The following is a 56,877-nucleotide window of genomic DNA, read 5'->3' on the forward strand; positions in this document are numbered from 1 at the left end:
GCGCCGGAAGTGGGGCGAATTATAGAGACTCAGAATCTGCCGTCAACACCTATTTTCATGTTTCTGTCATATCGCTCAAAAACCCCCATAAACAAAGAGGCCGGCGCTTAAGCGCCGGCCTCTTTGTTTATCCATTACAAACTGGGAAACGCGAACTGCGAAGCTTCATGGCTGGCGCGTTGTGGCCAGCGCTGGGTAATGGCCTTGCGACGGGTATAGAAGCGCACGCCATCCGGGCCGTAGGCGTGCAGGTCGCCAAACAACGAACGCTTCCAACCGCCAAAGCTGTGATAAGCCACAGGTACAGGCAGCGGTACGTTGACGCCCACCATGCCCACTTCAATCTCGTCGCAGAACAACCGCGCCGCTTCGCCATCGCGGGTGAAGATGCAGGTGCCGTTGCCATACTCGTGATCGTTGATCAGTTGCATGGCCTCCTCCAGGCTGTTGACCCGGACAATGCACAGTACTGGGCCAAAGATCTCTTCTTTATAGATGCGCATCTGCGGCGTCACACGATCGAACAGGCAACCCCCCAGGAAGAAACCGTCTTCGTGACCCGCCACGCTCAAGCCACGGCCATCGACTACCAGCGAAGCACCCGCCGAAACACCGTCTTCTATATAGCCGCTGACCTTGTCGCGATGCTGACCGGTCACCAACGGCCCCATGTCCAGACCGCAAGAAGTACCGGCACCGATTTTCAACGCCTGGATCTGCGGCACCAGCTTGGCTACCAGCGCATCCGCTACCTGATCGCCCACACAGACAGCCACCGAAATCGCCATGCAACGTTCGCCGCATGAACCATAGGCCGCCCCCATCAACGCGTTGACTGCGTTGTCCAGATCGGCATCCGGCATCAGCACCGCATGGTTCTTCGCCCCGCCCAATGCCTGGACGCGTTTACCGCGACGGGTCCCCTCGGCGTAGATGTATTCGGCAATCGGTGTCGAGCCGACAAAACTCAGCGCCTTCACTTCCGGCGCCTCGATCAGCGCATCCACGGCAACCTTGTCACCATGCACGACACTCAACACGCCCTCGGGCAATCCGGCTTCCAGCAGCAATTGTGCAATCAGCAGTGTCGAGCTCGGGTCACGCTCGGATGGCTTGAGAATGAAGCAGTTGCCGCAAACGATCGCCAGCGGATACATCCACAGTGGAACCATCGCCGGGAAGTTGAACGGGGTAATACCCGCCACGACGCCCAACGGCTGGAAATCCGACCAGGCATCGATGTTCGGCCCTACGTTGCGGCTGTATTCACCCTTCAGGACTTCCGGAGCCGCACAGGCGAACTCGACGTTCTCGATACCCCGTTTGAGCTCACCGGCGGCATCCTCCAGGGTCTTGCCGTGCTCCTCGCTGATCATTTGCGCAATACGCGACTCGTTCTGCTCCAGCAACTGTTTGAAACGAAACATCACCTGGGCACGCTTGGCCGCCGGTGTCTTGCGCCAGGCCGGGAACGCTGCGGTGGCGGCATCGATGGCCTGTTGCACGGTCGCGCGATCGGCCAGCGACACCTTGTGGATGGCCTGGCCAGTGGACGGATTGAAAACGTCCGCTGTACGCGTGTTGTCGCTTATCAGTTCGCCATTGATCAGATGCGGGATGAGACTCATGGGGACTCCAGAATTTTTATCCACAGGCGCCCGCGACCGGACGCCTGTTGTTGAAGATGATAGGGAGGCAGTCAGTCGAGCTTGTTCAACACTTCACCGACCGCGTCGAACAGACGATCCAGATCCTGTGGCTTGCTGTTGAACGTTGGTCCGAACTGCAGCGTGTCGCCACCGAAGCGCACATAGAATCCGGCCTTCCACAACGCCATGCCGGCCTCGAACGGACGGACGATCGCATCGCCGTCTCGCGGTGCGATCTGGATCGCGCCGGCCAGGCCAAAGTTGCGGATGTCGATCACGTTCTTCGCACCTTTGATCCCATGCAGAACCTTCTCGAAATGTGGCGCGACTTCGGCCACGCTCTGCACCAGGTTTTCCTTCTGCAGCAGATCCAGCGCCGCCAGCCCCGCCGCGCACGCCACCGGGTGCGCCGAATAGGTATAGCCGTGAGGAAATTCCACCGCGTACTCAGGCGTCGGCTGGTTCATGAAAGTCTGGTAGATCTCGGTGCTGGCAATGACTGCCCCCATGGGAATCGCACCGTTGGTGACTTGCTTGGCGATACACATCAAGTCAGGTGCCACGCCGAAACTGTCTGCACCGAACATCGAACCCGTGCGGCCGAAACCGGTGATTACTTCGTCGAATACCAGCAGGATATTGTGCTGGTCGCAAATCTGCCGCAGACGCTTGAGATAGCCCTCAGGCGGAACCAGTACACCGGCGGACCCGGCCATCGGTTCAACGAAGACGGCCGCGATGTTGGAAGCGTCGTGCAGTTCGATCAGCTTCAGCAACTCGTCGGCCAAGGCAATACCACCTTCCTTCGGCATGCCACGGGAATAGGCATTGCTCGTCAACAAGGTATGAGGCAGATGATCGACGTCCGCCATCGCCTGGCCGAACAGTTTGCGGTTGCCACTCACGCCGCCCAGGCTGGTCCCGGCGATGTTCACGCCATGGTAGCCGCGAGCACGGCCGATCATTTTGGTCTTGGTGGCCTGGCCCTTGAGACGCCAGTAGGCGCGCACCATCTTCACCGCCGTATCGGCGCACTCGGAACCGGAGTCGGTGAAGAACACATGATTGAGGTTGCCTGGCGTCAGGCTGGTGATTTTTTCCGCCAGTTGGAACGACAGCGGATGGCCATACTGGAAGCCCGGCGAGTAATCGAGGGTGCCCAGCTGTTTGGCGACCGCGTCCTGGATTTCCTTGCGAGTGTGTCCGGCCCCGCAGGTCCACAACCCCGACAGCGAGTCATACACCTTGCGCCCATGTTCATCGACCAGCCAGCTGCCTTCGGCGCCGACGATCAGACGCGGGTCGCGCTGGAAGTTGCGGTTGGCGGTATAAGGCATCCAGTGGGCATCGAGCTTGAGCTGACTGGCCAGGGAACTGGCCGCGTGTTCGGGCATGTTCATCGACAAAACCTCGCAAGATATGAACGGTATCGGGGCGGAAAGCCTAGTTGCGGCTAAGTTGCCACGACGATAAAGTCGGTGAAATCCAACTTTTCTAACGTTCAGTCAGTGGACCACTAAACTATGAGTGCTCGCCGCCCCGATCCACTGGCCCAGGTCAGCGACTTCGATATTCGTCTGCTGCGCATCTTTCGTAGCGTAGTGGAATGTGGGGGATTCTCCGCAGCAGAAACGGTGCTGGGTATCGGCCGCTCGGCCATCAGCCAACAGATGAGCGATCTTGAACAGCGCCTGGGCCTGCGTCTGTGTCAGCGTGGACGCGCGGGGTTCTCACTGACGGAAGAAGGTCGTGAGGTCTATCAGTCGGCCCTGCAACTGCTCAGCGCGCTGGAAAGTTTTCGCACCGAGGTCAACGGCCTGCATCAACACTTGCGCGGCGAACTGAACATCGGCCTGACCGACAATCTCGTCACCCTCCCCCACATGCGCATCACCCATGCCCTGGCTCAATTGAAGGAGCGCGGGCCCGACGTGCAAATCCAGATTCGCATGATCGCCCCCAATGAAGTCGAACAAGGTGTTCTCGACGGCCGCCTGCACGTCGGCGTGGTCCCTCAGGCCAGCGCCCTTTCCGGGCTGGAGTACCAGCCGCTCTACAGCGAACGCTCATTGTTGTATTGCGCGGTCGGACATCCCCTGTTTTATGTGGACGACTTGCAGCTCGACGAAACCCGCCTCAACAGCCAGGACGCCATCGCCCCCACCTTTCGCCTGCCGGTCGACATCCAGGCCCATTACCAGGCGCTCAACTGCACCGCCAGTGCATCGGACCGCGAAGGCATGGCATTCCTGATTCTCACCGGTCGCTACATCGGCTACCTGCCGGATCACTACGCCAACCTCTGGGTCCAGCAAGGCCGATTACGAGCCCTGAAACCCACGACGCGATTCTATGACCTGAGCCTGGCTTCGGTAACGCGCAAGGGCCGTCGTCCTCATCTGGTGCTGGAGAGTTTTCTCGAGAGTCTGGCCGCGACTCGCTAGTGCATTCGCCTTTTGTGGCAACAGCACTTGTCGGATCGGTGCCGGTGCGCTATCAACGCATTTGCTTGCCCACAGACCCAGCCCGGAAACGTCCATGACCTTTGAAGTCCCAGCACACGGTGGCAAGCCCACTGGCCGCATTCGTCAGAAGAACGAAGAGACCATCCTCAAGGCTGCTGAAGATGAATTCGCTCGTCACGGATTCAAAGGCACCAGCATGAATACCATCGCGCTGAACGCCGGGCTGCCCAAGGCGAACCTGCACTATTACTTCACCAACAAGCTCGGGCTATACGTGGCGGTGCTGAGCAACATCATCGAGTTGTGGGACAGCACCTTCAACACCCTCACCGCCGAGGATGACCCGGCCGAGGCGTTGACTCGCTATATCCGCGCCAAGATGGAGTTTTCCCGTCGCCAACCCCAGGCGTCGCGGATCTTCGCCATGGAAGTGATCAGTGGCGGCGAGTGCCTGACCGAGTACTTCAACCAGGACTACCGCGCCTGGTTCAACGGCCGCGCGGCGGTGTTCCAGGCCTGGATCGACGCTGGCAAGATGGACCCGATCGACCCAGTGCACCTGATCTTCCTGCTCTGGGGCAGCACCCAGCATTACGCCGACTTCGCCACCCAGATCTGCCGCGTGACCGGTCGCAGCAAATTGAGCAAGCAAGACATGATCGATGCTGGCGACAACCTGATCCGCATCATTCTCAAAGGCTGCGGCCTGACACCCACCCTCTAAGACGCTCATGCCTTTTACTCTCGTTGGCTTTTGCGAATACCGCGAAGAAATTCGTAAAAGCCGCTTCATCACCTTCGCCGCCCCCATCACCAGCCCCGCCGATGCCCAGGCCTTTATCGAACAGCACAGCGACCTGAACGCCACGCACAACTGCTGGGCCTGGAAGCTGGGAGATCAATACCGCAGCAACGACGATGGCGAACCGGGGGGCACCGCCGGACGCCCGATCCTGGCGGCCATTGAAGCCCAAGCCTGTGACCAGGTCGTAGTGCTGGTGATCCGCTGGTATGGCGGTATCCAGCTGGGGACCGGCGGACTGGCCCGGGCCTATGGCGGTGGTGCGAACAAGTGCCTGCAAAGTGCCGAGAAGCTGGAACTGATCAGTCGCGTGCCCCTGCATTGCACTTGCGGGTTCGCGGAACTGCCCCTGGTGAAACTGCGGGTTGCCGAGTGCGGTGGCCTGGTCAATACGGAAGGGTTTACCGCCAACGGCGTGGAATTGCAGTTGGCGGTGGGTGAAGGTCAGATCGATACGCTGCAAAAGCAACTGGCCGATTTGAGTCGCGGCCGGATCCTGCTGGAGCGTTAACCTTTATTTGCCCACACCTGCTGTGCACCCGGCTGTGGATAACCTGAGCACATCCGCCTGTAACCCTTCTGTCATGCGGCTTTGCGGGGGTTGTTCATTTTTCGTCCAAAGCCTCGCCTGTCGGCTAAATAAGCCAGCAAAACAAACGCTTGCAGCGAGTTATCACCTTTGGAAGAAAGTCGCCCCGCGCTTATGCCCGAGTTTGCGGCTTGCGCACAATAACTGTGGAGCAAGCTGTGGATAACCCGTTCATGGCTCACGCGACCCCAAGAAGAGCATGGCTCCCAGGCGCTTGTTCATTTTTTAACCATTCGTTAACGACTGATCACGCTTCCAGCTTGAGCCCGTGTTCTCGCCACGCACGGGTAACAGTTGGACAACACCCCACACCAGCTCGAGGAACAGAAATATCCACACCAGCGCACTGGCGCCGTGCAGCAGCGCGTAAAACATCCAGGACGCAAACAGGAACCGCCCTGCCGCGTCATACCGCCCATACAGGGGGCGCGGATCCCGAATCCGCAGCACCGCCCATATGCAAACGATCGAGCCCAGCAGATTGGCCATCAACAGATGCATAGGCGCAAACGTTGGCAGCTCGCCAGGCAGGTCGAGCATTTGGGTCACACCCAGCAACCAGCCGTGCAGGGCGGCGAAACTCCATGGCGTGGCAAACGCTGCGGTTACGATCAGGTCGTACCAGGCGCTACCGAGCACCACGCGACGATATTGCGGTGAAGTCCACATAGGCATTGCTCCATCTAATCAAGGAGCAAAAAGACTAAAGCCTGGGGTATGCTCCAAGGTCAAGCTTTCTGGAGATTGCCATGCGGATCGGTGAACTAGCCCAGGCCTGTGCCGTCAGCCGCGACACGCTGCGCTTCTATGAGCAGCTCGGGCTGATTGCGGCGGGACGCAGCGCCAATGGGTATCGCGACTACCCCGAAGACATGGTGCAACTGGTGCTCTATATCAAGACAGCCCAACGCCTGGGCTTTACCCTCGGCGAGATTGGCAGCAGCGTCGCCTCCGTGCAGCAGGCACCCGACCCGGACCACGCCGTGGCTCAGCTGCTGCTGAACAAACTGAACCTGATCGAAACCCGCATGACCGAACTCGACGCGTTGCGTCATGAGCTGAAACAACGGCTCGGGCGACGCTGTCCATTAAATCCGTGACCCTTCTTTCAAGGATACCTTCCATGAATTCGGCAAAAAACGCATTGATCATCGGCGCCTCCCGGGGCTTGGGCCTTGGCCTGGTGAAGACATTGCTGAGCGATGGCTGGAACGTGATCGCCACCGTGCGCAACTTGCAGAACGCAGAGGCATTGAAGGCGCTGGGCCCGGTACGGATCGAGAAACTCGACATGGGCGACCAGCAAGCCGTCATTGCCTTGAGCCAACAACTCAAGGGCGAAACCTTCGACCTGCTATTCGTCAACGCCGGTGTCAAAGGCCCCGATAACCAGGCTCCCGACGGCGCGACCCTGGCCGAGGTCGGCCAGTTGTTCTTCACCAACGCGGTGGCGCCGATCAACCTGGCTCAGCGATTCGTCGGACAGATCCGCGACGGCAGCGGCGTGTTGGCGTTCATGAGTTCGGTGCTGGGCAGCGTGACCATGCCCGACGCGCCGGAACTGGCGCTGTACAAGGCAAGCAAGGCGGCCCTCAATTCCATGACCAACAGCTTCGTCACCCAACTGGGCGACCAGACATTGACCGTCCTGTCGCTGCATCCGGGCTGGGTGAAGACCGACATGGGGGGTGAAGGAGCGGACATCGATGTCGAAACCAGTACTCGCGGCTTGATCGACCAGGTCAATGCCTTTGCCGGCCGGGGTGGGCATCACTTCGTCAACTACAAGGGTGAGACGATTCCCTGGTAATTCCACGCACAACCTGTGGGAGCGAGCCTGCTCGCGAAAGCGGAGTGTCATTCAACCGCCCTGTCGACTGATACATCGCCTTCGCGAGCAGGCTCGCTCCCACATTTGAACTCAATTGGAGCACTGGATATGTGCGCCGCAACCTGAGTAAACTCTGCACCTCGCCCCCAAGGCGACCCTGGATCAGCAGACAGGGCATCACTGAGCTGGCTAACCTGAACCCACTTTCAGAGGAGCCGGCCACCATGCCTGCGACCCGTACCTGGTTAAAAAATCCCCTTGCCGTATTCACCGCCAATAGCCTCGACGCCCGTGGCGGCCTGGTCCTGCAGGACGGCGTGATCGTCGAACTGCTGGGTGTCGGCCAGCGCCCCGCCCAACCCTGTGATCATGTCTTCGACGCCCGTGAGCATGTAATTCTTCCCGGGCTGATCAACACCCATCACCACTTCTACCAGACCCTGACCCGTGCCTGGGCACCGGTGGTGAACCAGCCGCTGTTCCCATGGTTGAAAACCCTCTACCCGGTCTGGGCGCGGCTGACGCCGGAAAAACTCGCCTTGGCGACCAAAGTGGCCCTGGCCGAACTGCTCCTGTCGGGCTGCACCACGGCGGCCGATCACCATTACCTGTTTCCCGAAGGCCTGGAAGATGCCATCGATGTACAGGTGCAAAGCGTGCGTGAACTGGGCATGCGAGCGATGCTGACCCGCGGCTCCATGAGCCTGGGCGAAGCCGACGGCGGCCTGCCGCCACAGCAGACCGTGCAGCAAGGCCAGGTGATTCTCGACGATAGCCAGCGGTTGATCGACCGCTACCATGAACGCGGCGACGGTGCGCAGATCCAGATAGCCCTGGCACCCTGCTCGCCGTTTTCGGTCACCCCCGAAATCATGCAGGCCAGCGCCGCTCTGGCAAATCAACTGGACGTCCGCCTGCACACCCACCTGGCCGAAACCCTCGACGAAGAAGATTTCTGCCTGCAACGCTTCGGCTTGCGCACCGTGGACTACCTGGACAGCGTCGGCTGGCTCGGTCCGCGTACCTGGCTGGCCCACGGCATTCACTTCAACCCCGAGGAGATCGCCCGCCTCGGCGCTGCCGGCACCGGTATCTGTCATTGCCCAAGCTCCAACATGCGCCTGGCCTCGGGCATTTGCCCCACCCTCGAACTGACTGCCGCCGGTGCCCCGCTGGGCCTCGGCGTGGACGGCTCGGCCTCCAACGATGCCTCGAACATGATCCTCGAAACCCGCCAGGCGCTGTACATCCAACGCCTGCGCTATGGCGCGCAAGCGATCACACCGGAACGGACACTGGGCTGGGCCACTCAGGGCTCGGCAACATTGCTTGGGCGCAGCGACATCGGCGAGTTGGCAGTCGGCAAACAGGCCGATCTGGCGCTGTTCAAGCTCGATGAACTGCGCTTCTCCGGCAGCCACGATCCGGTTTCAGCACTGTTGTTGTGCGGCGCGGATCGAGCGGATCGGGTGATGGTCGGGGGGCAATGGCGGGTCATCGACGGTCAGGTCGAAGGCTTGGATTTGAAAGGCTTGATCGCCGATCACAGCCAGGCGGCGCGGGAATTGATCGCGGGCGTCTGATCGGATGCTATCGCGGGCAAGCCTTGCTCCCACAGGTATCAGGACACATCTGTGGGAGCAAGGCTTGCCCGCGATGCGCTTCTAAAGGCCGAGCAGCGACAACATGATAAACGTCGCAAACAGCACGAAGTGGGTCATGCCTTCAATGGCATTGGTCTCGCCGTCATTGAGATTGATCGCGCTGACGATCAGGGTGATGAAGATCATCACCGTCTGCACCGGCGTCATGGCCATCTGGAAAGGCTGACCGGTGTAAAGCGCCATGGCTTCCATCACCGGCACCGTCAGGATCACCGTCGACAGCGACGCCCCCAGCGCGATGTTCACCACCGACTGCATGCGATTGGCGAGGGCGGCGCGCAGGGCGGTGAGAATCTCCGGTGCCGCAGAGATGGCCGCCACCAGAATGGCCGTGACCACCGGCGGCGCTCCCGAGCCCTCCAGCCCCAGGTCGATGGCCTTGGACATGACTTCGGCCAGCGCACCGATCACTACCACGCCAAACACCAGCGCACCGATGGAAAACGCCAGGCTGATGGGCTTCGGCTCGGTCTCCACCGGCTCTTTGCGGCGACGTTTTTCCGGATAGCTGTAGCTGAAAAAGTAACTGTGGGGACCCACCTGCATACGCAGGAACAGCGTATACAGCACGAGCATCGCGCCAATGGTGAACGCCGAATATTGCTTCCAGTGTTCCTGGGGAATGAACTCCGGCACCACCATCGATACGCCCATGGCGGTGAGGATCATCACGCTGTAGCTGCGCGCCGAATCATCGTTGTAGACCTGCTCGCCATGTTTGAGCCCGCCCATCAGCGCGGCAAGCCCGAGAATGCCATTGATGTCGAGCATCACCGCCGAATAGATCGTATCGCGCACCAGGGTCGGCGATGCTTCGTTGCTCATCATGATCGCCAGGATCACCACCTCGACCAACACTGCCGACAGGGTCAGGATCATCGTGCCGTAAGGATCGCCGACTTTTTCCGCCAGCAACTCGGCGTGATGAGCCACGCGCATCGAGGCCGCGACGATGAAGCCAATCAGCAGCAAGCCACCGACCAACGCCACGACCTGCCCACTGCCCAACAGCCAGTGCTCCAGCGGGTAGGCGACTACGGCGGCGAGCAGGGCCAGCACCAGCAGCTTTTCTTGCTTGATCAATGTGAACATCACAGGCCTATAACCGTGCACGGGGGTATGACCTACTAGACTGTAGGGGGCCGTGAACGTTTCGTCTGCTGTGACGTCCCCTTATGGATCGGCCCAGGGCTCTTCGCGGGCCGGTTCTGCTTCCACAGTGGATCGGCCGGTCAGGTTTTTCCAGACATTGCGGTCAGCCCCTGTAGAATGCCCACCATCGATTCACTGATGAGAAAAGCACATGTACGACTGGCTGAACGCCCTGCCCAAGGCAGAACTGCACCTGCACCTGGAAGGTTCGCTGGAGCCCGAGCTGCTGTTCGCCCTGGCCGAGCGCAACAAAATCGCCCTGCCGTGGAACGACGTCGACACCTTGCGCAAGGCCTACGCCTTCAACAATCTGCAGGAATTCCTCGACCTGTATTACCAGGGCGCCGACGTGTTGCGCACCTCCCAGGATTTCTACGACCTGACCTGGGCCTACCTGTTGCGTTGCAAGGCGCAGAACGTGATCCACACCGAACCGTTCTTCGACCCTCAGACTCACACCGACCGCGGCATTCCGTTCGAGGTGGTCCTCAACGGCATCGCCGCCGCCCTCAAGGACGGAGAACAGCAACTGGGCATCACCAGCGGCCTGATCCTGAGCTTCCTGCGCCACCTGAGCGAAGAACAGGCCGAGAAAACCCTCGACCAGGCGCTGCCGTTCCGCGATGCCTTTGTCGCCGTCGGCCTGGACAGTTCGGAAATGGGCCATCCGCCCAGCAAGTTCCAGCGGGTGTTCGACCGGGCCCGCAACGAAGGTTTCCTGACCGTCGCCCACGCCGGCGAAGAAGGTCCACCCGAATACATCTGGGAAGCCCTGGACCTGCTGAAGATCCAGCGCATCGATCACGGTGTCCGGGCCATCGAAGACGAGCGACTGATGCAGCGGATCATCGACGAGCAGATCCCGTTGACGGTATGCCCGTTGTCCAACATCAAGCTGTGCGTGTTCGACGACATGTCGCAGCACAACATCCTCGACATGCTCGAACGCGGTGTGAAGGTGACGGTGAACTCCGACGACCCGGCGTACTTCGGCGGCTACGTCACCGAAAACTTCCACGCCCTGCACACCCACCTGGGCATGACCCAGGACCAGGCCAAACGCTTGGCCCAGAACAGCCTGGATGCGCGGTTGGTGAAGCCTTAGCTTTCATCAACTATCCCTGTGGGAGCGAGCCTGCCCGCGATTTCGGTATGTCAGTGTGACAAGTGTCCACCGACCCACCGCTATCGCGAGCAGGCTCGCTCCCACAAGGGGATGGTGTTTAACCGCCCACGCCTTCGCTCAACTCCTCCAGCGTCTTGCCCCGCGTCTCCATCCCAAACAACCAGACCACGCCAGCCGCCACCGCGAAGCACAGTGCGCCCAGGCCAAACACGCCGCCTTGCCCGGTGATGGGAAATACCAGCCCGGTCACCAGAGGCCCCAGCAACGAACCGATGCGACCAATCGCCGAGGCGAAACCCGAACCCGTTGCCCGTGCCGAGGTGGAATACAGCTCCGGTGTGTAGGTGTAGAGCACCGCCCACATGCCGAAGAGGAAAAACTGCATCAGCAATCCGCTACCGATCAGCAGCCCGACGTTGCCGCCGAACACCGCGCTCTGCCCATATAGAAAGGCCATCGCGCCGCCACCCAACAGGGTGATGACACACACCGGCTTACGGCCCCAGCGCTCCACCAGCCAGGCAGCCATCAGGAAACCGGGAATCCCGCCCAGGGAAATCAGCACGGTGTAATAGACCGACTGGGTCACGGCAAACCCCGACTGCTGCAACAACGCGCTGAGCCAGGACGTCAGCCCGTAGAAGCCGAGCAAGGCAAAGAACCAGACGCTCCAGATCATCATCGTGCGTTGGCGATACAACGGCGACCAGATCTGTCCCAGCGCCGAAAAGAACGTGCCCGGCGTAGTCGCCAGCCTCGGCAGGCGAACCGGCTCCGGCAGGTGCTGGCTCCCCAGCGAGGCCCGGACCTTGTCTTCGATCCGGCGCAGCACGGCATCCGCCTCGTCATTCCTCCCGGCCTGCTCCAGCCAACGCGGTGACTCGGGGATAAAGAAACGAATAGCCAGGACAAACACCGCCGGTACGGCCAGGACCAGGAAGATGTCACGCCAGCCGACTACCGGCAGCAGGAAATACGAGAGCACGCCCGCCGCGACGAAGCCCAGCGGCCAGAACCCGTCCATCAAGGCGATGTAACGGCCCCGACGCTTGGCCGGGATCAGTTCCGAAAGCATCGACTGGGCAATCGGAAACTCCATGCCCATGCCGATACCCAGCAGGATGCGAAACAGCGTCAGTGTCTCGACGTCCTGGGCCGTGGAGCACAGATAACTGGCGACACCCCACAGCACAATGCTCCATTGGAACACCGGTTTACGTCCGAACCGATCCGCCAGCATGCCCGACAGCGAAGCGCCCACCACCATGCCGAAAAAGCTGGAGCTGGCCAGCAGACCTGCCTGGGCCGTGCTCAGGCCAAACTCGGTTTTGATCGAGCCGAGCAGGAACGTCATCATCGCCAGGTCCATGGAGTCGAAGAAGAACGCCAGGGCGATAATGATGAAGATGACCCGGTGATAGCCGCTGATGGGCAGCCGCTCCAGGCGTTCGGCCGCGCTGTACCCGTGATTGTCCATGTTGCATCCCCCCAGTCCGATAGTTTCTCGGGCGAGTGTGCGCGAACCTTGCGGGTGGCTATTGCTGAATGCGACCTGTCGACAGGCCTAGAGCGCCATTTCCAATGAATCCTGCCGGGCGAATCGATGGATTTCCTGCTGGCCGAGCACGGTTACCTGCAAGGCCCGCGAGTCGTTGGGCAGGTTCAGCCAGCCAGACTGCATGAACAGTTGCAGCAAGGCAGCCCCCAGCGCGCCCCCCAGGTGCGGGCGGCGCTCGCTCCAATCCGGGCACGCGCAGGCGATGCGGGCATTGCGATGGGCCAGGGCCTGGATGAACAACCCTCGCCCGGCCAACTGGCTTGCGCCTTTGTGGGTGACGATCACCCGCTGCTCGCATTGTTCGATCCACCCGGCGTCCAACAGGCGCTGGTACAGATCGGCCGCCAGGGTGCCGCCCAGGTGATCGTCGCAGAGCCGGGCTCGCAACAACGAGGCGGGGGCCGACGGCGCCTTGTTCGATATGACGCCGCGCTTGAAGACATCCGGAATCTGCCGTGGTGCACTGGCCAGGGTCGCGCTGGCCAGCGCTTCGACAGCCGCGCCGATCTCCGGCGCGGCAAGACGGAAAAACCGCTTGCGCCCCCTGGCTTCCACTTTCAACAGGCCACCGGCGGACAGGCGTCCCAGATGGGCGCTGGCCGAGGATGGCGATAACCCGGCCAGCAAGGCCAGTTCTTCAGCCTGCCGGGCCGTGCCGTCCATCAAGGCCCACATCATTGAGCTGCGCTTGGGGTCGGCCAGCAGCGTGGCGATCTGGCTGATGCAAGGTGCATGTTCCATGTATTCACTCCCTGTTGAATCATTCGTCTACTGCTCTTGGGCATAGTCACCCGTCATGAGGCGCCGCCCAAAAGCGGCTCGACCACCGGAACGGGCGGCATCGATGCATCGACGGGACAGTGGGCTTCAAGCCGGTCTTGCAGCCGTACGCGATGCCGCGCCGATTCAGGCGGCCGCTAGTATAAGCGTGCAGATCAAGCTTTCCTGTCCTCCGGAAACCTTTGGAGGCGATTGTTCGTGAGGGAAAATTCTCTATTTACCCGCGACTATTGGCCGACTGCCGTCGAGAGCGGAAATTGCGCCGTCAATTCACCACAACGGGCCTGGAGCATCTCCCGCAACAGCTTGACGGGCTTGCTCAACTGCGCCCGATGAGCGCACAACAGATTGAGCGGCGCTCGCTCGCAGTGCAGGTGCGGTAAAAGGATCTTCAAACGTCCGGCCAGCACATCGGTCGACACGTCCATCCACGACTTGTAGGCAATTCCAGCACCGGCCACTGCCCAGCGCCGCACCACATCGGCATCGTCACTGAAGCGGTCACCGCTGACGGTGAGGCTCACTTCCCGCTTGCCGTCATGAAAGCACCAGCGGTCATGAACCCGGGTGCCGAGCATGTACGACAGGCAATTGTGTTGAGCCAGTTGCTCAAGCTGATGGGGTTCTCCATGACGGGCCAGATAATCCGGCGAGGCACACAGCACCCGACGGTTGTCCGCCGCGACAGGCAAGGCCACCAGGCTCGAATCCTCCGGATCGCCGTAACGCAGCGCGATATCCACCGGCTGCTTGAACAAGTCGGCAATGCGGTCGCCCAACAACAGCCGCACCGTAAGCCGGGGGTGCTCGCGCTGGAAGTCATCCAGCCAGGGCAGCAGCAGGTTGCGTCCCAGGTCTGACGGCGCGGACAACTGCAAGACACCGCTGACCTGGTCCTGCCCGCGGGTCAACAGCCGTCGCCCCTCATCCAGACTGCCCAACGCCGCCCGGGCATATTCGAGAAAGCCTTCTCCTTCGGCGGTCAGGCGCAGACTGCGGGTGGAGCGCGCCAGCAGGCGGGCACCGAGGTGCTGCTCGATCCGTTTCAACGCGGCACTGGCCACCGCCGCCGACAGATCCATGACCCTGGCAGCGGCAGAAAGACTGCCCAGATCTGCCGCCCGGACAAACAGCTGCAGATCATCGAATCGAAGCATGGCGACTCCATTATCAAAAAAATATTGAAAGAGCCTGTTCTTTTAGCGGGTTTTATCGCGGTGATAAATAGCTAAACATGGATGCCATCGAACTCACCTCACGGAGCCCGTTTCATGAAAGCCATCGCCTACTACCACTCCTTGCCGATCACCGACCCGCAATCGCTGCAGGATGTCGAATTACCGGAGCCCGTCGCCGGTCCGCGCGACCTGTTGGTAGAAGTCAAAGCCATTTCGGTCAACCCGGTAGACACCAAGGTCCGTCAGAACGTCCAGCCTGAAGGCGGCGCAGCCAAAGTGCTGGGTTGGGACGTGGCCGGCGTGGTCAAGGCAGTGGGCAGCGAAGTCTCCCTGTTCAAGGCCGGTGACAAAGTGTTCTATGCCGGCTCCATTGCGCGCGCGGGTGGCAACAGCGAACTGCATGTCGTGGATGAGCGCATTGTCGGCCACATGCCCAAGACCCTCGGTTTCGCCGAAGCGGCCGCATTGCCACTGACCGCCATTACCGCCTGGGAGCTGTTGTTCGAGCGGCTGCAGATCCAGGAAAGCCAGGACGCTTCGGACCAGAGCCTGTTGATCGTCGGCGCCGCCGGCGGCGTAGGCTCGATCCTGACCCAATTGGCCAGCCAGCTCACCGCGCTGAAAGTCATCGGCACCGCTTCCCGTCCGCAGACGCAGGATTGGGTGCGAAGCCTGGGCGCCGACCTGGTGATCGACCACAGCCGACCACTGAGCGTGGTCATGAAGGAAGCAGGTCAGCCCCAGGTCACTCACGTCGCCAGCCTGACCCAGACCGACCAGCACCTGGATCAGTTGGTCGAGGCCCTGGCGCCCCAAGGCAAACTGGCACTGATCGATGATCCCAAGTCCCTGGACGTGACCAAGCTCAAGCGCAAGAGCCTGTCCTTGCATTGGGAGTTCATGTACACCCGCTCGCTGTTCGAGACGGCCGACATGATCGAGCAACACAACCTGCTCAACCGGGTTGCCGAACTGATTGACGCCGGCACCTTGAAGACCACCGTTGGCGAGCATTTCGGCACCATCAACGCCGAGAACCTGCGCCGGGCTCACGCGCTGCTGGAAAGTGGGACCGCCAAGGGCAAGATCGTGCTCGAAGGTTTCTGACCTGGCACTCAGGCTCAAGAGATAGCCTGTGGCGAGGGGATTTATCCCCTCGCCACAACGGTTACTGAAAAAAGATCGGACCGTCAGTCCGAGAGTTGACCATTGTCACAATTGCGATCGCATTCCGGTCTACACTCGAGGCCTTTGCAACGCAATCTTTTACGTGAGGAGGTCAGCAATGAAGATCCTGATAAAAGAAGTGGCAAAATCCCAATGGCAAGTGCGTCTTGACCAGCACGCCGTCACCTTCCGCACCGAGGCCGAAGCCAAAGCCTTCGCTACCACGCTGCAAGCGCGCATCCATGCGCCGCACCACTTCCCCGAACAGCAACAACGCGCGGCCTGCTGAATCAGCCCTGGCGGCTGGCTTGTGCCAGCGCCCGGGCATTTTGCAGGCGGCGGGTCAGCATGGCTGCGCTCACCACCAACAGTCCGCACAGGCTGATGACCATCGCCATGGGCACCGCGGTGCCGTCATGCAATGCCGCCACCAGCGCGGCGGCCCCGGCGGCCACGGAAAACTGCAGGCTTCCCAGCATCGCCGAGGCACTGCCGGCCCGGGCACCCTGCCCGTTCATGGCGCAGGCGGAAGCGTTGGGAAGAATGCAGCCCAGGCTGGCGATGCAGATGAACAATGGAATCAGCAATGGCCATAGACGTTCGGGGTGCAAGGCGCTGACGGCCAGGAGGCACAACCCCGCCGTGAAATAGACCCACACTGCACGGCTCAGCAGGAAAGCCGGGCCACGCTTGGACAACAACCGCGCGTTGACCTGCGCCACCAGGATGAAGCCAGCCGCGTTGGTACCGAACAGCCAGCCGAAGTGTTCGGCCGGTACGCCATATAGCTTGATGAACACGAAAGGCGAGCCGGCGATGTAAGCGAACATCCCGGCGATGGCAATCCCGCCCGTCAGGGCATGCCCCAGGAAAACCGAGTCGGTCAGCAGCCTGCCGTACTGGCGCAACGCCCCCGACAGCGGTGGTCGAGGTACGTGGGCCGGCAGGCTCTCGGGCAGCCACAGGGCCACGGCCGTTGCCGCCATGGCGCTGAACAGGGTCAGGGCGATGAAAATCGATTGCCAGCCATACAGGTTCACCAGCAACCCGCCAAGCATCGGCGCGAGAATCGGCGCCAGGCCCATCACCAGCATCAACTGCGAGAACACCTTGGCCGACCCTACCGCATCGCATTTGTCGCTGACCACGGCCCGGGAAATCACCATCCCGGCACATCCACCCAGGGCCTGTACGAAGCGTGCGCCGATCAGCCATTCAAGGCTCGGCGCGTAGGCGCAGGCCAGGGAGGCCAGGGTGAACAAGCCGACCCCGACCAGCAGTGGAATCCGTCGCCCGAAGCGATCCGCCACCGGCCCGTAGGCCAGTTGCCCGATGGACAGCCCGAGGAAATAGGCGGCCAGGGTCAGTTGGATATGTTTTTCGTCCGTGCCGAAGGCGGTTGCCATGGCCGGGAAGGCAGGCAGGTAGAAGTCGATCGCCAAGGGACCGAAAGCGCTCAAGGCGCCAAGAATCAGAATCGTACGAAGGTTCATCGGGCGTCCGTCGGGCATCAGTCAGCAGCCCGACAGTCTAGCCCTGCCGGGCGCTCTTGAACATTCCGATAGGTCGCTAACGATTAAAAATATTCAAGTGGGGCTGACCTCGTAGCCTTCTTCCTGGATAACCTCGATCAGGGTGTTGGCCGGCAACGAACTCTGGACCCGGACGGTCTTGGCGCCCAGGTCGATCTGTACATCGGCGGCCGGATCCCTGGTCTGTACAGCCTGGGTGATGGCCTTGACGCAGTGACCACAGGACATACCCTGGACATTGAAAGTTTGCATCAGGTGACTCCTTGAGAATGGACGTTGCCGGCAGTTTCAAGCTTGCCATCATGGCAAGGTCAAGTTCTGATAAAAACTGCCGGGCTGGCAATTGCCGTCGCGCTCGGCCAAGCTGCCACTATCAAGGATTCCACACCGGAGGTTCGGCCATGCGCTGGTCAGCGTTCAGCCTGTTTTGCATGTTAGGTTTATCAGCGATGGCCCCCCAGGCATCGGCCGCCGGCGAAGATTACGGTGTGCTGATCATTTCCCGGGAACGACTGGAAGTGTCGACGTCCTGCGAGATCGGCATCTACATCCAGGATCAGCTCACCGCCCGGCTCTTCCAGGAAGACAGCACCTCCTTCAACTTGCCTCCGGGCCAGTTCTCCTTGCGCCTGAAGTTGTTGCCTGGCCAGGCACCGGGTTGCAATCCGGGCATGCTCGCACCGGGTTCCCAGGAGATTACGATCAGGGCCGGTGACATCCTGAAATACCGTATCGCCATGAATGAGCAAGGGATGTACCTCAAGCAGGCAGGGCTCGGTTACTGACCTCACCCGGATCCCTTGTGGGAGCGAGCCTGCTCGCGATAGCGGTATATCAGTGAATAACGTGCTGCCTGACAAAACGCTATCGCGAGCAGGCTCGCTCCCACAAGGATCAGCGAAGGTCTTTTGGATTGGCGCTTGACCTTACCAGCATGGCAAGGTTGATCCTGTAGTCATTCACTACAGGGAGCCCGACCCATGTCCGAATCCACCACTTTCGACCTGCCGATTGCCGGCATGACCTGCGCCAGCTGCGCCGGGCGGGTCGAGCGGGCCTTGAGCAAAGTCGCCGGAACCCGTGCCGTCAGTGTGAACCTGGCGACCGAGCAGGCGCGAGTCCAGGCCTCCGAGCAGAGCCTGCCAGCCTTGATAGAGGCCGTTGAACAAGCCGGCTACCATGTTCCTGTCCAAACCCTGGAGCTGAGCATCGGGGGGATGACGTGCGCCTCGTGCGTGGGTCGAGTCGAACGCGCCCTGGGCAAAATCCCCGGCGTTAACCGCGTCAGCGTCAACCTCGCCAATGAGCGGGCCCACCTCGAACTGCTCGGACAGGTCGATCCGCAAATCCTGATCGATGCGGTGAAACGCGCGGGCTACGAAGCCAGCGTCTGGCAGACCGAGCAGCCCCATGACACTCAGCCCCATCGGCTGAATCGTGAGCGCCTGATCCTGGCGCTGGCGATCCTGCTGTCCGTGCCCTTGGTGCTGCCGATGCTGCTGCAACCGCTGGGTGTGCACTGGATGCTCCCGGCCTGGGCGCAGTTCGCCCTCGCGACACCGGTTCAATTCATCTTCGGTGCGCGCTTCTATGTCGCGGCCTTCAAAGCCGTGCGGGCCGGGGCCGGCAACATGGACCTGCTGGTGGCCCTGGGCACCAGCGCCGGCTACGGCTTGAGCCTGTATGAATGGGTCATTGCCCGCCCCGGCAGCATGCCGCACCTGTATTTCGAAGCGTCGGCGGTGGTGATTGCCCTGGTCTTGCTGGGCAAATACCTGGAAAGCCGCGCCAAGCGCCAGACCGCCAGCGCCATTCGCGCCCTCGAAGCCTTGCGGCCGGAGCGGGCGACCCAGGTGGTCGATGGCGAGGAAAGGGATGTCGCCATCAGTGCCCTGCGCGTAAACGATCTGGTGCTGGTCAAGCCCGGTGAGCGCTTCCCGGTGGACGGCGAAGTGCTGGAGGGCCAGAGCCACGCCGACGAAGCGCTGATCAGCGGCGAGAGCCTGCCGGTGCCCAAACAGCCCGGCGACAAGGTCACCGGTGGCGCCATCAACGGCGAAGGACGCCTGCTGGTGCGTACCCAGGCCCTCGGCGCCGAAACAGTCCTGGCGCGCATCATCCGCCTGGTGGAAGACGCCCAGGCGGCCAAGGCTCCAATCCAGAAACTGGTGGATAAAGTCAGCCAGGTCTTTGTACCGGTGGTGCTGATGCTGGCCTTGGCGACGCTGATCGGCTGGTGGCTTTACGGTGCGCCGCTGGAAACCGCGCTGATCAACGCCGTCGCCGTACTGGTGATCGCCTGTCCCTGCGCCCTGGGCCTGGCGACCCCCACGGCGATCATGGCCGGCACGGGCGTGGCGGCGCGCCACGGGATCCTGATCAAGGACGCCGAGGCACTGGAACGCGCCCATGAAGTGGATACGGTGGTGTTCGACAAGACCGGAACCCTGACCTCCGGCACGCCGCGCATCGCTCATTCAAAAGCCCTGGACGGTGACGAAGCCAGGCTGTTGCAAATCGCCGGCGCCCTGCAACGCGGCAGTGAGCACCCCCTCGCCAAAGCCGTGCTGGATGCCTGCGCCGAGCATGGCCTGAACGTGCCGGATGTCAGCGACAGCCAGGCCCTGCCCGGACGCGGCATTGCCGGCAACCTCGATGGACGCCGCCTGGCCCTGGGCAATCGGCGCCTGCTGGATGAGTCGGACCTGGACGCCGGTTCGCTGGCCGAATCGGCGCAGGCCTGGGAAGCTGAAGGCCGGACCTTGTCCTGGCTGCTTGAACAAGGCGCGACGCCGCGGGTGCTGGGCCTGTTCGCTTTCGGCGACACCCTCAAATCTGGCGCTCTCGCGACCGTGCAAGCCTTGGATGAGCGCCACATCGCCAGCCACTTGCTCACTGGCGACAACCGGGGCAGCGCCCAGGTGGTGTCCCAGGCCTTGGGGATCGTCAACGTGCACGCCGAAGTGCTGCCAGGGGACAAGTCCGCCATTGTCCTTGAACTGAAGAAAAACGCCGTGGTGGCGATGGTCGGGGACGGTATCAACGACGCCCCGGCCCTGGCCGCCGCGGACATCGGCATCGCCATGGGTGGCGGCACCGACGTGGCGATGCACGCCGCCGGCATCACCCTCATGCGCGGCGACCCGCGACTGGTGCCGGCCGCACTGGACATCAGCCGCAAGACCTACGCCAAGATCCGTCAGAATCTGTTCTGGGCATTCGTCTATAACTTGATCGGCATCCCGTTGGCGGCCTTCGGCCTGCTCAACCCGGTGCTGGCCGGCGCGGCCATGGCGCTGTCGAGCGTCAGCGTGGTGAGCAATGCGTTATTGTTGAAATTCTGGACCCCCGAGCACCTGGAGGACAAACGATGAACATCGGCCAAGCGGCGCGCCAGAGCGGGCTGAGCGCGAAGATGATCCGGTACTACGAATCCATCGGATTGCTCAAGGCGGCCCATCGCACCGACAGCGGCTACCGGATCTACGGCGCCGATGACCTGCACACCCTGGCCTTCATCAAGCGCTCCCGGGACCTGGGCTTTTCCCTGGAAGAGGTCGGCAAGCTGCTGACCCTCTGGCAGGACCGGCAACGGGCCAGCGCCGACGTCAAGGCCCTGGCCCGGCAACACATCGACGAACTGAACCAGAAAATCCGCGAACTGGCCGAACTGCGCGACACCCTCCAGGACCTGGTGGAACACTGCCACGGCGACCACCGCCCGGACTGCCCGATCCTCAAGGAACTGGCGTCGGGGTGTTGCAAGGAAACGGCCAACGCCTGACACCCAGCTCCCACAGGAATTGGCGGTGAACACGGATGTTCTATTCACCCAAGATCCGGGGTGGGAGCGGGCTTGCTCGCGAAGACGGCGGCACAGTCAACACCCATGCAAGCTGACCCACCGCTATCGCGAGCAGGCTCGCTCCCACAAGGGACTGTGGTGAGTATCGATGGTGTGCTAGCCCCAGATCAGGGTGGGAGCGAGCCTGCTCGCGAAGACGGCGGCACAGTCAACATCCATGCCAACTGACCCGCCGCTTTCGCGGGCAAGCCCGCTCCCACAGGGCCTGTGGCAAACCGATAGTCCGTCGACACCGCCGAGCCCCATGGTGGGCTCACAAAAAACCCGGCCTTGGCCGGGTTTCGGGTCAACCGATTATTGCATCCAGGGCGGAGGCGGTTCTTCGGTTTTGCCGGGGGGAGCGTCGTCCGCCGCGCGTACGGCCTGGCGCCGTTCCTCGTCGAGGCGAGCGGCCTCGATCTCGCGCATGATCCCGCCGACATCCGCCAGTTCTTCCGACTCGTCGAACTCGCCGGTCAACACGCTGGCCGGATGCAAGGTGCCCGACTCGTACAGCGCCCACATCTCCTTCGCATACCGAGTGCGCTTGAGCTCCGGTGCAAACCGGCCGAAGTAGGAAGCCATGTTGCCCACGTCCCGCTCCAGCATGCTGAAGGCATGGTTGTTACCGGCCGCATCCACGGCCTGTGGCAGATCGATGATCACCGGACCTGTCGGGGTGAGCAGCACGTTGAACTCCGACAGGTCTCCGTGCACCAGACCGGTACACAACATCAGCACGATCTGGGAGATCAGGAACGCGTGGTATTCACGGGCCTGATCCGGCTCCAGCACCACATCGTTCAGGCGCGGTGCGGCATCGCCGTACTCGTCGGCCACCAGCTCCATCAGCAGCACGCCTTCGAGGAAGTCGTACGGCTTGGGCACTCGCACACCCGCGTTGGCCAGGCGGAACAGCGCCGCCACTTCGGCGTTCTGCCAGGCATCCTCGGTCTCCTTGCGCCCGAACTTCGAGCCTTTCGCCATGGCGCGGGCCTGGCGACTGTTGCGGACCTTGCGGCCTTCCTGATACTCGGCCGCCTGACGAAAACTTCGCTTGTTCGCCTCCTTGTAGACCTTGGCGCAACGCAGCTCATTGCCGCTGCGCACCACATAAACAGCTGCTTCTTTACCACTCATGAGTGGGCGCAGCACTTCGTCGACCAGACCGTCTTCGATCAGGGGTTCAATGCGTTTTGGAGTCTTCATCAGCTTTTATTCTGGGTCCTTTATGACCAAACACGCGAATGACAGCCGTTATACGGCAATCCTTCCTCTACGGGGAGGGGTTGCCGACCTATGAACCTTCGATGCACACACTGTGCCGATAATCGACCAAGCCGAATCATAGCTGACAGCCGCGACGCCGTTGGCATTTGGATGCGTCTGTATTTGCGACAAAATTTACGCCGGGCTGAAACCCGGTGAGCGGATTCAGGGCTTGAACAACTCCCCCGGCGTAACCCCGAACATCCCCTTGAACGCCGCGATAAAAGCCGACGTGGAATCGTACCCACACGACAACGCCGCACTGGTCACGCTCTCGCCATCCTCCAGCAATCTCAGTGACGACAGCAACCGCATGCGCTGACGCCAGGCACGAAAGCTCAGGCCGGTTTCACGCTGGAACAGGCGCATCAGGGTTTTTTCCGAGGTGCCCATTCGTTCGGCCCACATTTGCAGGGTAACGTTCCGCTCAGGTTGTTCGATCAACTCGTTACACAATCCCAACAGCCGGTCATGCCGGGGCAACGGCAGGGAGAAGCCCACTTCCGGCAGCACCGCCAACTGATCCAGCAACACCTGCACCAGCCGTGCCTCCTGCGTATCGCCCTGTGGATAATCGGCCGGCCACTGACAAAACGCCTTGATCAACTCCCGGGCCAGCGGCGTGACCTCCAGCACCCGGCAGCGATCATCGGCCCATGGGCAACTGTCGCGGTGGATATACAGGCTGCGCATTTCCGCCCGCATCGATGTCACGACCTGATGCTCCAGGTCGGCCGGGATCCAGATCCCCCATTGTGGCGGCGCGAAAAAACTGCCAGCGGCGGTGTGCACGCCGAGAACGCCACTGATGGCGTAGGAAAACTGCACCCAGTCATGCCGATGGGCCTGGGTCCACGAACCGGCGCTCAAGCTCTCGACACGGGCATACAACGGCCTGGGCAGTTGCGTCAGGTCAGGAATACGACGTTCGAGCTGCTGATGTCCGTTAGTCGGCATTGATTGGCCTTATGTCGCAAGACGACTGTCAGGACCGACGTTAGGCTAAGTCACCTCTTCTGACAACCTGCGGTGCCCTATGGCTATTTTCAGACACCTCAAGCGCATGGTGACCGACTGGTTCCTGTGCGGCATGTTGCTCGCCACATTGCTGGCGTATTTCTTCCCGGGCTTTGGCGCCACCGGCGGCGCCATGCATGCCGAGTGGGTCGTCAATATCGGCATCTTCGTGGTGTTTTTCCTGCACGGGGTCAACCTGTCCGGCGAACAGATCCGGCACGGCCTGAAGAACACCCGGCTGCACGTGATGGTGCAGGTGTTTACCTTCGTCGTGTTCCCCTTGATCTGGCTCGCCAGCAACAAGCTGCTGGGCAGTCATGTGCCGTCACTGCTGATGCTGGGGTTCTTTTACCTGTGTGCCCTGCCCTCGACCATTTCCTCCTCGGTGGCTCTCACCGGCAGTGCAGGGGGTAACGTGCCGGCGGCGATTCTCAACGCGAGCCTGTCCAGCGTGCTGGGGGTATTCCTGACACCGCTGCTGGTCAGTCTCGTGGTCGGTCGCGGCGATGGTGGTATCGACCTGGGTTCGACCCTGCTCGATCTGTGCCTGATGTTGCTGCTGCCGCTGGTACTCGGGCAGTTTCTGCGGCGCTGGCTGGCCGGTTTTTTCGGCCGCTACAAACGCTACACCAGCATCATCGACAAGCTGGTGATCCTGCTGCTGGTCTACGCAGCGTTCTGCAATTCCATGGTGTCCGGGATCTGGCAACAGCAAGGCAACGGTGTGCTGCTCAGTGCCGTGCTCGGCAGCGCCGTGCTGCTGGCAATCATCCTCTGGATGACCACCCGCACCGCCCGTACCCTGGGGTTCGACAACGCCGATGAAATCGCCGCGGTGTTCTGTGCCAGCAAGAAATCCCTGGCCGCCGGGGTGCCGATGGCGGCGCTGATCTTCGGCAACAACCCAGGCCTGGGGCTGATCCTGCTGCCGATCATGATCTACCACCCGATGCAGTTGATCGTCTGCTCGATCCTGGCCGAGCGGTACGCCAGCCGTCAGCGAGCGTCGGTCACCCGGCAGAACGAAACGCTGCTCAACGCTCGATAATCGCCGTCACACCCTGGCCGGCGGCCGCGCAGATGGAGATCAGCCCCCGGCCCCGCCCTGCGGCATCGAGCAACTTGGCAAGATTGGCCACGATACGCCCACCCGTGGCGGCAAACGGGTGACCGGCGGCCAGAGAGCTGCCTTTCACATTCAACCGGCTGCGATCTATCGCGCCCAACGGCGCGTCGAGGCCCAGATGGGTCTTGCAGTAGTCCGCATCCTCCCAGGCCTTGAGCGTGCATAGCACCTGGGCGGCGAATGCTTCATGGATTTCGTAGTAATCGAAGTCCTGCAGCGTCAGCCCGTTGCGCGCCAGCAGCCGGGGCACGGCATAGACCGGCGCCATTAGCAGTCCTTCGGCGCCATTGACGAAATCCACCGCCGCGGTCTGGCCGTCACGCAGGTACGCCAGAATCGGTAACCCCCGCGCCTTGGCCCATTCCTCGCTGCCCAGCAGCACCAACGACGCGCCGTCGGTCAGTGGCGTGGAGTTGCCGGCGGTCATCGTGCCCTTGGCGCTCTTTTCGAAGGCCGGTTTGAGCGAGGCAAGTTTTTCCAGGGTCAGGTCCGGGCGCAGGTTGTTGTCCCGGGTCAGGCCGAGAAACGGCGTCATCAGATCGTTCTGCCAGCCTTCGGCGTAGGACGCTGCCATTTTCTGATGGCTTTCCAGGGCCAGTTGGTCCTGTTCCTCCCGGGGAATCTGCCAGGTCTGGGCCATCAGCTCGCAGTGCTGCCCCATGTTCAGGCCGGTGCGCGGCTCGTTGATGCGCGGCAGTTCGGGGACGAGGTGTTGGGGACGCAGTTGCAGGAATACCTTGAGCTTTTCGGCAGTGGTCTTGGCGCGATTGGCTTGCAGCAGGATCCGGCGCAGTCCTTCGTTGACGGCGATGGGCGCGTCCGAGGTGGTGTCCACGCCGCCGGCAATCGCGCTGTCGATCTGGCCCAAGGCAATCTTGTTGGCCACCAGCAGCACGGTCTCCAGTCCCGTGCCGCAGGCCTGTTGCACGTCATAGGCAGGAGTGGTGGGTGCCAGCCGCGAGCCGAGCACGCATTCACGGCTCAGGTTCATCTCCCGGGAATGCTTGAGCACCGCGCCGGCGGCCACTTCGCCGATGTGCAGACCATGCAGGTTATAGCGCTCGATCAGCCCCTCAAGGGCAGCCGTCAGCAGTGCCTGGTTGCTGGCGCTGGCATAAGCCCCATTGGAACGGGCAAAAGGAATGCGGTTACCACCGATGATCGCGACGCGGCGTAGCTGTGTCATGAAGAACTCCCCGAGTAGATTGCAATGCGCTGGCGATCCCGAAAAAAATACTACCTGCGCACAAGCTTAGGCTTTATCTCGCCAATCGAACGACTGATTGCCGATCATGGTCCACACTTGGGAGCTCATCCGCCGGAGTACGTTCCATGTCTGACCGTTATATCGACTTCGCCAATTCGCCCATTGGCCTGCGCCTGGTCGGAGCCCTCGGCCTGCCATCGCCGGTACGTCTGGAACGCTGGCAGGCCGGGCGGCTGCGGCCAATCGAGGGCGCGCTGTTGCTGGGCGGCGGGCCGCTGATCGAACCGATCGGTGCGTTCGCCAAGCGCCTGACCGACGCGATTTTCGTCTACGGCGCCGAACCGACCCTGGCCACCGAGTGGATCCCCGGCCACGGCCCGAAAATCAAGGCCGTGGTGTATGACGCCAGCCATCTGACCCAGGCCGATCAGCTCAAGCAGCTGCGGGAATTTTTCCAGCCGTTGATGAAGAATCTCGACCGCAGCGCCCATGTCGTCATCCTCGGTCGAGCCCCGGAAAGTCTCACGGATCCCTTCGCCGCCAGTGCCCAGCGAGCGCTGGAGGGCTTCAGTCGCTCCCTGGCCAAGGAGTTGCGCCATGGCGGGACCTTGCAACTGTTGTACGTCGGCGACGGCGCCGAAACCCAGCTGGAGGGAGCGCTGCGGTTCTTCCTGTCGCCCAAGAGCGCCTTCGTTTCCGGGCAGGTCATTCGCCTCAATGCATGCCAGACCCAGGTCCAGGACTGGACGCGACCGCTCACCGGGCTCAAGGCACTGGTCACCGGCGCGGCCCGCGGGATTGGAGCCTCCATCGCCGAAACCCTGGCCCGTGACGGTGCCGACGTGATCCTGCTGGACGTTCCCCAGGCCAAGGCCGATCTCGAAGCCCTTGCCGCACGCCTGGGCGGGCGCGCCGTGACCCTGGACATCTGCGCCGAAGACGCCGCCAGCCAGTTGATCGAACACCTGCCAGACGGCGTCGACATCGTGGTGCATAACGCCGGCATCACCCGGGACAAGACTCTCGCCAACATGACGCCGGAATTCTGGGACGCGGTGCTGGCGGTCAACCTCAACGCACCGCAGGTGCTGACCAAGGCCCTGCTCGACAGCGGCACCCTGCGGGACAATGGCCGAGTCGTTCTGCTGGCTTCCATCAGCGGTATCGCCGGCAATCGCGGCCAGACCAACTACGCCGCCAGCAAAGCGGGGCTGATCGGCCTGGCCCAGGCCTGGGCGCCGCTGTTGCAAACGCGGGGCATCAGCATCAACGCCGTGGCCCCCGGCTTCATTGAGACCCGCATGACCGCCGAAATCCCCTTCGCCCTGCGCGAAGCCGGACGGCGCATGAGCTCCCTGGGCCAGGGTGGCTTGCCCCAGGACGTCGCCGAAGCCGTGGCCTGGCTCGCGCAGCCGGGCACCGGGGCCGTCACCGGGCAGGCCCTGCGGGTCTGCGGACAAAGCCTCTTGGGAGCCTGACCATGACGATCCAATGGCATGAGGTCAGCAGCGCGCCGAGTATGTCGGGGCTCTACGCGAAAGCCGCGACACGTCGCAAGATCACCGGCAAGACCTTGCCGGAGACCGGGTTGCGCCAGATGCTCCAGGTGGATCAGCAGCGCCTGGCGGCTTATCGCAAGGTTTGTGGTTTTGTCGACAACGGTCTGCTGCCACCGACCTACCCCCATGTACTGGCGTTCGCCCTGCAGATGCAACTGCTCACCGCCCGGGACTTCCCGTTCCCGCTGCTGGGGTTGATCCACCTGAGCAACCGCATCCGCGTGCTCCGCCCCATGGGTGGCGTCAGCCAGGTACGGGCCAGTGTCAATGTCGAACAACTGCAGCCTCACCCCAAGGGCGCGGTGTTCAACCTCGTGACCCGCATCGAGGATCAACTGGGGCCGTTGTGGGAAGCCGAGAGCGAAATGCTCTGCAAGGGCGTGCAACTTGAGGGTGTGCTGGTGGAGCCGCCACCGCAGATGGCTCCGGCGCTGACCGAAGTCACGCGCTGGACAGCCCCTGCGGACATCGGCCGGCAATACGCCAAGGTGTCCGGCGACTACAACCCTATCCACCTGAGTGCCATCAGTGCGCGAATGTTCGGTTTCCCCACTGCCATTGCCCATGGCCTGTGGAACAAAGCCCGGACCCTGGCGGCATTGGACGGTCACCTGCCCGAAGCCAACCTTGAAATCGCGGTGACCTTCAAGAAGCCGGTACGCCTGCCCAGCGAAGTGACGCTGCTGGCGAGCGCGGCGGGGTCCAGTGGGGATTTGCGGTTGGTGGGGTCGGGAGATCTGGAGCACATGATAGGAAGCTGGCGACCGATTGCCTGAGCCAGGCGGTGGCTCAGCCAGCATCCATGTTGACTGGACTGCCGTCATCGCGAGCAGGCTCGCTCCCACATTGGATCTGCAGCGAACAAACATCGGTGTTCAACACAAATCTCCTGTGGGAGCGAGCCTGCTCGCGATAGCGGTGGTCACCGCGGCGGATAATTGGACAGGATACGCCCGACCGTCTCACGCACCGCGCTGTCGCGGTCAGCGGGGTTGGGGGAGCTGCTGAGCAGTTGCTCGTCGCTGCCACGCCAGACCAGCTTGCCGTCCTTGCCATCGAGCAAATCGATCTGCACCGTGGCGACCTTGTAGCTGACGTTGCGGGTTTCGTTGTACATCGGTCCACCCCAGTAACCATTCCAGGGCCCGCCCCAACCGCCGCCATAGTTGGTGGTCACTTGTTGCTGGCGATCCTCGACGATCAGGTAGGCCTGGACCAGGACATCGCCGTGCCCTCCGGCGGCAGGGCGCAGGCCGCGCTGGTCGAGTTGATCGGCTACGGCCTGACGGATGCGCTGTTCTGTCAGGTCACTCCTGATCCGCGGATCATCGGGGCGGTATTGCAACGCCGGCTCTTTCCAGCTCCAGCTTCGATAGGCTGCAAAGTCGCGGCTGGTATCGAAATCATGGTTGACCTGGTTGGTCGCACAGGCGCTGAGCAGCAGGGCAAGGCCCAGTAGAGCAAGACGACGGAACATCACGCTTCTCCTGTTGCGTAATCAACTTGGCGGATAGGCCGACATGGCTTTTTCCACCGCCTCGCGAATGGCATCGGTGTTATCGCCCGGACGGCCAGCCTGAGGGGTTTCGGCACTGGCACTCCACACCGGTTGACCATTGCGGGCGTCGAACAGGTCGACGCGAACCACCACGACCTGCTCCTGATACGTGCGCACGACCGGCACGGTGTTGTACATGCCATAGCCAGGACCGTAGCGGTTGTAGCCTCCGTAGTAGCCCGAATCATAATCTTCCCGAACCTGGCGCAGGCGGGTCTCCAGCCGCAGGTCGGCGCTGACGAACAGGTCGGCCGGCCGGTTGTCATGCAGCGGACGCAGACCACGCTGGTCCAGGGCATTGCTCACCGCCTCGGCCACCTGGGCCGAATCCGCCCACGCGGTACCCGGCGGCAGGCGGCCGTTGAGCCAGGCCCAACTGCGATAGCGTCCATAGTCACGGGGGGCCGCCGGGTATGCGCTGCGGTCGAACACCGTGGCGGCCTCGGGCGGGGCCGGCGGCAGCGGCCTGGAGGTGGCGACATAGGGGTTGGGCCCCTGGCAGGCCGCCAGCCCCAGACATAACATCAGTAACCCTGTACGGCCTTGCATTTCACTCTCCGATCAGAGGGGACGGCAGATCCAGTGCAGATAACGTCCCAGCCCGGCAAACGCGGGATGGCGACGGTGGGCCAGCTCCATGTCCAGCAACTGCGACAGCTCTACACGGCCCTGGAACTCCACCGGCATGTAATCGTGAAAAACCCGCACGCCACTCTGGCTTTCGACCTGCCACAGACCCTCAAGTTGCGCCGCCAGCTCTCGCGGATCAAGGGGTTGTTGCGGCGTCAGGCTCTGTTTTTCACCGGCCATGTCATTTTTGCGCAGCTTGCGGAAGTGCCCCTTGAGCAAGTTGCGATAAACCAGCGCGTCACGGTTGTAGAACGCCAGCGACAGCCAGCCGCCGGGCGCCGTGAGTTGATGCAGCACCGGCAGGATCGTGTGAGGCTCCGCCAGCCACTCCAACACCGCATGACACAGCACCAGGTCGTACGGCTCGGTGAGCTGGCCCGGCAGTGCCTGCCACGGCGCCTGGATGAAGGTTGCCTCCTGGCCGGCGTCGGCAAACCGCTGGCGGGCGCCTTCGAGCATGGGCGCGGCCGGTTCCGCCAGGGTGACCTGATGACCGCGCTCGGCCAGCCACAACGACATATGGCCCAGGCCGGCGCCGATGTCGAGCACACGCAACGGGCGTTCCGGCAATACTTCAAGCAGGTCGGCCTGGAGCACCGCCAGGCGGATCGCGCCCTTGGCCCCACCATAGATTTTTTCGGCAAAGCGCGTGGCCAACTGATCGAAATGACGGTCGCTCATTGGCCGAACCGCCGCTCGCTGTCGGCCAGTTTGCTGCGCACCACGGCGTCCATGTCCAAGCCCAATTCGCTGCACAGCAGCAACAGGTACAAGACGATGTCTCCAACTTCCTGCCCGGCGTGGGCCAGTTTGTCGGCCGGCAGCTGGCGCGACTGGTCCTCGGTCAACCACTGGAAAATCTCCACCAGCTCGGCCATCTCTACACTGGCGGCCATGGCGAGGTTTTTCGGGCTGTGGAATGGCCGCCAATCGTTGCGATCACGAATGGCGTGCAGGCGTTCAGTCAGTTCAACAAGGTTCATCGGGCTCTCCTGGATGCCCATAGCTTCCGGGGGATGACGGGGGAAGGCAAGCGTCTCGATACGAAGCGGCAATTTGCCTCATAATCGAACGATCGCGGCGCCAACAGCTCCTACAATCAGGAACCCAAGGCTCGACTCGATTCTCTTCCATCAGGATGCAAACATGCAGGTAGAAAGCTTTTTCGAATGGCTCGGCCAGGCACTCGGCTCGATAATCCGTTTCATCGTCGACCTGCTGAGCGGCCTGTTCAACACCCTGGCCAACGCCGGCGGCAACTTTGTCGACGGCCTGTCACGGGCGCTGGGCATGGACACCTCGATCATCAGCATCATCGCGCTGATCCTCGGGCTGATGTTGCTGTACTCGGCGATCCGCGCCTTCATGCGTGCCTCGATTGTGCTGGGGATCATCTGGCTGGTGTTGGGGTTGTGGTTGTTGAGTTGGATCATTCACTAGAATCGCGCGTCTCTGTGGCGAGGGGATTTATCCCCGCTCAACAGCTCCTACAGAGCCCCGCGGGGATAAATCTCCTCGCCACAAAAGCCTTCTGTTTATTCCATTCCTTCAGGTGTAGGTCCTGGCTACACCGCCTTGCGCCGCTGCCTACAACTACGCCAGAATCCGCCGGCTTGTGCGCCTTGGGGCCGGGTTTTATTGTTTCTCCGTCGCTGACAAATCAGCGATCGGGTTTAGCAGCTCGGATAACATCAAGGCACGCCAGTGTCGCCATCAGAACAGCCAATCCGCATCGGATTGTCAGCACTATGGCGGCTATGCGTGGGGCACTTCGGTGCGCCGGGTTCCTTGATGCCTGGTCTGCTAACCCGCGTACAGCCGCCACCCAACTCGTTTAGCAGCGAAGGATGACGGCTCCACTCATCAAGGAGATTCACCATGTTCAAGGTCACCCCCAACCCACCGGCCACCGATCCCGCATCCTCCAACGATCCCACCGACTCGACAGCCTTCGACAAAGCCGCCAAACGCGCCCTCGACTTCTACCTCAAGCCCGAACCGCCTGAAGCCCAACCAAACCAACTGTTCACCGTTGCGAACGGCATCGACACCGAATGCCTGCTCGCCAACCTCAGCGAAACCCTGGCCTCGGCCAACGCCATGGCCGGTGACCTGGCCTTTGACCTGGACGGCTCGCGCCGCCACGTGGCCCTGGGCATCCAGCAGTTGATCGAACTGGGCGGCTTACTGGCCAACCGGGCGCTGGACAACGTCGACCCACGCTAACCGAAGCAACACATCACCTTTGTGGCGAGGGGATTTATCCCCGCTGGGCTGCACAGCAGCCCCAAAACCAGGCTCTGCGGTGCATCAGGTAAACCGCGTCAGCCGGGTTTACGACTGCTGCGCAGCCGAGCGGGGATAAATCCCCTCGCCACACTGAATTCGGAGCATCTCGCGTGTTCGGCACGCACTGGAAACGATCACTCAGAGAACCCGCTACAATGGCGCTCCACCAAGGAGCCCCCATGTCCAACCTGCTCGCCGACTGGCGCGACCGTCTCACCCATCGTCGGGTCTGGGCGTTGGCCGCGCCGATGATTCTTTCGAACATTTCCGTGCCGCTGGTGGCATTGGTGGACAGTACCGTCATCGGCCATTTGCCCCATGCCCATCAGTTGGGTGCGGTGGCGGTCGGGGCGAGTTTGTATACGGTGCTGGCCTGGGCCGTGGGTTTCCTGCGCATGGGCACCACCGGGTTCGCGGCCCAGGCGGCCGGACGGGGTGATGGCGCGGCATTGCGGCAAGTGCTGTTGCAAGGCCTGCTGCTGGCGATAGGGTTGGCTGTGGCGCTCGGAATCGTCGGGGTGCCATTGAGTAACGTGGCGTTGCATTTCATGCAGCCGTCCGCCGAACTCAACCAGTTGACCCGGGATTTCTTCTACACACGGCTCTTCGGCCTTCCGGCGGCGCTGGCCAGCTATGCGCTGGTGGGCTGGTTTCTCGGGGCCCAGAATGCCCGGGCACCGCTGGCGATTTTGCTGACCACCAATCTGGTGAACATCGTCCTGAACCTGTGGTTCGTGCTCGGCCTGGACTGGGGCGTGGCCGGTTCGGCCCGGGCCTCGGTGATCGCCGAATGGACCGGGGCACTGGTCGGCCTGGCCCTGGCCCACAAAACCCTGCGGGCCTGGCCCGGACAGATTGTCTGGGCGACCCTGGGGCTGTGGCAGAGCTGGCGGCCGCTGTTGGCCGTGAACCGGGACATTTTCATTCGCAGCCTGGCCCTGCAGTCGGTGTTTTTCCTGATCACCGTACAAGGCGCGCGCCTGGGGGACGCAACCGTTGCGGCCAACGCGCTGCTGCTCAACGGGCTGTTGCTGACGGCCCATGCCCTGGACGGCCTCGCCCACGCCGTCGAAGCGCTGTGCGGACACGCCATTGGCGCTCGCGACCGTTTGGCGCTACGTCGCTCACTGGTAGTGGCCTGCGGTTGGTCGCTGATTGCAAGCATCGGGTTTGCGCTGTTGTTCCTGCTCGCCGGGCACCTGTTCATCAACATGCAGACCGACATCCCCGATGTGCGCGAGACCGCCTACCGCTACCTGCCTTACCTCGCCGCCCTGCCACTGATTGCGGTCTGGAGCTATGTGCTCGATGGCTTGTTCATCGGGGCCACCCGCGCCCGGGAAATGCGCAACGGCATGTTACTGACCCTCTTGCTGGTGCTGCCCTTTGCCTGGGCGCTGCAAGGGTTGGGCAACCATGGCCTGTGGATCACCTTCCTGTTGTTCATGGCGTTGCGCAGCCTGACCCTCGGTGGTTTCGCCTGGCACCTGGATCGGCAGGACCGCTGGCTCGCAGTCCGCGCCGAGTGATGCTTTATTCTTCATCGCCTTGCCACAACCGCCGCAGATGCTCGAGCCGCTCGCGCTGAGAGCCGCCGGCCAGCGCTGGTGTTGGCCGGGCGTCGGGGTATTGCAGGCGCAGCCACAGCCAGCCGTCGAGCACTTCCCGTTCGGTAAACCCCAGTTTCAAGCCCTGCTCCAGGCAATCCCAGAGCGCGCGATAATCACGCCCGGTGGCACGGGACCAATGCCAGGCATGACGCTCCAGCAGGCATTGCTGCAATTTGCGCTGCTGTCGATCGCTGAGGCTGTGCTCGTTCTCCAGTGGCGCCACGGGCAACCCCGGATTGGACAGTTGCTGCCAGCCCTGGCTGCCGATGGCCCGGTCGGCCCAGGTGCCGCCGAACCAACGCAGCAAGCGAATGGGCCCTAGCCAGCAACTGAGCTCCCCTGGGTCGCAGCCGTCGAAGAAATAGCTGGCGGTGTGAGGGTTGTAATAGCTCAACAACGCCTTGTAGTGAGGACCCACGGTCACCGTCAGCATGCGTCGCAGATGCGCCAGCAATTGCGTAGGCGGTGACTCGCTCACCAACAACAGTCCCGGCCAGGCACCCGCGTCGACATGACACAGGCTCGCCAGCGCTGGGGATTGCTGCAAGTCCACCAGCAGCGGGCCGTGCTCCTTGAGCCCATGCCATTCGGTGTCTTCGAACAAGGCAAAGCACCGCGCTTCTGCAAACTGCTCTTGTAGTCGCTGCGCCGCCTTGGGAACGCCGGGTAGGTCGAGCAGCAACCACTGAGGCGTGGTTCCGGACAGAGATGCAGCGCTCATGGCGCGGCACCCACGTCGCGCCGGGTAACCAGCCGGCAGGTACATACCGGTTGGTCACAGGCACTGAAGCTGCCCCCGCCGGGCAGCAGGCAAAGCAACACCAGCGGCTCGGCCGCCTGGATCGCGGACAACAACGCTGGATCGGCTCCGGACGGCCAGGGTGCTTCGTGAGTCGTCGCGTCCGACGGCGCCGCATCGGCCATTACCGCAGTAGCCGGCGTATCAAGGAGCGCGCTGATCATGGGGCGATCCGGGTCGCCCTCGCAGAAACTCACCAACACCTCGGTGCCCGCACCGAAGGTGCCCATCGCGCAGGCGGCCAACTCGGGCGCCAACGGCAGCCAACAATGACTGGGGCTGGCCCCCTCGCCCTGATACACCCAATCGAACTGCACCGCCACGCGCCCGGCCATCTGCAACGCCGGTTCGTCCACTTCCACGACCCATCCACGCTGCCGGCCCACCATGCGCGGCTTGGCAGGGAGCCCGGTCGCCACGAATGGCAACCCCCAGGGAACGGCCTGGAAATGGTTGCCATACCCCCAGGCATCCGCGCGATGCTCGACCTTTGTCAGCAGCCAGCGCTGGTTCCAATCGCTAAAAGGATGCGCCGTGAGCAACAGTATCTGCCCGCTGTACAACCCCATCAGGTCACTGCTGCCTTGGGCGAGCTGTTCCCCCGAGGCCGTGGTTTGCACGTTGAAAGCCTGAACACCCGGAGCCGTCCCGTAGGCAACCTCGTCAACTGGAGAAAAGCCGCCCGCGTTATCGGCGAACACCAGGCAGCGCCCGTCCCGAGCCTGTTCGAAATAGAAGTGAATGCCCGCCTGGGCGCACACCCGCTGGAGAAATTGCAGATCCGACTCGCGGTACTGGGTACAGAAATCCTGCGGAGGGTAATCCCCCTTCAAGTCCAGGCACAGCTGGCGGCCGCCGATGCCATGGCCCTTGAGCACCTGGCGGATGATCTGCGGCACCGTGCAGTCGCTCAGTACCCGCTGGTTGAAGCGCTGCGCCAGGCCAGCCAGCTTCGGCCCGATACGCAGGCGACAGCCGGCGTCGGGACGCTGCTGCACAAGCGCGAGAAGCTGCCCGTGAATCTCCCCGCCCGCCTCCCCGAAACTCAGCCAGACGCTGCGGTATAACAAGCCCGCCAGGTCCGGCGGCGTGTCGCCGGGCGACAACTCCACCTCATAGGCAAAAGGCTCGCTGATGGCTTCGCTACCCATGAAGGCCGACACGACAAAGGGTTCGGGCAGACCGGCTATCTCCAGACGAAATGATGGCTCGTTGGCTGGATCGGACATCGGCGTATCTCTACAGGAGGGGCGGCCGGGGATTCTCGCTGAGAGCCATGGCGGAGTAGAGAGCCCAAGTACAAGTTAGGAAAGGGACTACATGAAATGAGGACAGTATTGAGGAAATGACCCAACGCTCGGAATTAACAGCGGCACAAATAAGAACGCCCTCCGGAACTATCTGAAAAAACTCGCAATGCGCGATGAATTTTCTGACAGCCCCGGAGGGCGATGTCGATCGATCAAAGAGCTGCCACAGAGCCCTGATGCCGATCAGTCAAGCCACAAACCTGTGGGAGCAAGCTTTGCTCCCACAGGGTTTGTGCCGTTTGATCCTTAACTGACTGGCATCAGCCGCAGAGCCCCGTGCTCAAACGGCTTTCATCTGCGCATCAGGACGACAAGTACGACGAACGCGTCAATCCCAGGCGCAGGGCATCGAGGAACTGGGTGCGCTCGGCGGCGCTGATACGGGCGCTGGCACATTTGTCGCGGTAGTGGGTCATCAACTCCTCTGGCGACAGGTGCACGTAGCGCAGCATGTCCTCGATGGTGTCGTGGGTTTCGATACCGGCGTGGTACACGCTGCCGTCGGCGTTCTGGTAGATGTTCACCGAGTCGGTATCACCGAACAGGTTGTGCATGTCGCCAAGGATTTCCTGGTAGGCGCCGACCAGGAAGATCCCCAGCAGGTAGTCCTCTCCGGGATTGAGCGCATGGACCGGCAGGCTGGTCTCGATGCTCTGCTCGTCGACGTACTGCTTGATCTTGCCGTCGGAGTCGCAGGTCAGGTCCTGCAACACGGCGCGGCGCATCGGCTCCTCGTCGAGACGGTGCAGCGGCAGGATCGGCAGCACCTGGCCGATGGCCCAGGTATCCGGCAGGCTCTGGAACACCGAGAAGTTGCAGATGTACTTGTCGGCGAGCTTGTCGTTGAGTTCATCCAGCACTTGGCGATGGGAACGCTGGCGGGCCTTCAACGAGTTGTGCAGGCGACGGCACACGGCGAAGTAGCACTGCTCGGCCAGGGCTTTTTCCGCCAGGGTCAGCTTGCCGTCGGCGTACTGGGTGGCCACGTCGCTCATGTAGTGGGTGGCGCGCCAGTAGGTTTCGGTGACCATCTCGATATCGGTCGGGCCCAACAGGTCAACCAGCCACTGCACGGTTTCAGGCAGCTCCTGCTTGTTGTCGATCACCGGCATGTCGTCGACGTGTCGCTCCACGTCGGTCACCTGCACCACCAGCATCGCGTGGTGCGCGGTCAGGGAGCGACCGCTTTCCGAAAAGATGTGCGGATGCGGCAGGCTCTGGGCATCGCAGAATTCCTTGAGCATACCGACCACGACACCGGCGTAATCGTCCATGTCGTAGTTGATCGAACTGGCGTTGCGCGAATGTGTACCGTCGTAGTCCACGCCCAGGCCACCGCCGACGTCGATGTGATCCACCGGCAGGCCGAGGTTGCGCAGTTCGCCGTAGTAACGGATCGCTTCCTTGAAGCCGTGCTGGTAGTCCGCCAGGTTGGCGATCTGCGAGCCCATGTGGAAGTGCAGCAGGCGAATGCCCTGGTCCAGGCCAGCAGCGCGGAAACGCTCGACCACCGACAGCAACTGTGCAGCGGACAAGCCGAACTTGGACTTCTCGCCACCGGTGTCGGCCCATTTGCTCGACGCCAGGGAGGACAGGCGCACCCGCAAGCCAACCTGTGGCTTGACCTTGAGCGAAGCAGCTTCTTCGATCACCAGGCCGACTTCGGATTCTTTCTCGATCACGATGAAGACGTTGTGGCCCAGCTTCTGGCCCATCAGCGCCAGGCGGATGAACTCACGGTCCTTGTAACCGTTGCAGACGATGGTCCCGCCCTTCGGCGCCAGGGCCAGCACCGCCAGCAGCTCGGGCTTGGAGCCGGCTTCCAGGCCGATGGAGACGTTCTGGGTGGCGATGATGTTCTCGATCACCGCTTCCTGCTGGTTGACCTTGATCGGGTAGAGTGCGGTGTACTGACTCTGATACTCCAGGCGCGCGATGTTGCTGTCGAACGCACCGGTGAGCTGGCGTACGCGGTCTTGCAGGATATCGGGGAAGCGCACCAGCAAGGGCAACGACAGACCGCTCTGGCGCAGTTGATCGACCTGTTCGAACAGATCGATGGGCGAACTATCGGGACCGTTCGGACGAACTTCGACGCGACCGGCGTCATTGATCGCGAAATACCCGGCCCCCCAATGGCGAATCCCGTAAACACTGCGGCTGTCCGCAACTGTCCATTGGCTGCCATCGTCTTTGCGTGTGCGTCGTACGGACATCGAAGTCCCCTATAAAGAAGTCAAAATGCACCATCCGGTCGGAGGCTGGCGCAGTCTAGAGAATGGAAATGACGATTTGCCTGCAAGCAGGGTAGACCCTGCCTGCAACGCTGAGTTTAGAAACCCGTTCAGAACAGGCTCTGTGAAAACCCTATGGGCGACCTCGAACATCGGGTTCGGATCAAGCCGGAGTGGTTTTCACAGAGGCTGCTAGCCGCCGGATTTTTTTGCCTTGAAGCCGTGCTTGACCAGTTCCGCCAGCAACAGCTCGACGTGATCACCCTGGATCTCGATGACGCCGTCTTTCAACGCGCCACCGGTGCCACAGCGTTTCTTCAACGTGGTGGCCAGTTCCTTGAGCGCGTCTTCGGCCAACGGCACGCCGGTGATCGTGGTCACCGTCTTGCCGCCGCGCCCTTTGCTTTCACGGCGCACACGGGCCACACCGTCACCGGCAGGGATGACGGTCTGTTTGCAGATGCAGGCATCCACCGGCTGACGGCAATCGGGGCAATGACGACCGGCGTCGGTAGAAAATACCAGGCCGCCCAGGGCGGCGAAGGATGCGGCTTTTTTGGCCACCGGCAATCCTCTCGGGAGGACAAAGACTGGTCGGGGAGTGCCTCGACCGCGAAGCCCCACTCAGGCAGGGGCAGCGCTACTGAACCGCAGACGTCGGTTCAGCTTGAAAAGTCGCGCAGTGTAACGGCAAAAAGCAGACTTGCTAAGGGCCAATCCGCGCCAATTTACAGCTTCTTTGCGACACCACGCAGATAACGCTCAAGCGCCGCCAACGAGTCCGGGCAATAAGGTTTGTACCGGATTTCATCCAGTACCTGTTCGATCGGCATGAAACGCGCTTCGAGCACCTCTTCGGGCTGCAATACCAGGGGGCCGTCCCACACCGCCGAAAACGCCGAGCACCACAGGCGACTGCCAGGGTCTTCGAAGTAAAAATGGTCATGGGCGGTGAGTGGCACACCGCTCACCCCCAGTTCCTCTTCCAGCTCACGGGCCGCCGACTCGGCATAGGTCTCGTCGGCCTGCACCATCCCGCCCGCCGCCACGTCCCAGAAGCCCGGATAGATCGCCTTGCTCAGGGTTCGGCGGTGGACGCACAGTTCACCCGCCGAGTTGAACAGCATGATGTAGGTGCCACGCCCGATCAGGCCACGCTCGCGCAGGTCCGAACGCACCAGGCTGCCAAGCAGGTTGTCGTGTTCATCGACCCAAGCGATCAGCTCGGCATCCGAGGCCACTCGGTGAGCGGCCTCCCGGTGACTTTCGCTCATGGATCAGCCCTGGTTCAGCAATTGCCGCAAGTCGATCACCGCCGCGTTGGCCCGGGAGATGTAGTTGGCCATGACCAGGGAGTGGTTCGCCAATACACCGAAGCCGCTGCCATTGAGAATCATCGGGCTCCAGACCGGTTCCTGGGAGGCCTCCAGCTCACGAATGATCTGCCGCACGCTGACCGTGGCGTTCTTCTTCGCCAACACATCGGCGAAGTCCACTTCAATGGCGCGCAACAGGTGGGACAAGGCCCAGGCCTGGCCGCGCGCTTCGTAGAACACGTTATCGATCTGCAACCACGGGGTCTCGACGACTTCTTCATCCACCTGCGGTACCTGGCCCGGAGCCGGGACTTCGGTTTTCAGCGAGGTGTTGAGCTTGACCCGGCCGACGCTGGCCGACAGGCGCTGGGACAGCGAACCCAGACGAGTACCGACGTCGCCCAGCCAGTTGTTCAGGTTGTCGGCGCGGGCGTAGAACAACGCGCTTTTCTGAGCGGGATCGGACAGGCGCGCCTGATAGCGGCTCAGGGAATTGATGCCTTCCTGATACTCCGATTCGCTGGAGGGCAGCACCCAGCTGCGGTTATCGAAGTTGAAACGCGGCTCGGCCTTGGCCAGGTCGGCGTCCTCGGCGGACTGGGACTGGGAACGGGCGAAGTCCTTGCGCAAGGCACGACTCAGGTCGCGGACCTGCACCAGCACGCCATATTCCCAGCTTGGCATGTTGTCCATCCACAGGCCTGGCGGAAAACGGTCGTTGGAAATGTAGCCGCCCGGCTTGGTCAGCAGGGTCCCAGCCACGGTCTTGAGCGTCTCGACGGTGGTATAACCGACCACCATTTGCCGGCCGTCCCTCTCGGCTGCCGCCTGGGCATTCTGCTGCACGGGAAACAGGGCGGGCTCCTGGCTCCAGTACCAGCCGATGGCAATGGTCACCAGCAGGTAAAGGCCGATCAGCGTGGCCAGCGCGCGGCTGAAAAACAGCCCACCCAGGTAGCTGCGGGTGTCCGATTTCGGCTCGGCGGCACGGTCAGGTGCGCTGCCCGCGCGGTTTTTCCAGTCCAGCATGGCGATGTTCCTTCAATCACTTGAGTTCACGGTTCGACCACAACCCTACGCCATCGTGCCTGATTTGAAACGCGATAAATCCTGCTCAGATCATTCCGGCCCAGGCGGAGCAGTCGGATGGCAACTATAAAGGAAGCGCGGCAATCGGCCTACGAAACCGACTGGTCACAAACTGAATGTCGCTACTGGGCAGATTATTGACGCACGACACTCATGGGCATGAAAAGAGGTGCTAGCATAGAGCCACCAGTCGACCTCAGCATGCACACAGACCACTAACCTAGTAGTCAGGATATGACCGAGCCAGAAGACCCCAGCCGTGAGCGCCTCAAGCACCACTTTGCCCAGCGGGTAATTCATCAGGCTCGTCAGATCCTGGAGATATGGCAGCGCCTGCAACGCAGTGAGTGGTCCAGCACCGATCTGTCGGAGCTCAGCGAAGCCAATCTGCGCCTGCTGCGTTTCGCCGAGCGCTTCGAACAGCCCGAGCATTCCCAACTGGCCCAGGGCATCAGCCAGTCACTGCAAGCGGTGGACGCCAATCGCGGGCGGTTGAGCAGCCAGCTGATCACCGAAATCAATCGCCTGATGCAGCGCCTGTCCCGTACCGGCCTGCGCCATGGGGACCAGCTCGAACAAACCTTCCTGCCGCCGTTGCGCAAACCCATCTATGTGTTGCTGCAAGACCATGACCGCGCCGAGCGGCTGGCCAAGCAACTGGAGTTCTTCGGCCTCAGCGCCCAGGCATTGGAGAGTGTCGCGGCATTCCGCGCCTCGATGATCGAGCGTTTGCCGGCGGCGATTGTCATGGATGTGGATTTCAGTGGCCCCGGCATCGGCCTGAAACTGGCGGCCGAAGCCCAGCAAGGCCTGGAACAGCCCTTGCCCCTGTTGTTCTTCAGCCTGCTGGAAACCGATACCCCGACACGTCTGGCGGCCGTGCGCGCCGGCGGACAGGAGTTCCTTACCGGCACCCTCGAGGCCTCGAGCCTGCTGGAAAAGATCGAGGTGCTGACCTGCGTCGCCCAGTACGAACCCTATAAAGTGCTGATCATCGATGACTCTCGCGCCCAGGCCTTGCACACCGAGCGCCTGCTCAACAGTGCCGGCATCGTGACCCGCACGCTGATCGATCCGATCCAGGCTATGGCCGAGCTGGCCGATTTCCAGCCGGACCTGATCATTCTCGACATGTACATGCCCGCCTGCACCGGTACGGAGCTGGCGAAGGTGATCCGCCACAATGACCGCTACGTCAGCGTACCGATCATCTACTTGTCCGCCGAGGATGACCTGGACAAGCAGCTCGATGCCATGAGCGAGGGTGGCGATGACTTCCTGACCAAGCCGATCAAGCCTCGCCACCTGATCACTACGGTGCGCAACCGTGCGGCCCGGGCCCGTAACCTCAAGGCGCGGATGGTGCGTGACAGCCTCACCGGCCTGTACAACCACACCCATATCCTGCAACTGCTCGAAGACTGCTGCTTCCGCGCCCGCCGCGAAGGCAAGCCCCTGAGCTTCGCCATGCTGGATATCGACCATTTCAAACGGGTCAACGACAGCCACGGCCACCCCATGGGCGACCGGGTGATCAAGAGCCTGGCGCTGTTTCTCAAGCAGCGCCTGCGCAAGACCGATTTCATCGGCCGTTATGGCGGCGAAGAATTCGCCATTGTCATGCCGGACACCAACATCAACGACGCCTGCGCGGTGCTGGATGAAATCCGCCAACGCTTTGCCGAAATCCACTATCCGGCCCAGCCCCATGACCTGTGGTGCACGTTCAGTGCCGGCCTGGTGGAGATGAGCGAGGACGCCGACAGCCTGATGATGGCCAGCGAGGCGGATGAAGCGCTGTATCGCGCCAAGCATGCCGGTCGCAACCGGGTACAAAGCGCAAGGCAAAGTGCCACTTTTTCATCAGAAACGACTGACACAGTCATAAACCTGTAACTCAAGCGCAATAAATTCAGGCACTTACGATTCTGCCCCCGGTAGACCTTCGATGCGCCTGAAACTGCTGACCAACCTCAATACCCTGCTTTTATTGGCCGTGTGCCTGGGCCTGGGCGCCACGCTCTGGTGGTCCCAGGCCGCCCTGGAACGTCCTTACCTGTTGATGGAGCGCTACCTGGGTCTGTCACGGCAATTCCAGGGCGAGGTCACGCGCAACATCGAGGATTACCTGGCCAGCGGCGACGCCTTGCGCCTCAGCGCCGCCAGCCAGGCCCTCGACACTCTGCAGACAGAACTGGATCAGTTCCCTGGGCAACTGGCCCACACGCTCAGGCCGAGCCTGTCGAGCCTGGATGACTTCAGCAAGACCGACCTGCTGGCCGCCGGCAAGCTGGCCGGCGACCCCCAGGCCCTGCTGTTGCAGGCCGAACGTGAACTGGGCGCCAACCTGGACCAGCTCGCCCAATATGCCAACGGGGCCCCGAGTTACCTGCCTTTGTTGTTCAGCGCATCGCAGCACTTGGGGCGACTGTCCCTTGCGCGGGACAAGCTGGTCAGCAGCGGACGCAGCGAATTGGCCGCCGATGTCGAGCGGGAGCTGGCAAGCATCCGCGCGCAGGCCGAACAACTGGACCGCCTGCCGCTGTTGGGCGTGACAGCCAGCAGCGATTCCGCTGGCGACGATTTCGCCGCGCTGATGGGCCTGGAAAATCAGGAGAAAACCGTCGCCGAAGACGCCGGCATCGCTCTCAAGCGCGAGCTCAACAGCCTGCTCGGACGCTACCCTGCGGAGCTGGCGCGCACCCGCGAACTGATCCAGAAGCGCACCGAACTGAGCAATGCCACCCATGTGAAAACCGCGGATGTGCAGCAGGCGATCGATGCCCTGGAGCCCGTGGTGCGTGCCCAACACGGGCAGATCCAGGGCGAGGTCCGCTTGATCCAGGGTGTGATGATCGGCTTGATTCTGTTGATCGCACTGCTCATCGACACCTTGCAACGACGCCTGGCCCGGACCCTGACGCATCTGGCGCCGGCCCTGTCGACCTGGGCCGAAGGCGACTTCAGCCGAGATATCCATGTAGGCGCCAGCAACCGCGAGCTGCAGGACATCGAAGCGTCACTCAATCGGCTGCGAGCCTATCTGGCGGACCTGGTGGGAACCATTCACCTGAACGCCGAACAGGTCGCTGGCAGCAGCCGGACCCTGGCCGAGCTCAGCGCGGAGATGCACAGCGGCGCGGAGTATCAGGCCGACGACACGGCGCTGATCCGCGACTCCCTGGGCGAGCTTGAAGCGACCATTCAGCAAGTGGCCGGCGATGCCAGCCAGGCCGCCGACGCCAGCCGCAGCGCCGGGCATGCCGTGGAACAAGGGCAGAGAGTCATCGGCCTGAGTCTCACCGGACTGCACGCACTGGTGGGCGAAGTACAAGGCAACGCGCAGATGATCGAACAACTGGCCGAAGAATCGGCCACCATCGGCGGCGTGCTGACGGTGATTCGCTCGATTGCCGACCAGACCAACCTGCTGGCCCTCAACGCCGCCATCGAAGCCGCCCGCGCCGGGGAGATGGGCCGGGGTTTTGCGGTCGTGGCCGAGGAGGTCCGTTCCCTGGCCCAACGCACGGCAGGGGCCACGGCCGAAATCCAGACCTTGATCGCTCGTCTGCAATTGGCCGCGCGCCAGTCAGTCGATGGCATGCGCGCCCAAGTCGAACACGCCGAAGCCACCGCCAACCAGGCACAAGCGGCCGACGGCGCGCTGGATAAAATCGTCGATGCCATCCAGACCATCGCCGACACCGCCGTGCGCATCGCCGAAGTCACCGCCCAACAGAGCGGTGCCGTCAGCGAAATCCGCGATCACAGCGAGCGGATTCACCAACTGGGTGGGGAAAACCTGCTGCGTATCGGCCAGGGACGGGAACAGGGCGAAAATCTGCTGGTGCTGGGTGGGCGCCTGCATACGGCGGTACAAGCGTTTCGTGTTTGATTGCCAGCGACAACCCCGTGTGGGAGCGGGCTTGCTCGCGAAAGCGGTGGGTCAGCTTGCATGGATGTTGGATGTACCGCCGTCTTCGCGAGCAGGCTCGCTCCCACCCTGATTTCGGGTGGATACACCATTCATGCTCACCACCAATCCCTTTGTGGGAGCGAGCCTGCTCGCGATGGCGGTGGGTCAGCTTGCATCAGCGTCGAATGTGCCGCCGTCTTCGCGAGCAGGCTCGCTCCCACCCTAGTCCGGGGTGCCTCCACAAGTTCAGGATGGTCTGCGCCGGCATAGGTGACCGGATCTCTAGACATGGTCACAAATTTCTCGCAAACATCGCTCATCGTGCTGGCTATTGCCGAGAACTGGACAGTCATTAAGGCTTTGCGGCATAGTCGCCGGGTTCTGATACCTGCTCACAGATAACAAGGAACAGCAGATGGCGACCCTTTTGGTCCTGCACGGACCCAACCTGAACCTGCTGGGCACCCGTGAACCGGGCGTCTATGGGGCCGTGACACTGGCCCAGATCAACCAGGACCTGGAGCAGCGAGCCCGCGCCGCAGGCCATCATTTGCTCTATCTGCAAAGCAATGCCGAATATGAATTGATCGACCGCATTCATGCCGCCCGTGGCGAAGGCGTGGACTTCATTTTGATCAATCCAGCAGCTTTTACACATACAAGTGTCGCATTACGTGACGCGTTGCTGGCGGTGAGCATCCCATTCATCGAAGTGCATTTGTCCAACGTGCACAAACGCGAACCTTTCCGCCATCACTCTTACTTCTCCGATGTAGCGGTGGGAGTGATCTGCGGCCTTGGCGCCAGCGGTTACCGACTGGCCCTGGAGGCCGCCCTAGAGCAGCTTGAAAAACAGGCAACAGCTTGAACAACAAGCGTTAAACGCCCCTGACCGACCCTTGGGAGTTGATGATTCATGGATATCCGTAAAGTTAAGAAACTGATCGAATTGCTGGAAGAGTCCGGCATCGACGAGCTTGAGATCAAGGAAGGCGAAGAGTCCGTACGTATCAGCCGCCACAGCAAGACGCCAGCCCAGCAGTTCTACGCTCCGGCACCGATGCAGGCTCCGGCCGCCGCTCCAGCGCCAGCCGCACCTGCTGCCGCCGCCGCTGCTCCAGCCGCTGCCGCCGCTCCAGCGCTCAACGGCACCGTGGCCCGTTCGCCGATGGTAGGTACTTTCTATCGCAAGTCTTCGCCAACCTCGCCGTCCTTCGTTGAAGTGGGCCAGACCGTGAAGAAAGGCGACACCCTGTGCATCGTCGAAGCCATGAAGATGATGAACCACATCGAAGCTGAAACCAGCGGTGTGATCGAGTCCATCCTCGTTGAAGACGGCCAGCCGGTTGAGTACGACCAACCGCTGTTCACCATCGTTTGAACCGCGGAGAGCCTTTGATGACTGCGAAGCTGGAAAAAGTCCTGATCGCGAACCGCGGTGAGATCGCTCTGCGGATCCTGCGTGCCTGCAAAGAGATGGGCATCAAGACCGTCGCCGTTTACTCCAAGGCCGACAAAGAGCTGATGCACCTGGGCCTGGCAGACGAGTCCGTCTGCATCGGCCCGGCTTCTGCCGCGCACTCCTACCTGCACATCCCGGCGATCATTGCCGCTGCCGAAGTGACCGGCGCCACCGCCATTCACCCAGGCTACGGGTTCCTGGCGGAAAACGCCGACTTCGCCGAACAGGTCGAGAATTCCGGTTTTGCCTTCATCGGCCCGAAAGCCGAGACCATCCGCCTGATGGGCGACAAGGTTTCGGCCAAGCACGCCATGATCGCAGCCGGCGTACCGACCGTTCCGGGTTCCGACGGCCCGCTGCCTGAAGACGAAGAAACCGCTCTGCGCATCGGTCGCGAAGTCGGTTACCCGGTGATCATCAAGGCCGCCGGCGGCGGCGGTGGTCGCGGCATGCGCGTGGTACACAAGGAAGAAGACCTGATTTCCTCGGCGAAACTGACCCGCTCCGAAGCAGGCGCGGCGTTCGGCAACCCGATGGTCTACCTGGAAAAATTCCTGACCAACCCACGCCACGTCGAAGTCCAGGTGCTGTCCGACGGCCAAGGCCAGGCCATCCATCTGGGCGACCGCGATTGTTCGCTGCAACGTCGTCACCAGAAGGTCCTCGAAGAAGCGCCGGCACCGGGCATCGACGAGAAGGCCCGCCAGGAAGTCCTGGCTCGTTGCGTCAAGGCCTGCATCGACATCGGCTACCGTGGCGCCGGTACCTTCGAGTTCCTGTACGAGAACGGTCGCTTCTACTTCATCGAAATGAACACCCGTGTTCAGGTGGAGCACCCGGTTTCGGAAATGGTCACCGGTATCGACATCGTCAAGGAGATGCTCAGCATCGCCGCCGGCAACAAGCTGTCGTTCACCCAGGATGACGTGGTCATCCGCGGTCACGCGCTGGAATGCCGGATCAATGCCGAAGACCCGAAAACCTTCATGCCAAGCCCAGGCACGGTCAAGCACTTCCATGCACCGGGCGGCAATGGCGTTCGCGTCGACTCGCACCTGTACAGCGGTTATGCCGTTCCGCCGAACTACGACTCGTTGATCGGCAAGCTGATCACCTACGGGGCGACCCGCGATGAAGCCATGGCGCGTATGCGCAATGCGCTGGAAGAAATCGTGGTTGACGGGATCAAGACCAACATCCCGCTGCACCGCGATCTGGTACGTGACAAAGGCTTCTGCGAAGGCGGCGTCAACATCCATTACCTGGAGCACAAACTGGCCCACGAGGCTTGATGTTCCAAGTGATGTAAAAAGACCCCGGTCCGTTGGCCGGGGTCTTTTTTTGCCTGCCGACCGATCAGCTCAGCAGTACCGTCGAGAAAGCTTGCGCTTCGATCTGCGCCGAAGTCACCGGCCTCCCCTGCCCAGTGCTGATGGCACCGCTGGGATTGGCGACCAGGGGCTCGTTTCGCACGCGCCTCATGAACCCCCGTGCCCGTACCGACACCGGATCGGAGCTCTTTTTCGCTCGCGCCAGCACCGGTATGTAGTAGCGTTCGACTTGGCCGCGCCCTGTCTTGAACACCGACGTCACACCACTGCGCAGGTCCAGCGCGACACCATAGGTACTGCCAAAACAAGAAGAGTACGACCAGTAATCCCACGTGGGTTGCAGGCCCTGGCGCCGCATCGCCGACCTGACCCGCCCGCCGATGTCAGTGCCAGTCAGCCAATCCCCACCCACCAGGGTGGCACGGATATCCTTAGCCACGCCGCCCAGACGCTGCGTTATGTCCCGCAGACAGCGTTCGATCAGCGCGCGGATATTGTGATCAAAGTGAATGACAGCGCCCATTCCGGTGGTCGGGTTGTGCAGCGAAGCGATCACGCAGGTCTGCGCGTTCAGGGAGAACAGATAATTGTCTGCGACGGCCTCGCTGAACCTCGCCACTACCGCCTCGCCCTGCAATGCGCCCCTTGAGACATCCGGGAAGACATGCCCAGGAAACGCCGCCCGCAAGTCATCCACTCGCCCAAGATAAGCCACCTCGCCGTTTCCACCCAGCAAGCCCGGCTTATCGTAGACCCACTTGCCATTCGACATCCTGCGCAGGGGCTCTTGATAAAGCGCCCCGGGATTCCTGGCATCCACCAGGCGCAGACCGTCAAGAGAGGGATGTTTCTTCACTTGGTAGTACCTGCCTTTATGCTTGATAAAGTAGGTGTCCCGCGGCTGTGAAGCACTGGACGGGCTACGCCAGGTGCCCTTGAAAATGCCCTCCTCAGTCACCTCCACCAGATTTGCAGGCACTTTCCTGATGGACTGATGCGCCTTGAAGCGTATGGGTCGTAGCGTCGGATCAGTCTCTTTGGCGGCGGGGGCTGCATGCCTCAAGCGCCGGGCCGACAACGATGCAGGCTTCACCACCTGCCCCAGACGCCTGACAGCGCCCACGATCTGTAGCCCAAACGCGGCGAACAACGCTCCCCAGGTCGCGAACATCCAATGCCACAGCGCGCTTTCCGTGTCACCCTGGACATGCGCCTCGATGGCCTGCCCGGAACTGACGGTAATGAGGGCGATATCCAGCAGCAGGACAAAAGGGGGATACACCATGCATACCGGCGCAGACGCAAAGAGTAGGCCCTTGATGACCTGGCCCTCGATCACTTCGATACGGCTGGTGGTGACATCCTCCACATCAGTGATGCTGCGCTCGATATAGGCATCGAACTCGGCCCGGATGTCGATCACCCGATTGAGTTCGCGCAACGCATCGACGCGAGCACTCGTCGTCGCCAGGGCCGCCAGCGAACGCCTTACCTTTTCCCTGGCCGTGAGCGCCACCCGCCCCACGACATAATCATGCAGTCGTGCAGCGACCCCTCCGGAAAAATCCCGATACCGGCGAAAGGTAACGCCGTCCGGCGCGTCTGGCGTGTACAGCCAGGATGCACGTTTCGGATCGAAGTAGGTGAAAACGTAAACGCCCAATACGACATGCCCATCGACAGTAAACCTGACCACGCCCTCGCGCCTCACCAGCGTCCCCGGATATTCAGGGCCCGACACTGCCACCAACTCACCCAGCAGGGTGACTTGCCGGGTGAGCCACCAGAATTCCGAATCGTTCAACAGGCCCATCCCCTTCGCGACGCGCAGGTCACGGTCCATTCGGATCAGCAGCATGTGGCGGTAGGTATTGCGGCGCTTGATGTAGGCAGGCGAATCGACGTCGAGGAACCTGGCGCGGGTCTCTGCCCCATAGCGCTCGCCCACATAAGCCCGTCGGATATAGAGCGCCAGCTCGGCACTGCGGACCTGCCCCAGGTCCTGCCCGACAGAGGAACGCACACCTTTGCGAGGGTCGTCGATACCCGAGTTATCGTCGTATCCATGGATGACCAGATCCAGCAGGCTCGCGGTCTTCGTGTTACGGCCCGCGAGCCCCGGGCTGTAGTCGATGAGGATCGTCGCGGGATCCACCGACTCAAGTACGCCCCTGCTGCGCAGGTAAGGCGTGATCGCCTGGGCGACGGTGCGCTTGGCGAAGTCCACGAAGACTTCGAAGTCCGCAAGCAGCTCGTTGAATGCCCGCTGATGCAGCAGGAGCTCCTGACTCAAACTGCTGATGTTTCGACGGGAATCAAGCGGCAGTGCAGCGTACCAGCGAGGCGACTCGTCCAACTGCACCTGCGCCAGGTTATGGGCCAACCCCATGGCCACGGCGTCTTCCAGGCACGCCCTGAATCCCGTCGCTCCGGCCCTTAGATCCTTGCCCATGTCCCATGAAATCGGCTTGTCCATCACACGGGCAAAGTATTCCCGAGCCACATCGCGATCATTCGGGGACAGCTGCTGCACCAGGTATTCGCGCCCTGCCTCATTTCGGGTCCATGCGCCGATTTCCACACTCACGGCCCACAGCGACGGCAACTCGATCCACTCCTGGCCATCGGGCTTGGCGGGCGCATACAGCAATAGGTCACCCTGCATGTCGTCGCGGAAAAACAGCAGCAGATCGGCGCATCGCAAGCCGTTTGGCAGTGCCAGGCCGGTGACATGCAGCGGGCTGGCGGACAGGACCGACGCCTCGCCGTCCCAGAGGGCTTTGACCGCGTCATGATTGACCGCCTTCAGATGACCCGCGCAACGCGCAATGAATGCGCTTTGCTGCAGTCGGGCCGTCAGCCAATCGAACATGGCGGGCTTCAGATCAGCCCGACCATATCGATCGGTCAGCGCTTGCAAGTACCCGGCAGGCGCATCCACATCCGCCAACAAACGGCTGACGAACGCCGATGAAAGGGGCTGATTGCGCAGCATCGCGCCGTTTTCCACCAACAGTACCGACACGGCATCCGACCTTACCGGCCCCGCCACCAGCAGGTCACTCAGGCTGTAACGTTGTATGGGCTGATCAACGACCGCTCTCCATTGCAACGTCACCCGAACATTGTCCGGCTCGACGTCCATGTCCAGCTCATGCCTGATATACGCCTTGGCCTGTTGCCGGGCGAAGGCCCGCAACGAGCCCACGCCATCGAGCAACTCATCGACCAGCGCCTGCGCCTGCTGAGTCCGCTCCTGAAGCAGCCGTAGCGATGCTCGCCCGGGTTCATCCAACACCCGCAGCCAATGAGGCAGTTGCAAGCGTGCCAACGCATCGAGATCCCGGCGCTCCTGCTCAGTGGCCAGCGCAGTCGCTTCACTTACGCGACGCCAGGCATCCTGGAGCGTTTCGATGCGCTCCCGCAGCGCCTCGACGTCCAGGCCTGCCAGCTGGTCAGGCTGAAAAATCCTGTCGATGGCCGCCATGTGTTCATTAAGTTTGCGCTGGACCACGCCCTCGAGCGAGGCGTCACCAGCAGTCATCCGCCAATAACGACGCAGGTAGTCCTTGTAGTGCTGAATGCCCCCCCAGGCGACGGACTCCACCACCTGGACAATGACCTCCCGACGCTCGTCCGTAAAACCCGAGTCGGGCCCGCCAGGCCAACGGAACGCCACGTCGTATTCCTCGTCAGGCGCAATCGGCCTGTCATCGATCATCCGTTGCAGCACGGTGTCCAGCAGGGTGCCGATGAAATACGGATCGATGTTGCCTTCCCGGTAACGGGTACGCAGTTCGACCAACAGATACTCCTCCAGCACCTCCAGCAAGGTCATCTGGGTTTGTAGTCGCGTGTCGATAACGGCCTTCCAGCGTGTCAGTCTTTCCAGAACGGCGTGTGCGGTTTCCGCTTGCGGAACAGATACCGGTCCTGCGCCCTTCACCTTGCTTTGCCCCTCGGCAGTGTTGTCCATCACGTTCCTCCCTGTTGTGTGGACCCTCACCTTATCCGCCGTACAACACCTCCATGTCATACATATATATATCGAAACACCACGCCGGACGGCAGCCGCGGCCTGCCACGGGCCACCGGGCTTATCCACTTTGACGGCGACCTGGCGTACACTGCGCAGCTTTCGCAGCCTAGTGACCTGCGTGGCTAATTCGGCTACTCAAATTAGCCACGCAGGTCACTAAGCCTGCTTCCTGTAGATTTATTTCCAAAGGTGCCCGCCATGCCTTGGCTGCAAGTACGTCTGGCCATCAGCCCGGAACAAGCCGAAACCTACGAAGATGCGTTTCTTGAAGTAGGCGCCGTATCGGTCACCTTCATGGACGCCGAAGACCAGCCGATCTTCGAGCCGGAACTGAACACCACCCCGCTGTGGTCCCACACCCATCTGCTGGCCTTGTTCGAAGGTGGCACCGAAGCGGCCAGCGTTCTGGCCCATCTGGAACTGCTGACCGGCAGCCCGTTGCCCGAACATCACAGCGAAGTGATCGAAGACCAGGATTGGGAACGCAGCTGGATGGACAATTTCCAGCCGATGCGCTTTGGCCAGCGGCTTTGGATCGTTCCGAGCTGGCACGCGGCGCCGGAGCCGGACGCCGTCAACCTGCTGTTGGACCCGGGCCTGGCGTTCGGCACCGGCACCCACCCGACCACCGCGCTGTGCCTGGAATGGCTCGACGGTCAGGATCTCAAGGGCTGCGACGTACTCGACTTCGGCTGCGGGTCGGGCATCCTGGCCATTGCCGCGCTGCTGCTGGGTGCCAAAGAAGCGGTCGGCACCGACATCGACGTCCAGGCCCTGGAAGCGTCCCGCGACAACGCCGGGCGCAATAACATTGCCGAAGCACTGTTCCCACTCTATCTGCCGCAGGACCTGCCCCAGGTCCAGGCCGACGTATTGGTGGCCAATATCCTCGCCGGACCGTTGGTCTCCCTGGCGCCGCAACTGTCGGGCCTGGTCAAGCCGGGTGGACGACTGGCGCTGTCGGGCATCCTGGCCGAACAGGGCGAGGAAGTCGCTGCCGCTTATGCCGCCGACTTTGACCTGGACCCTATTGCCAATCGTGATGGCTGGGTGCGCATCACCGGCCGTCGGCGCTAGAATGGCCGCTTGTATCCACCGGATAGCCGCATGACCGACAGTTTCGTCACCCAGTGCCCGCATTGCCACACCAGTTTTCGCGTCAGCCATGCTCAATTGAGCGTGGCCCGCGGGGTGGTTCGCTGCGGCTCGTGCCTGCAAGTCTTCAATGCCGCACGGCAACTGCTGGAACAACGGACAGCCAGGGAACCCGCTCCCGTCCCTCCCGCGGCCATTCGGCCTGCCGTCGTCGAAGCACCGCCCCGGGCGATCAGCCAGAAGCAGTGGACCGCCGCGGAGCTGGACCTGGATGACCTGGACAAGGAACTGGCTCGCCTGGAGCGACGCGACAAACGGGCACCGGACTCCTTCGGCCGACGCCGCGAAGATAACCTGAGCGCACAGCGGGACCACCTTTCCGACGAGCAGGAACCCTGGTCCGACAGCCTGTACAGCGAGTCTCCCGCCGAGCGCGCGGAAGCAGTGGCCCAAGTCCCTATCGAACCGTTCGCGCCCCATGAGCCCGTCCGGCCACCACGCACCGAGCCGTCCCTGTCCCTACCTCTGACTCTGGAACCACTGGACCCGGACGATGAACCTGGCGCGCCGCTGCACCTGGCGCCGGACGATGAGCCCGACGAACGCCTCGAGCGCCTGTCCGCCACCGACGATATCGACGACGCCGACGAAGAGCCGGTCCAGTCCCGCAGGAAACGCGAACGCCAGGAGCCTGGAATACGCGCCGAAGTCCTTCAGGACCTTGACGACGATCCATTGCAACTGGACTGGCGCAAGCGCCGCTCGCCCTGGGGTCGGCGCCTGCTGTGGAGCCTGTTGATCCTGCTCGCCGCCGGGGCCTTGGCAGGCCAGTACATCGCCTATCATTTCGACGAACTGGCCCGCCAGGACCAGTACCGCCCGTGGTTCCTGCAGATTTGCCCGACCATTGGCTGCGACGTGCCATCCAAAGTCGACATCGCCAAGATCAAGAGCAGCAACCTGGTGGTGCGCAGTCATCCGGACTTCAGCGGCGCCCTGGTGGTGGACGCGATCATCTACAATCGTGCGCCCTTCTCCCAGCCTTTTCCGCTGCTGGAACTGCGCTTCGCCGACCTTAACGGGCACTTGATCGCCAGCCGTCGCTTCAAGCCCGGAGAATACCTGGGCGGCGATCTGGAAGGCCTGGGGGAAATGCCGCCGCAGACCCCTATTCATATCGCCCTGGACATTCTGGATCCGGGCCCCAAAGCGGTGAACTACAGTTTGAGCTTCCACTCGCCCGAGTGAAGCCACCGGGGGCCAGTCGATTGACGGCAGCTTTCTGACCCACCCCAGCCGGACCAAACCGCTGGCGATAACAAAATAGCTGTTCAGATTTTATCCAATTCGATCTTTATCCAGTCATCGAGAGCGGGTATCATGCCAACCCTTTTTCGAAGTCTCATGATCCGGCCCCACTTCAGGGAAGTCCTATGTCGGCGGTACGCATCGGCCCATACACACTGCAGAACGGTCTGGTTCTCGCCCCCATGGCGGGCGTCACCGATCAGCCCTTTCGTCAGTTATGCAAACGGCTGGGCGCCGGTCTTGTGGTTTCGGAAATGGTCACCAGCGACATGAGCCTGTGGAACACCCGCAAGTCGCGTCTGCGCATGATCCACGAAGGCGATCCCGAGCCCCGCTCGGTACAGATCGCCGGTGGCGATGCACAGATGCTGGCAGAGGCGGCCCGGGCCAATGTGGCGCTGGGGGCACAGATCATCGACATCAACATGGGCTGCCCGGCAAAGAAGGTCTGCAACAAGGCTGCCGGCTCGGCGCTGTTGAAGGATGAGGCCCTGGTTACCGAGATCCTGCAGGCGGTCGTCGCCGCAGTCGATGTGCCGGTGACCTTGAAGATCCGCACCGGGTGGGACCGGGAGAACAGGAATGGCCTGACGGTGGCGAAGATCGCCGAACAGGCGGGAATCACGGCGTTGGCGGTCCATGGCCGCACCCGTGCCGACCTGTACACCGGCGAGGCCGAGTACGACACCATCGCCGCGATCAAGCAGGCGGTGTCGATACCGGTGTTTGCCAATGGCGATGTCGACTCGCCAGAGAAGGCCCGGTATGTGCTGGACGCAACCGGTGCCGACGGCCTGTTGATCGGCCGGGCCGCCCAGGGGCGGCCCTGGATTTTCCGTGAGATCGAACACTTCCTGCGCACTGGCGAAAAGCTCGCTGCGCCGCAAATGTCCGAGGTGGAACGAATTCTGCTGGAGCATCTGGCCGCGCTGCATGCCTTCTACGGAGAAGTCATGGGCGTACGCATCGCGCGCAAGCATGTGGGCTGGTATCTCGCAACCCTGCCGGGCGCCAGGGAGTTTCGCGCCCGCTTCAATCGTTTGGATGGTACGCAAGCACAATGCGCCGACGTTCAGGCCTTCTTCGCTGAACGTTACAAGAGCCTGACAGGGGACGAAGGGGTGGCCGCATGACGATGATGACCGAGACTTTAGTGAGTGGAATAACACCCGTGAGCGACAACGTGAATTTGAAACAGCACCTCAATACGCCTAGCGAAGAGGGTCAGACCCTTCGCGGGAGTGTCGAGAAGGCGCTGCACAATTATTTCGCCCACCTTGAGGGCGCTGCCGTCACGGATGTGTACAACCTGGTGCTTTCCGAAGTCGAGGCGCCACTGCTCGAAAGCGTGATGAACTACGTCAAGGGCAACCAGACCAAGGCCAGCGAGATGCTGGGCCTGAACCGCGGTACCCTGCGCAAGAAACTCAAGCAGTACGATCTGCTGTAAGCATTCAATCAAACCAGAAAGGCGCCCGCATAAAAAACGGTCGCCTTTTTTGCTGACTTCCCTTGCTTTTGATGGAAATTGAAATGACCGACCAGACCACCCGCCTGCCGATCCGCCGCGCCTTGATCAGCGTCTCCGACAAGACCGGGATCCTCGAATTCGCCCGCGAGCTGCAACAGCTGGGTGTCGAGATCCTCTCCACCGGCGGGACCTTCAAGCTGCTGCAGGACAATGGGGTCGCCGCAGTGGAAGTCGCGGACTACACCGGTTTTGCGGAAATGATGGACGGTCGGGTCAAGACCCTGCACCCGAAAATCCACGGTGGGATCCTGGGCCGTCGCGGCATCGACGACGCCATCATGAACGAACACGGCATCAAGCCGATCGACCTGGTGGCGGTCAACCTCTACCCGTTCGAAGCCACCATCAACAAGCCGGGCTGCGACCTGCCGACCGCCATCGAGAACATCGACATCGGCGGCCCGACCATGGTCCGCTCGGCGGCCAAGAACCACAAAGACGTGGCCATCGTGGTCAACGCCAGCGACTACGCCAATGTGCTGGAAAACCTCAAGGCCGGCGGCCTGACCTACGCCCAGCGTTTCGACCTGATGCTCAAGGCCTTCGAACACACCGCCGCCTACGACGGCATGATCGCCAACTACATGGGCACCGTGAACCAGGCCGCTGAAACCCTGTCGACCGAAGGCCGCAGCGAATTCCCGCGCACCTTCAACACCCAGTTCGTCAAGGCCCAGGAAATGCGCTATGGCGAGAACCCGCACCAGAGCGCGGCGTTCTACGTGGAAGCCAAGCCTGCCGAAGTCGGCATCGCCACCGCCACCCAGCTGCAAGGCAAGGAACTGTCGTTCAACAACGTGGCCGACACCGACGCCGCGCTGGAGTGCGTGAAGAGCTTCGTCAAGCCAGCCTGCGTGATCGTCAAGCACGCCAACCCGTGCGGCGTGGCCGTGAGCCCGGACGCCGAGGGCGGTATCCGCCAGGCCTACGAGCTGGCCTACGCCACCGACACCGAATCGGCCTTCGGTGGCATCATCGCCTTCAACCGTGAACTGGATGCCGAAACCGCCAAAGCCATCGTCGAGCGTCAGTTCGTCGAAGTGATCATCGCGCCTTCGGTCAGCGAAGAAGCTCGCGCCATCGTGGCCGCCAAGGCCAACGTGCGCCTGCTGGCCTGCGGCCAATGGTCGGCCGACCGTGCTCCGGCCTGGGACTACAAGCGCGTCAACGGCGGCCTGCTGGTACAGAGCCGCGACATCGGCATGATCGGCAGCGCCGACCTGAAAGTCGTGACCCAGCGCGCCCCGAGCGAGCAGGAAATCAACGACCTGATCTTCGCCTGGAAAGTCGCCAAGTACGTCAAGTCCAACGCCATCGTCTACGCCAAGAACCGCCAGACCATCGGTGTCGGCGCCGGCCAGATGAGCCGCGTGAACTCGGCCCGTATCGCCGCCATCAAAGCCGAGCACGCCGGCCTGCAGGTCCAGGGCGCGGTCATGGCGTCCGATGCGTTCTTCCCGTTCCGCGACGGTATCGACAACGCGGCCAAGGTCGGCATCACCGCCGTCATCCAACCGGGTGGTTCGATGCGTGACAATGAAGTGATTGCCGCCGCTGACGAAGCAGGCATCGCGATGGTCTTTACGGGCATGCGCCATTTCCGTCACTAACATCGATCGATGTGGAAGCTGAGTTTGTGTGGGAGCAAGGCTTGCCCGCGATAGCATCACCTCGGTGCGCCTGATAAACCGAGTTGCCTGCATCGCGGGCAAGCCTTGCTCCCACACAGGCTCGCTTCCACAGAAGAGCAGCTTCAGCGCTGCATACAGAATCAGCGTCATCCGAGGTTTTTGAAATGAATGTTTTGATCATTGGCAGCGGTGGCCGTGAACACGCCCTGGCCTG

Annotated in this window: 52 protein-coding genes (1 of these 52 only partly in view); 29 read left to right on the top strand and 23 right to left on the bottom strand. The window is 62.0% G+C overall.

Annotated elements, in window-relative coordinates:
* Positions 1-134 precede the first annotated feature (134 nt).
* Positions 135-1,628 (bottom strand): CoA-acylating methylmalonate-semialdehyde dehydrogenase, encoded by a 1,494-nt coding sequence (locus ACODTO_RS19395; RefSeq protein WP_024779065.1) that lies wholly within the window; start codon positions 1,626-1,628, stop codon positions 135-137.
* Between the two features lie 71 nt (positions 1,629-1,699).
* The gene (gene aptA / locus ACODTO_RS19400; protein WP_489106919.1) at positions 1,700-3,049 is read right to left on the bottom strand and encodes an omega-aminotransferase AptA; all 1,350 of its coding nucleotides are present in this window, start codon (positions 3,047-3,049) and stop codon (positions 1,700-1,702) included.
* 123 nt (positions 3,050-3,172) lie between these two features.
* Between aptA and ACODTO_RS19405 the strand changes: the two genes are divergently transcribed.
* The 3 genes from ACODTO_RS19405 (at position 3,173) to ACODTO_RS19415 (ending at position 5,427) form a co-directional block, all read left to right on the top strand.
* Positions 3,173-4,093: a LysR family transcriptional regulator gene (locus ACODTO_RS19405; protein WP_139646556.1), complete on the top strand. Its 921-nt coding sequence runs from the start codon at positions 3,173-3,175 to the stop codon at positions 4,091-4,093.
* 94 nt (positions 4,094-4,187) lie between these two features.
* Positions 4,188-4,838 carry a TetR/AcrR family transcriptional regulator gene (locus tag ACODTO_RS19410; RefSeq protein WP_139646558.1) on the top strand — a complete coding sequence of 217 codons (651 nt, stop codon included), beginning with the start codon at positions 4,188-4,190 and terminating at the stop codon, positions 4,836-4,838.
* A gap of 7 nt (positions 4,839-4,845) precedes the next feature.
* Positions 4,846-5,427: an IMPACT family protein gene (locus ACODTO_RS19415; protein WP_139646559.1), complete on the top strand. Its 582-nt coding sequence runs from the start codon at positions 4,846-4,848 to the stop codon at positions 5,425-5,427.
* Positions 5,428-5,730: 303 nt separating this feature from the next.
* Here the strand turns inward: ACODTO_RS19415 and ACODTO_RS19420 are convergent, their stop codons facing one another.
* Positions 5,731-6,174 (bottom strand): hypothetical protein, encoded by a 444-nt coding sequence (locus ACODTO_RS19420; protein WP_489106920.1) that lies wholly within the window; start codon positions 6,172-6,174, stop codon positions 5,731-5,733.
* An 80-nt stretch (positions 6,175-6,254) separates the two neighbouring features.
* On the opposite strand from ACODTO_RS19420, the gene ACODTO_RS19425 reads away from it, so the two are divergent.
* The 3 genes from ACODTO_RS19425 to ACODTO_RS19435 all read left to right on the top strand — a co-directional run bounded on the left by ACODTO_RS19425 (position 6,255) and on the right by ACODTO_RS19435 (position 8,919).
* Positions 6,255-6,605, top strand: a complete 351-nt coding sequence (locus ACODTO_RS19425; RefSeq protein WP_139646564.1) for a MerR family transcriptional regulator — start codon at positions 6,255-6,257, stop codon at positions 6,603-6,605.
* A gap of 23 nt (positions 6,606-6,628) precedes the next feature.
* Positions 6,629-7,315 carry an SDR family oxidoreductase gene (locus tag ACODTO_RS19430; protein ID WP_139646566.1) on the top strand — a complete coding sequence of 229 codons (687 nt, stop codon included), beginning with the start codon at positions 6,629-6,631 and terminating at the stop codon, positions 7,313-7,315.
* A gap of 245 nt (positions 7,316-7,560) precedes the next feature.
* Entirely contained in the window at positions 7,561-8,919 is a 1,359-nt protein-coding gene (locus ACODTO_RS19435) for an 8-oxoguanine deaminase (protein ID WP_489106921.1), read from the top strand.
* Between the two features lie 81 nt (positions 8,920-9,000).
* Here the strand turns inward: ACODTO_RS19435 and ACODTO_RS19440 are convergent, their stop codons facing one another.
* On the bottom strand, positions 9,001-10,092 hold the full coding sequence (locus ACODTO_RS19440; RefSeq protein WP_175363065.1) for a calcium:cation antiporter: 1,092 nt from the start codon (positions 10,090-10,092) through the stop codon (positions 9,001-9,003).
* Positions 10,093-10,303: 211 nt separating this feature from the next.
* Here ACODTO_RS19440 and ACODTO_RS19445 point away from each other — a divergent pair, with 211 nt between their 5' ends.
* A complete protein-coding gene (locus tag ACODTO_RS19445; protein WP_489106922.1) occupies positions 10,304-11,257 on the top strand; it encodes an adenosine deaminase in 954 nt (317 codons plus the stop codon).
* Positions 11,258-11,375: 118 nt separating this feature from the next.
* Here ACODTO_RS19445 and ACODTO_RS19450 read toward each other — a convergent pair whose 3' ends face one another.
* The 3 genes from ACODTO_RS19450 to ACODTO_RS19460 form a co-directional block, all read right to left on the bottom strand.
* On the bottom strand, positions 11,376-12,755 hold the full coding sequence (locus tag ACODTO_RS19450) for an MFS transporter (protein ID WP_489106923.1): 1,380 nt from the start codon (positions 12,753-12,755) through the stop codon (positions 11,376-11,378).
* A gap of 87 nt (positions 12,756-12,842) precedes the next feature.
* Positions 12,843-13,577, bottom strand: a complete 735-nt coding sequence (locus ACODTO_RS19455) for an ArsR/SmtB family transcription factor (protein ID WP_139646578.1) — start codon at positions 13,575-13,577, stop codon at positions 12,843-12,845.
* Positions 13,578-13,843: 266 nt separating this feature from the next.
* Entirely contained in the window at positions 13,844-14,773 is a 930-nt protein-coding gene (locus ACODTO_RS19460) for a LysR family transcriptional regulator (RefSeq protein WP_489106924.1), read from the bottom strand.
* Positions 14,774-14,887: 114 nt separating this feature from the next.
* On the opposite strand from ACODTO_RS19460, the gene ACODTO_RS19465 reads away from it, so the two are divergent.
* Together ACODTO_RS19465 and ACODTO_RS19470 are read left to right on the top strand one after the other, a co-directional pair.
* Positions 14,888-15,901, top strand: coding sequence for a zinc-binding alcohol dehydrogenase family protein (locus ACODTO_RS19465; RefSeq protein ID WP_139646583.1), 1,014 nt, complete (start codon positions 14,888-14,890; stop codon positions 15,899-15,901).
* A 178-nt stretch (positions 15,902-16,079) separates the two neighbouring features.
* A complete protein-coding gene (locus ACODTO_RS19470) occupies positions 16,080-16,250 on the top strand; it encodes a hypothetical protein (RefSeq protein ID WP_167355722.1) in 171 nt (56 codons plus the stop codon).
* Position 16,251: 1 nt separating this feature from the next.
* Here ACODTO_RS19470 and ACODTO_RS19475 read toward each other — a convergent pair whose 3' ends face one another.
* Positions 16,252-17,454, bottom strand: a complete 1,203-nt coding sequence (locus ACODTO_RS19475; RefSeq protein WP_139646585.1) for a multidrug effflux MFS transporter — start codon at positions 17,452-17,454, stop codon at positions 16,252-16,254.
* Positions 17,455-17,547: 93 nt separating this feature from the next.
* Positions 17,548-17,745: a heavy-metal-associated domain-containing protein gene (locus ACODTO_RS19480; RefSeq protein WP_139646588.1), complete on the bottom strand. Its 198-nt coding sequence runs from the start codon at positions 17,743-17,745 to the stop codon at positions 17,548-17,550.
* A 149-nt stretch (positions 17,746-17,894) separates the two neighbouring features.
* Here ACODTO_RS19480 and ACODTO_RS19485 point away from each other — a divergent pair, with 149 nt between their 5' ends.
* The 3 genes from ACODTO_RS19485 to cueR all read left to right on the top strand — a co-directional run bounded on the left by ACODTO_RS19485 (position 17,895) and on the right by cueR (position 21,277).
* A complete protein-coding gene (locus tag ACODTO_RS19485) occupies positions 17,895-18,278 on the top strand; it encodes a hypothetical protein (RefSeq protein ID WP_139646590.1) in 384 nt (127 codons plus the stop codon).
* A 195-nt stretch (positions 18,279-18,473) separates the two neighbouring features.
* A complete protein-coding gene (locus tag ACODTO_RS19490) occupies positions 18,474-20,867 on the top strand; it encodes a heavy metal translocating P-type ATPase (RefSeq protein ID WP_489106925.1) in 2,394 nt (797 codons plus the stop codon).
* On the top strand, positions 20,864-21,277 hold the full coding sequence (gene cueR / locus ACODTO_RS19495; protein ID WP_139646594.1) for a Cu(I)-responsive transcriptional regulator: 414 nt from the start codon (positions 20,864-20,866) through the stop codon (positions 21,275-21,277). Before ACODTO_RS19490 ends, cueR begins: the two co-directional genes overlap by 4 nt.
* A gap of 375 nt (positions 21,278-21,652) precedes the next feature.
* On the opposite strand, the gene ACODTO_RS19500 is transcribed toward cueR, so the two are convergent.
* Positions 21,653-22,546, bottom strand: a complete 894-nt coding sequence (locus ACODTO_RS19500) for a PA4780 family RIO1-like protein kinase (RefSeq protein WP_139646596.1) — start codon at positions 22,544-22,546, stop codon at positions 21,653-21,655.
* Between the two features lie 225 nt (positions 22,547-22,771).
* On the bottom strand, positions 22,772-23,563 hold the full coding sequence (locus tag ACODTO_RS19505; protein ID WP_175385590.1) for an AraC family transcriptional regulator: 792 nt from the start codon (positions 23,561-23,563) through the stop codon (positions 22,772-22,774).
* 79 nt (positions 23,564-23,642) lie between these two features.
* On the opposite strand from ACODTO_RS19505, the gene ACODTO_RS19510 reads away from it, so the two are divergent.
* Positions 23,643-24,671, top strand: a complete 1,029-nt coding sequence (locus ACODTO_RS19510) for a bile acid:sodium symporter family protein (RefSeq protein ID WP_139646600.1) — start codon at positions 23,643-23,645, stop codon at positions 24,669-24,671.
* Here the strand turns inward: ACODTO_RS19510 and ACODTO_RS19515 are convergent.
* Positions 24,658-25,935, bottom strand: a complete 1,278-nt coding sequence (locus tag ACODTO_RS19515) for an acetyl-CoA C-acetyltransferase (RefSeq protein WP_139646602.1) — start codon at positions 25,933-25,935, stop codon at positions 24,658-24,660. The two genes, ACODTO_RS19510 and ACODTO_RS19515, sit on opposite strands and share 14 nt — an antisense overlap.
* A gap of 146 nt (positions 25,936-26,081) precedes the next feature.
* Here ACODTO_RS19515 and ACODTO_RS19520 point away from each other — a divergent pair, with 146 nt between their 5' ends.
* Complete coding sequence (locus ACODTO_RS19520) at positions 26,082-27,434, top strand: 3-oxoacyl-ACP reductase (RefSeq protein WP_139646603.1); 1,353 nt, start codon at positions 26,082-26,084, stop codon at positions 27,432-27,434.
* A 2-nt stretch (positions 27,435-27,436) separates the two neighbouring features.
* Positions 27,437-28,291, top strand: coding sequence for a MaoC/PaaZ C-terminal domain-containing protein (locus ACODTO_RS19525; RefSeq protein ID WP_489106926.1), 855 nt, complete (start codon positions 27,437-27,439; stop codon positions 28,289-28,291).
* A gap of 146 nt (positions 28,292-28,437) precedes the next feature.
* Here ACODTO_RS19525 and ACODTO_RS19530 read toward each other — a convergent pair whose 3' ends face one another.
* Genes ACODTO_RS19530 through ACODTO_RS19545 form a run of 4 tightly spaced genes read right to left on the bottom strand, consistent with a single transcriptional unit; the run spans position 28,438 to position 30,686 of the window.
* Positions 28,438-28,992 carry a DUF4136 domain-containing protein gene (locus tag ACODTO_RS19530; RefSeq protein WP_175363071.1) on the bottom strand — a complete coding sequence of 185 codons (555 nt, stop codon included), beginning with the start codon at positions 28,990-28,992 and terminating at the stop codon, positions 28,438-28,440.
* A 21-nt stretch (positions 28,993-29,013) separates the two neighbouring features.
* Entirely contained in the window at positions 29,014-29,622 is a 609-nt protein-coding gene (locus tag ACODTO_RS19535; protein WP_175363072.1) for a DUF4136 domain-containing protein, read from the bottom strand.
* Between the two features lie 12 nt (positions 29,623-29,634).
* Positions 29,635-30,384, bottom strand: coding sequence for a methyltransferase domain-containing protein (locus tag ACODTO_RS19540; protein ID WP_464710298.1), 750 nt, complete (start codon positions 30,382-30,384; stop codon positions 29,635-29,637).
* A complete protein-coding gene (locus ACODTO_RS19545) occupies positions 30,381-30,686 on the bottom strand; it encodes a MazG-like family protein (RefSeq protein ID WP_024780720.1) in 306 nt (101 codons plus the stop codon). Before ACODTO_RS19545 ends, ACODTO_RS19540 begins: the two co-directional genes overlap by 4 nt.
* A 163-nt stretch (positions 30,687-30,849) precedes the next feature.
* On the opposite strand from ACODTO_RS19545, the gene ACODTO_RS19550 reads away from it, so the two are divergent.
* The 3 genes from ACODTO_RS19550 (at position 30,850) to ACODTO_RS19560 (ending at position 33,521) form a co-directional block, all read left to right on the top strand.
* Positions 30,850-31,143: a hypothetical protein gene (locus ACODTO_RS19550; RefSeq protein ID WP_024780721.1), complete on the top strand. Its 294-nt coding sequence runs from the start codon at positions 30,850-30,852 to the stop codon at positions 31,141-31,143.
* A 438-nt stretch (positions 31,144-31,581) separates the two neighbouring features.
* Complete coding sequence (locus ACODTO_RS19555) at positions 31,582-31,929, top strand: DUF6124 family protein (protein WP_489106927.1); 348 nt, start codon at positions 31,582-31,584, stop codon at positions 31,927-31,929.
* A gap of 242 nt (positions 31,930-32,171) precedes the next feature.
* Positions 32,172-33,521, top strand: a complete 1,350-nt coding sequence (locus ACODTO_RS19560; RefSeq protein ID WP_139646619.1) for an MATE family efflux transporter — start codon at positions 32,172-32,174, stop codon at positions 33,519-33,521.
* Between the two features lie 4 nt (positions 33,522-33,525).
* Here the strand turns inward: ACODTO_RS19560 and ACODTO_RS19565 are convergent, their stop codons facing one another.
* From ACODTO_RS19565 to ACODTO_RS19590, 6 genes are all read right to left on the bottom strand, one after another.
* Positions 33,526-34,323: a DUF4123 domain-containing protein gene (locus ACODTO_RS19565; RefSeq protein WP_139646621.1), complete on the bottom strand. Its 798-nt coding sequence runs from the start codon at positions 34,321-34,323 to the stop codon at positions 33,526-33,528.
* Positions 34,320-35,630 carry a type VI secretion system Vgr family protein gene (locus tag ACODTO_RS19570; protein WP_489106928.1) on the bottom strand — a complete coding sequence of 437 codons (1,311 nt, stop codon included), beginning with the start codon at positions 35,628-35,630 and terminating at the stop codon, positions 34,320-34,322. The genes ACODTO_RS19565 and ACODTO_RS19570 overlap by 4 nt, the downstream gene beginning before the upstream one ends.
* Before the next feature lie 383 nt (positions 35,631-36,013).
* A complete protein-coding gene (gene speA / locus ACODTO_RS19575; RefSeq protein ID WP_041022530.1) occupies positions 36,014-37,927 on the bottom strand; it encodes an arginine decarboxylase in 1,914 nt (637 codons plus the stop codon).
* 210 nt (positions 37,928-38,137) lie between these two features.
* Positions 38,138-38,509, bottom strand: a complete 372-nt coding sequence (locus ACODTO_RS19580; RefSeq protein ID WP_041022529.1) for a translation initiation factor Sui1 — start codon at positions 38,507-38,509, stop codon at positions 38,138-38,140.
* Positions 38,510-38,673: 164 nt separating this feature from the next.
* Positions 38,674-39,219 carry an NUDIX hydrolase gene (locus tag ACODTO_RS19585; protein ID WP_139646625.1) on the bottom strand — a complete coding sequence of 182 codons (546 nt, stop codon included), beginning with the start codon at positions 39,217-39,219 and terminating at the stop codon, positions 38,674-38,676.
* A 3-nt stretch (positions 39,220-39,222) separates the two neighbouring features.
* Positions 39,223-40,290, bottom strand: a complete 1,068-nt coding sequence (locus tag ACODTO_RS19590) for a DUF2333 family protein (RefSeq protein ID WP_489106929.1) — start codon at positions 40,288-40,290, stop codon at positions 39,223-39,225.
* Positions 40,291-40,584: 294 nt separating this feature from the next.
* On the opposite strand from ACODTO_RS19590, the gene ACODTO_RS19595 reads away from it, so the two are divergent.
* The 5 genes from ACODTO_RS19595 (at position 40,585) to accC (ending at position 47,020) form a co-directional block, all read left to right on the top strand.
* Positions 40,585-42,246: a diguanylate cyclase gene (locus ACODTO_RS19595; RefSeq protein ID WP_139646629.1), complete on the top strand. Its 1,662-nt coding sequence runs from the start codon at positions 40,585-40,587 to the stop codon at positions 42,244-42,246.
* A gap of 1,450 nt (positions 42,247-43,696) precedes the next feature.
* Entirely contained in the window at positions 43,697-44,245 is a 549-nt protein-coding gene (locus ACODTO_RS19600) for a methyl-accepting chemotaxis protein (protein WP_373682505.1), read from the top strand.
* 436 nt (positions 44,246-44,681) lie between these two features.
* Entirely contained in the window at positions 44,682-45,134 is a 453-nt protein-coding gene (gene aroQ / locus ACODTO_RS19605; protein ID WP_024781400.1) for a type II 3-dehydroquinate dehydratase, read from the top strand.
* Positions 45,135-45,182: 48 nt separating this feature from the next.
* Positions 45,183-45,647, top strand: coding sequence for an acetyl-CoA carboxylase biotin carboxyl carrier protein (gene accB / locus ACODTO_RS19610; protein ID WP_041022523.1), 465 nt, complete (start codon positions 45,183-45,185; stop codon positions 45,645-45,647).
* Between the two features lie 17 nt (positions 45,648-45,664).
* Positions 45,665-47,020 (top strand): acetyl-CoA carboxylase biotin carboxylase subunit, encoded by a 1,356-nt coding sequence (gene accC, locus ACODTO_RS19615; protein ID WP_024781402.1) that lies wholly within the window; start codon positions 45,665-45,667, stop codon positions 47,018-47,020.
* Between the two features lie 64 nt (positions 47,021-47,084).
* Here the strand turns inward: accC and ACODTO_RS19620 are convergent, their stop codons facing one another.
* Positions 47,085-51,035 carry a dermonecrotic toxin domain-containing protein gene (locus ACODTO_RS19620; RefSeq protein ID WP_489106930.1) on the bottom strand — a complete coding sequence of 1,317 codons (3,951 nt, stop codon included), beginning with the start codon at positions 51,033-51,035 and terminating at the stop codon, positions 47,085-47,087.
* A gap of 261 nt (positions 51,036-51,296) precedes the next feature.
* Between ACODTO_RS19620 and prmA the strand changes: the two genes are divergently transcribed.
* The 6 genes from prmA to purD all read left to right on the top strand — a co-directional run.
* The gene (prmA, locus tag ACODTO_RS19625; protein WP_139646636.1) at positions 51,297-52,175 is read left to right on the top strand and encodes a 50S ribosomal protein L11 methyltransferase; all 879 of its coding nucleotides are present in this window, start codon (positions 51,297-51,299) and stop codon (positions 52,173-52,175) included.
* A gap of 30 nt (positions 52,176-52,205) precedes the next feature.
* A complete protein-coding gene (locus tag ACODTO_RS19630) occupies positions 52,206-53,441 on the top strand; it encodes a DUF3426 domain-containing protein (protein ID WP_489106931.1) in 1,236 nt (411 codons plus the stop codon).
* A 185-nt stretch (positions 53,442-53,626) separates the two neighbouring features.
* Positions 53,627-54,634 (top strand): tRNA dihydrouridine synthase DusB, encoded by a 1,008-nt coding sequence (gene dusB, locus ACODTO_RS19635; RefSeq protein ID WP_041022520.1) that lies wholly within the window; start codon positions 53,627-53,629, stop codon positions 54,632-54,634.
* Positions 54,631-54,951 carry a DNA-binding transcriptional regulator Fis gene (gene fis, locus ACODTO_RS19640; protein ID WP_024781407.1) on the top strand — a complete coding sequence of 107 codons (321 nt, stop codon included), beginning with the start codon at positions 54,631-54,633 and terminating at the stop codon, positions 54,949-54,951. Before dusB ends, fis begins: the two co-directional genes overlap by 4 nt.
* 83 nt (positions 54,952-55,034) lie before the next feature.
* A complete protein-coding gene (gene purH, locus ACODTO_RS19645) occupies positions 55,035-56,642 on the top strand; it encodes a bifunctional phosphoribosylaminoimidazolecarboxamide formyltransferase/IMP cyclohydrolase (protein WP_139646642.1) in 1,608 nt (535 codons plus the stop codon).
* A gap of 185 nt (positions 56,643-56,827) precedes the next feature.
* Positions 56,828-56,877, top strand: partial view of a phosphoribosylamine--glycine ligase gene (purD, locus tag ACODTO_RS19650; protein WP_175385579.1) — the 5' portion only. Its footprint extends 1,246 nt past the window's final position; 50 of the gene's 1,296 nt are visible here — the first part of the coding sequence; it begins with the start codon at positions 56,828-56,830; the stop codon falls past the right edge of the window.

The organism is Pseudomonas sp. FG13 (genome assembly GCF_057809755.1).

Excerpts from the sequence above, each read along its gene's own strand:
- ACODTO_RS19565 (WP_139646621.1), bottom strand. The coding sequence starts at position 34,323 with ATGAGCGCTGCATCTCTGTCCGGAACCACGCCTCAGTGGTTGCTGCTC.
- ACODTO_RS19525 (WP_489106926.1), top strand. The coding sequence starts at position 27,437 with ATGACGATCCAATGGCATGAGGTCAGCAGCGCGCCGAGTATGTCGGGG.
- accB (WP_041022523.1), top strand. The coding sequence starts at position 45,183 with ATGGATATCCGTAAAGTTAAGAAACTGATCGAATTGCTGGAAGAGTCC.
- ACODTO_RS19535 (WP_175363072.1), bottom strand. The coding sequence starts at position 29,622 with ATGCAAGGCCGTACAGGGTTACTGATGTTATGTCTGGGGCTGGCGGCC.
- ACODTO_RS19480 (WP_139646588.1), bottom strand. The coding sequence starts at position 17,745 with ATGCAAACTTTCAATGTCCAGGGTATGTCCTGTGGTCACTGCGTCAAG.
- ACODTO_RS19515 (WP_139646602.1), bottom strand. The coding sequence starts at position 25,935 with ATGACACAGCTACGCCGCGTCGCGATCATCGGTGGTAACCGCATTCCT.
- ACODTO_RS19470 (WP_167355722.1), top strand. The coding sequence starts at position 16,080 with ATGAAGATCCTGATAAAAGAAGTGGCAAAATCCCAATGGCAAGTGCGT.
- aptA (WP_489106919.1), bottom strand. The coding sequence starts at position 3,049 with ATGAACATGCCCGAACACGCGGCCAGTTCCCTGGCCAGTCAGCTCAAG.
- ACODTO_RS19485 (WP_139646590.1), top strand. The coding sequence starts at position 17,895 with ATGCGCTGGTCAGCGTTCAGCCTGTTTTGCATGTTAGGTTTATCAGCG.
- ACODTO_RS19475 (WP_139646585.1), bottom strand. The coding sequence starts at position 17,454 with ATGAACCTTCGTACGATTCTGATTCTTGGCGCCTTGAGCGCTTTCGGT.
- ACODTO_RS19435 (WP_489106921.1), top strand. The coding sequence starts at position 7,561 with ATGCCTGCGACCCGTACCTGGTTAAAAAATCCCCTTGCCGTATTCACC.
- ACODTO_RS19560 (WP_139646619.1), top strand. The coding sequence starts at position 32,172 with ATGTCCAACCTGCTCGCCGACTGGCGCGACCGTCTCACCCATCGTCGG.
- cueR (WP_139646594.1), top strand. The coding sequence starts at position 20,864 with ATGAACATCGGCCAAGCGGCGCGCCAGAGCGGGCTGAGCGCGAAGATG.
- ACODTO_RS19590 (WP_489106929.1), bottom strand. The coding sequence starts at position 40,290 with ATGCTGGACTGGAAAAACCGCGCGGGCAGCGCACCTGACCGTGCCGCC.
- dusB (WP_041022520.1), top strand. The coding sequence starts at position 53,627 with ATGTCGGCGGTACGCATCGGCCCATACACACTGCAGAACGGTCTGGTT.
- ACODTO_RS19420 (WP_489106920.1), bottom strand. The coding sequence starts at position 6,174 with ATGTGGACTTCACCGCAATATCGTCGCGTGGTGCTCGGTAGCGCCTGG.
- ACODTO_RS19630 (WP_489106931.1), top strand. The coding sequence starts at position 52,206 with ATGACCGACAGTTTCGTCACCCAGTGCCCGCATTGCCACACCAGTTTT.
- ACODTO_RS19555 (WP_489106927.1), top strand. The coding sequence starts at position 31,582 with ATGTTCAAGGTCACCCCCAACCCACCGGCCACCGATCCCGCATCCTCC.
- ACODTO_RS19410 (WP_139646558.1), top strand. The coding sequence starts at position 4,188 with ATGACCTTTGAAGTCCCAGCACACGGTGGCAAGCCCACTGGCCGCATT.
- ACODTO_RS19465 (WP_139646583.1), top strand. The coding sequence starts at position 14,888 with ATGAAAGCCATCGCCTACTACCACTCCTTGCCGATCACCGACCCGCAA.
- ACODTO_RS19520 (WP_139646603.1), top strand. The coding sequence starts at position 26,082 with ATGTCTGACCGTTATATCGACTTCGCCAATTCGCCCATTGGCCTGCGC.
- fis (WP_024781407.1), top strand. The coding sequence starts at position 54,631 with ATGACGATGATGACCGAGACTTTAGTGAGTGGAATAACACCCGTGAGC.
- aroQ (WP_024781400.1), top strand. The coding sequence starts at position 44,682 with ATGGCGACCCTTTTGGTCCTGCACGGACCCAACCTGAACCTGCTGGGC.
- ACODTO_RS19425 (WP_139646564.1), top strand. The coding sequence starts at position 6,255 with ATGCGGATCGGTGAACTAGCCCAGGCCTGTGCCGTCAGCCGCGACACG.
- ACODTO_RS19595 (WP_139646629.1), top strand. The coding sequence starts at position 40,585 with ATGACCGAGCCAGAAGACCCCAGCCGTGAGCGCCTCAAGCACCACTTT.
- ACODTO_RS19460 (WP_489106924.1), bottom strand. The coding sequence starts at position 14,773 with ATGCTTCGATTCGATGATCTGCAGCTGTTTGTCCGGGCGGCAGATCTG.
- ACODTO_RS19530 (WP_175363071.1), bottom strand. The coding sequence starts at position 28,992 with ATGTTCCGTCGTCTTGCTCTACTGGGCCTTGCCCTGCTGCTCAGCGCC.
- ACODTO_RS19490 (WP_489106925.1), top strand. The coding sequence starts at position 18,474 with ATGTCCGAATCCACCACTTTCGACCTGCCGATTGCCGGCATGACCTGC.
- ACODTO_RS19455 (WP_139646578.1), bottom strand. The coding sequence starts at position 13,577 with ATGGAACATGCACCTTGCATCAGCCAGATCGCCACGCTGCTGGCCGAC.
- ACODTO_RS19430 (WP_139646566.1), top strand. The coding sequence starts at position 6,629 with ATGAATTCGGCAAAAAACGCATTGATCATCGGCGCCTCCCGGGGCTTG.
- ACODTO_RS19440 (WP_175363065.1), bottom strand. The coding sequence starts at position 10,092 with ATGTTCACATTGATCAAGCAAGAAAAGCTGCTGGTGCTGGCCCTGCTC.
- ACODTO_RS19585 (WP_139646625.1), bottom strand. The coding sequence starts at position 39,219 with ATGAGCGAAAGTCACCGGGAGGCCGCTCACCGAGTGGCCTCGGATGCC.
- ACODTO_RS19505 (WP_175385590.1), bottom strand. The coding sequence starts at position 23,563 with ATGCCGACTAACGGACATCAGCAGCTCGAACGTCGTATTCCTGACCTG.
- ACODTO_RS19405 (WP_139646556.1), top strand. The coding sequence starts at position 3,173 with ATGAGTGCTCGCCGCCCCGATCCACTGGCCCAGGTCAGCGACTTCGAT.
- ACODTO_RS19445 (WP_489106922.1), top strand. The coding sequence starts at position 10,304 with ATGTACGACTGGCTGAACGCCCTGCCCAAGGCAGAACTGCACCTGCAC.
- ACODTO_RS19395 (WP_024779065.1), bottom strand. The coding sequence starts at position 1,628 with ATGAGTCTCATCCCGCATCTGATCAATGGCGAACTGATAAGCGACAAC.
- ACODTO_RS19415 (WP_139646559.1), top strand. The coding sequence starts at position 4,846 with ATGCCTTTTACTCTCGTTGGCTTTTGCGAATACCGCGAAGAAATTCGT.
- purH (WP_139646642.1), top strand. The coding sequence starts at position 55,035 with ATGACCGACCAGACCACCCGCCTGCCGATCCGCCGCGCCTTGATCAGC.
- ACODTO_RS19620 (WP_489106930.1), bottom strand. The coding sequence starts at position 51,035 with ATGGACAACACTGCCGAGGGGCAAAGCAAGGTGAAGGGCGCAGGACCG.
- accC (WP_024781402.1), top strand. The coding sequence starts at position 45,665 with ATGACTGCGAAGCTGGAAAAAGTCCTGATCGCGAACCGCGGTGAGATC.
- speA (WP_041022530.1), bottom strand. The coding sequence starts at position 37,927 with ATGTCCGTACGACGCACACGCAAAGACGATGGCAGCCAATGGACAGTT.
- ACODTO_RS19500 (WP_139646596.1), bottom strand. The coding sequence starts at position 22,546 with ATGAAGACTCCAAAACGCATTGAACCCCTGATCGAAGACGGTCTGGTC.
- ACODTO_RS19540 (WP_464710298.1), bottom strand. The coding sequence starts at position 30,384 with ATGAGCGACCGTCATTTCGATCAGTTGGCCACGCGCTTTGCCGAAAAA.
- ACODTO_RS19550 (WP_024780721.1), top strand. The coding sequence starts at position 30,850 with ATGCAGGTAGAAAGCTTTTTCGAATGGCTCGGCCAGGCACTCGGCTCG.
- ACODTO_RS19570 (WP_489106928.1), bottom strand. The coding sequence starts at position 35,630 with ATGTCCGATCCAGCCAACGAGCCATCATTTCGTCTGGAGATAGCCGGT.
- prmA (WP_139646636.1), top strand. The coding sequence starts at position 51,297 with ATGCCTTGGCTGCAAGTACGTCTGGCCATCAGCCCGGAACAAGCCGAA.
- ACODTO_RS19450 (WP_489106923.1), bottom strand. The coding sequence starts at position 12,755 with ATGGACAATCACGGGTACAGCGCGGCCGAACGCCTGGAGCGGCTGCCC.
- ACODTO_RS19600 (WP_373682505.1), top strand. The coding sequence starts at position 43,697 with ATGATCGAACAACTGGCCGAAGAATCGGCCACCATCGGCGGCGTGCTG.
- ACODTO_RS19510 (WP_139646600.1), top strand. The coding sequence starts at position 23,643 with ATGGCTATTTTCAGACACCTCAAGCGCATGGTGACCGACTGGTTCCTG.
- ACODTO_RS19545 (WP_024780720.1), bottom strand. The coding sequence starts at position 30,686 with ATGAACCTTGTTGAACTGACTGAACGCCTGCACGCCATTCGTGATCGC.